Genomic DNA, 55,762 nt, shown 5'->3' with positions numbered 1-55,762 from the left:
CAACACTGCTCCACCGGCCGTTCAGCGGATAGTATGGTTTGGATGGATCAGTCCTCGGTGCTGAAGCCATGCCTTTGACATTAACCGTATATGTACCATTGAGGTTTGAAGTATTTATGCTGGCGTAAACAGGTTGGTTCTGTAAACTGAACCTTCCATTGCCCGGTGACATATTTGTCCAATCAATTACTATACCGGAATTATTGGTGACCTGATACTGAGCCGCTGCTATCTGCATATTTTCGTCAAAAACTGTAGCCTGAACCTGTGCCGGACTTCCCATGTTTACAGGCGTGGTTACTGATAACCCGGAAACTCCCGGCGGGTTACTCGGGAACGGGTCTGGAGTAACTGCATGATTATCTGCGTTGTTATGGCATTCCCCGCAAATATTCAGATCGTTCTCATGGGCTTCCCCGGGTGCATGGAATGGTAAATCCGGGAGATTGGCTGAATAATGGCAGGTCAAACAATTCTTTCCAGCAGCAGTTCCTTTGGGCCCATTTGGATGGTATCTTAAATTAACGATTAATGGCGGAGGGGTCACATTTAATGGTCTTGGCTGAGAGTCGCCTGCAATATGGCACCATTTGCAATCTGTTTTCCCGTGACTTAATCCATTTTTGATCAGATTAGGGTTGGTGGGATGAACTGGCCCGGTTCCTGAACTCGTATGGCAATCCTGGCAGAAATAGGTGTTGCTTTGATTTGCTGCTCCCAGTACCATGCTCATTGTTCCGTTGGCCGCACCATAGTGGCATGTTTTACAATCAGCATCCGTGACATTACCCGTGTCATCCGAGGTATTTACGTTTGCATGCAATCCGAATAGGCTTGTATTCGTATAATACCGTGTTGCGTTATTTGAATGACATCCTATGCATCCACCGGTCGTTGTGGGCGTGGGATCATGAAGTTTCTGCGGCTGTGTACCCGGGACATTGACTCCGTGGCAGCCAGAGCAGTCCGCAGTGACCATGCCTGTGGTATCATGTGGAGGATTTGGAGCTGATACAAATTGAGGAGCTTTCTGGACATGGCAGAGAACGCAATCGGCTTTTGCAGTTCCATCAAACGCATCTCCTAATTCTGTTGTGAGTTCATGGAAAGACGAAGTATCATTTGCCCGGGGATCCGCTGATACACTGGAATTTGTGTGGCATGTCCTGCATGTGGCATTTCCATTCCAGCCCGGGTCATCATGATTGAACCGGGGAATTGTCTTGTTCAAGGCCGGGAATGGAGAGCTTGCATTCGGTCCATGGCAATAATCACAATATTTCGATGTTGGAACTGCGGGTCTTTGTGCATAGTGAGAAGTTACGTTGGGGATTCCTGCTCCTGGATTTACTGTGACTTTGCTGTGACAATCCAGGCAGGAATAATTTGTTACAGCAGGCAGGTGCGTGCGAACCTTCGGCGCCTGCGGGGCATCGGGCTGACCGCTCCCTGTGTGGCAGTCAGCGCACTGCCGGATATTGCTCCTGTTCATATCCCTGTTAAAATGGCATGTCCAGCAATCGCTGTTGTTTAGTGAATTATTTCCCTCGGTTGTATTAATATTAACATGGACACCCTGGCCAAAAGCGGTTCTGTTGACATCGCCAGGTGCACTATCTACATGGCATCGCACACAGTCCTCATGATTTTCACCGACGTGGCATATTAGACAATTTCTTATTACTTCAGGATAATAAATTTGACTTTGATTATCATATTTCATGGGATGGCAGTTTGTACATTGAAATGTGCCTTTTGCCACCAAAAGATGGTGTCTGTTTGCCAAATCGCTACCATGGCAACCTCTACAATCTTGTTCTGTATTATAAGAAGGATACGCTAAAGTGTGTTGGATAAATGCGAGATTCATCAGCAAAATAGTAAAAATCACTATCAACCTTCTGTTATTTACCATTCCTATAACTCCTATCCTTCATTAACTGCAACTTTTTGATCGCGACGTATCCTATTTTACTGGAATGAAACCAATTTTGTGTATAATTAGTTAAGAAACTTTTCTATTTAAGCTTGCGTTTTTGATGCTTTTCCATAAATGGCAAGGGCAGACCATTAAAATTTGATTATATTTCAAAGATTGAATAACTGAAAGATATATGAAGATTTAAAGATTTGCCTTAATTGTATTGTAGAGATTCGATCTGTATGCCATGACAAAATAGAACATATGATGTGAGCGTGTGAGAGAGAATCATCGCCGTGGATGCCCGCCGATTCACGGCTGACCGCGGATGCCTAACTCATCCTGAATTGCATGATGGCTCAATTCAACTTCATATCCGGAGAGTAAAAACTACCTGTGACCATTTCTCCTGTAATCCATGGCAACTAGCAGCACCACCACGAACAGGCATCCGATGAAAAACAAAATGCCCGGATGGGCATATATCATATCTTCGATTCTCGTAAGAGTATCCGTCTCTGCTATTGGCGTTGCATTAAGGACGGGAGCGCCCGGCGCCACGGCCTTGCCCGAGATGGCTGCGCTCTGCGTCATTCCCCTTACAGTTTCGTTCATCACAGCCGTCGTGTTAACCTCTGATTCCTTTATCGATACAGTGGGAATAGGACCGACCCTTCTTGTGAAGAACTCGATAAGACCTGAAGCAAAAAAAGCCGCGAGCATCACGCCGAGATACTTCCTGAGTATATCTGCCACTGATTTTTTATCGGTTTTCTCAGGTACCACCACAATGAGTTTTCTCACCGGCCCGTAAATCTTTACTTCGCGGCCCTTCTCGCTGTATTTTATCTTTTCCACTTTGATAAGCCCCACGCTTTCCAGATTCTCAAGGTTGTACATAATGGTGGAGATGGGAGCATTCAAACGCCCTCCAATATCCGAGGCAGAAAGAGGCACGTCAGCCAGCATCTCAATTATCTGGCGGGCAGTGTCGTTGGATATTACCTGGGTTATCTTCTTGGATTCATCTCCCAGAGGTAGTATGAGGAGCTTCTCCTCGGGAGGGCTGGTAACGTTTTCTGGCATTTTATTATTAATTGTCAAGGATATTAAAAGAGATTTCTATGACTTCAAATCAATTTGAAGTCTAAAATGACTCTATGCATTTTTGATATGTTGATGCATAGAACGCGAAGGGCGAAAAAGCTGAAGGTTTATAGAAATCCTTACATCTTTTTGCGGCATTGTAGCCTCCATGTCTATCGATGAAAAGATGCACGCAATATTGGATGCGCTCTTGCAGAGAGGCGGCGTTCTCGTAGCTTTTTCTGGCGGCGTGGACAGCTCGGTTCTTTCGGCGCTTGCGTACAGGGCGCTGGGGGATAATGCTATTGCGGTCACAGCTGACTCTTTCACGCTCGCGCCGGGTGAGCTTGAGTGTGCAAAAAAGGTTGCAGAGGAGATCGGGATAAGGCATGTTGTGATATCTTATGATGAGCTCGACGAGCCGGGATTTTCAAGAAACCCTGTGGATAGATGCTATTACTGCAAAAAAGGGTTAATGCGGGAGTTAAAAAAGATTGCCGCAGAATATGGCATTGAGACAATTGTTGAGGGGACGAATATCTCAGAACTTAAAGGCCACAGGCCGGGTCACAGGGCGATAATGGAGGAGGGAATCTATAATCCATATGTTGAATTCAATGTTACAAAGGAGGAAATACGCGAAATGGCTCGCAGATTAAATCTATCGGTTGCAGAAAAACCCTCGATGGCGTGTCTTTCCTCTCGTTTCCCCTACGGACAGGCTATAACGCATGAAGCCCTCAGTCGAGTGGGTAAAGCGGAGGAATATCTCCGGAATACGGGGTTCAATGTCGTGAGGGTACGTGACCATGCGGGAATTGCACGAATCGAACTCATGCCAGATGAGATGGCGCGGTTTCTGGGAATGCGCGAGGCTGTCGTGAATGAGTTCAAAAAGCTCGGGTTTGCCTATATCACCCTTGATCTGATGGGTTTCAGGAGCGGGAGCATGGACGAGGTACTGTAGATCATTTTTTCGGTTTATAGAACAGCACGATCCTGTACTCCCCCGGCGCCCTGTCCATCTTCCTGGTTAGCAGGTAACCCGGAGTAACATCCGAAGGCTGGAACCAGTACCAAGACATCTTCGCACTGTCAAGCCTCTCATAATCAGTACGCAGGTGGCGCTTCACTACAGTCGCATCCGATTCGTTCCCGTCGGAATCATGCACAACGATAAGTGGAGCATTGAGTTCCGAGTTAATGCTCACCTTCCACCTGACATTGCCGTAGTGGCGCAAATACCACAGGAACTGTGTTTCCATCTCAGGGTCCGTTACCTGGATTTCGGTTGACTGGTTGCTGTATTGTCTTGATATTTCGGATATCTTGCTTATGAAAAGAGAATACTTCTGCGGGGGCTGCGCCGCCTGTATTAATGGCTCTGCCGGGTTGGTGTAATCATAATAGTTCAAGAACATGCTTGAATAGACTGAATAAGAGGAACTCGCTACGAGAAAAATAATCACAAAAGCACCCACGCGAGTGTCAAACCTCAGTCGGGGCAATAGTTCACCCAGGTATGCTCCTGCAATTATAACAAGCGGCAGCAGCGGGTTAAGGATGAGCCACGGTACTTTCTCCTGTAAATATGAATAGATTATCAGGTTGGTGATCGTCCAGTAACCAAGGAAGGTCATGAGAATATCATTTTTTTTATAATAATGGATAATACCGGCAAATCCGAAGACGAACACTGGAAGTTCATAAAGCGCCATTATGGGGAGATAAAAATACATCGGACCGCCGATGCGCTCTATCCTGTGCATCTCAACCCAGTGGGATACCGCTTTTATGAAAGCTACCTTCATGCCATAGAGATCAAAAACCTTGCCGGTATAAAACAGAGAATAAACGACAAGCACAACAATAATGAAAAATACTCCCTCGCCAGCAACAATCAAGACTTTTTTGTCAAGCTTTCTTATTTTCGAAAAAAGACCTGAATACCACCTTTCACGGATAAAGAACAGGAAAAGGAAAAGGAGGATCAATCCCATAGCTATATAAGCATTTTCTTTAAGCGCTGCCATAGATGCAAGCGACACACCTGCTAAGAACAAATAGAAAGGACGAAAAATGGAATAACCATATTCGATATGTTTTTCTCCATACTTTATTAATATTAATGTAGCCAGCAGTAAGAGCAGTAATATAATCAATGCCAAAAAAATTGCATTAATTGCATTCTCTTTAATTGCCGCAGATGATGCAGGCAAAATAGTATAAAATACCACGGCCGAAATGAGCAAAAGGGTCCCTAAAAGCAGATGAGAAACCTTGATAATTGATCGTCTGACATCTATATATTTCTCTGCATACTTTATCACGCATACCAGCATTAGCAAAGTAAAGAATGAGATGAAAATGTCCTCTCTATAGAACCGCGAGTAATACAGGAACGAAGGGGAAAAAGCAAAAAAGAAAGCCGAAATAACCAGCCCTGTTTTTCCTATGTATTTCCGAAGAGGGATAAGAAAAAATATTATCGAAGCGCCAAGAAGCGCGGGAAGCAGGCGCGCTGAATATATGGTATCACCCAAACGCCTGAACATCTCCGCCGTCGCATAGTAAATGAATGGCCCGTGGAACGCGGGGTCGTATGAATAAACATTGTCATTGAACAATTTGTACGTGAAATAACCTACAGCGGCTTCATCGTGATGGAAAACCCTTTCATCCAGATGGTAGAGGCGCAGGAAAAACGCCGAAGCAATTATCAGAATAAAAACAGAGTAAAGACCAAAATCCTTTTTTTCCATTACCTCAAAAATAGTTAAAACATATTCATAGCATTTATGGTTTGATGGGGGGATGATAGTTCAATGCCAAAGATCAGGGTAAAGTTGTTCGCAAATCTTCGCGAATATACAAAAACCAAAGAGCTTGATATGGAAGGCGATACTGTTAATGATGTTCTTGTGGATCTTTGCAGAATGTTCCCCGGATTGGAAGCCATGGTCTTTAAAGACGAAAATTTGCATGGCTATATCAATGTATTTCTGAACGGGAGGAATATTCTTGAAAAGGAAGGATTGAAAACGCCTCTTGTGCAAAATGACGAAATTGCCATTTTTCCTCCAGTTTCAGGAGGATGATGTTCAAGAAAAGGATGAATGCCGATGATGCTAAAAAGCTGTTCTTGAATGCGATAAATCCCATTACAGCTTCCGAGATTATCCCGGTCGAGGAGTGTGACGGGAGGGTCAACTCCCTGGATATTATTTCCAGTGTCGATGTGCCTCATTTCCGGCGCGCCGCCATGGATGGTTTCGCCGTGAAGGCTTCAGACACCCTTGGTGCTGGCGGCGGTTCCCCTGTTGTTTTGAAATTGGGGCAAAGCATTGAAAAAGGAACCTGCGTGCGAGTACATACGGGCTCGCCCGTGCCTGAGGGGGGAGACGCTGTGGTAATGCTGGAGGATACGGTTTCCCGAGGGGATGATATTGAGATATTTACCCAGGTTCATCCTTTCAAGAACGTAGGGGAAATCGGGGAAGATATCAGTAAGGGAGAGGTTATTCTAAATGAAGGGCAGAAGCTTCGTCCCTGCGATATCGCGGTTCTCGCTTCGATGGGAATTGAATCTATAAGTGTCCAGAGAAAACCATATGTGGCTATAATCCCGACAGGCGAAGAGCTTGTCCGGAGGGGAGAAAGAGAACTAAAACCAGGCGAGGTTTATGAGTCCAACGGATTGATGGCATCCCTCTATATTAGAAAATGGGGAGGGATCCCGAAGCTCCATGAAATCGTGACCGATGAACCTGAAAAGATAAGAGAAGCTATCATTTCAAATCTTGATTCGGATATGATCCTGGTCAGCGGCGGGACCTCGGTTGGCAGAAGGGATCATGTTCCTGCTGTCGTAGATTCCCTGGGAAAGTTGATCGCCCATGGCATTGGAATCAGCCCGGGAAAGCCCACTGCGCTGGGCATCGTCAAGGACAAGCCCGTTGTGTGCATGCCCGGATATCCCGTTGCAGGATTTGTAGCCCTCTACTTTTTTGCCCGCCCGGCGCTGCAAAAGCTCGGGCAAATCCCAAAAGAGCCGGAAAGGACTGCCCGTGCTGTGCTGGTTGAAAAAATACCGTCAAGGACGGGCTTCAAGACGTTTGCACGTGTCAAGTTAAATAACGGAAAAGCTATCCCTGTTGCAGTATCAGGCGCGGGGGTACTGAGCTCGGTGTCAAAAGCCGATGGTTTTGTGATCATACCTCCGAATATCGAAGGACTGGCCGCTGGAGAAGAAGTGGATGTTGTGTTGATCGAATGACCATGAAATTTTCTGGTTAGAATTTTAATAATAAGTGCCCATACGCCAGGGCATTACTATACTTTTCAAGCGATCTCTTCCATAACCTTTTCTTCGGTTTCAGCCTCCTGTTCTATTTTCTTTTTGTCTTTTTCTTCCCATATCTTTTTAAGTTCATCCCTGGCTTCCTGGAACAATTCTTTTATCTTTTCTCTGTCACACAGACCAATCTCCGTTCCGCATTCCGGCCATTTTTTCTCGCACCTGTCTGCGAGTGAATAGCAATTTTTTTCAAGATCGGGTAGATTCTTCTCAATGGCAGATTTGATATCAAGAGTATCTATTTCAAACCTGGCACTGTTAATGATGGCAGGTACAAGCTGTTTCTCAATAATCTTCAGCCGATCACATGGGTCTAATGTCACCATAATACCACTAAAGAAAATGATTCATTGAATACATATAATCTTCTGAGTCAAAATGAACGATTCCTGCGTTAATCAGACTATAGTTATAAACCTCTCCATGACAATCAGGAACAATATGATATTATTCGATGATATCGGGAGTTACCCCCTGCCAAAAGACATACCAAAAACCTGGGTAGCTGATGCAATAAAAAGAAAAGACCCGAAATTCCAGACCTGTGTCAGGGATGCGATGAGGCAGAAAATAGAAGCCGGAGTTGATACCCCCACATACCCCCAGTTCCAGGACATGAACCAGCAGTTCCTGGACATAATCAATGATGAGGCCTTTACAGAAGAACCGCTCATTGTAAGAAATGAAAAAGCCAGAATATTGGAACTCGATGCTATCGAAGAAGTTGGAGCCGAATATTACAGGAAAAATGCCAGGAAATTGAACATACGCGTATGCGTCACCGGTCCTTTGGAACTTTACCTGAAACAGTTCGGAGGGACAGCGTATACCGATGTTCTCAATGCTTTCGCGACGAGCATCGACAGATTCATCAGTAATTCGATAGACAACGCAAAACAGTTCAACATATCCACGATCTCAATAGATGAACCCAGTATAGGCATAAACCCGCAGGTCATGTTCAGTGAAAGCGACCTGGCGGTGGCCCTGGAAAAAGCTACAAAGACCGCATTTTCACACAAAATTGATACGGAGATACATCTTCATTCCCCGCTTCATTATAAGCTCGTATGCAGAGTACCCCACATCAGCGTGATCGGTGTGGAATCTGCGGCCAACCCATCGTATCTTGACCTCATTGATAAAAAAGATCTTGTGGATAACGATAAATTCCTGAGGATAGGCGTTTCAAGAACCGATATCTTCAATATGGCAGCAGGATTGAACGAAAAATACGGCATGAACGTATGGAAAGAGCCGGCGAAGCTCGAAGAGATCACCACGAAAATGGAAACCCCTGAGATCATTGAAAAAAGACTTGAAAAAGCGTATGCGATTTTTGGTGACAGGATACAATACGCAGGACCTGATTGTGGACTTGGTTCCTGGCCTTCGCAGAAAATGGCATTCGATCATTTGAAAAATACAGGTCTGGGGATAAAACAATTTATAAAGAGGGGAAAATTGGGGCAACCATTTAATACCTAATCGACATAATTGATTTCATGCGACAAAAACAGCGGGTTAATAATAATAAGAACAAAGAATACTCTCATGTTCTAAAAGGAGCCGGGGCAAAAACTGTGATAGTGAAACCAGCTGGCTATCCATTAAAAGGCATGTTCCATGAATATCCGGAGCCCTCAGAACTGGATGTCTTTGAGTTCTATGCACGGGAACAGTGGAACGGGTTCATAGTGAAAAAAGGCGATTATCTTTTCGACAGGCGGATGTTCCCGGATTTTGCTTTTAAAGTGATAGAAGTCGAACCTGATGAGTCGGAAATAGGCAAGGATACGAAATTCACGGTTGAGGATTACGATTCCGATTTCTTTACTACCGAGATAAGAACAATGGTCGGATTTAAGGACATAATCGGGCAGGAGAGAGCAAAACTTAAATGTAAACTCATTAAGCAATTTCTTTCCAATCCCCTGAAATTCGGGAAATGGACCCCCAAGAATATCCTTTTCCATGGGCCCGCAGGTACAGGGAAAACAATGATGGCAAAGGCCCTGGCAAATGCCTCCAAAGTACCGTTCTTGCCCGTCAAAGCAACAAAACTCATAGGAGAATTCGTGGGTGACGGAGCCCGCCAGATACACCAGCTATATGAAAAGGCAGAAGAGCTATCACCCTGCATCGTTTTCATTGATGAGTTCGATGCAATCGCACTTAACCGCAGCTTCCAGGAAATAAGGGGAGACGTAGCAGAGATCGTTAATGCGCTTCTGACAGAAATGGATGGATTGGAGGAACATAACGGGGTTTGCACCATTGCTGCAACAAATATGATCCAGTCACTGGATTCTGCGGTGCGCAGCCGTTTTGAGGAAGAGATCGAATTTACTCTCCCGGGTTTGAATGAGCGCCTCGAGATATTGAAGGTCAATTCACGCACATTCCCGAAGAAACTTGCAAAGGATGTCAACCTTGAAGCCATAGCCAGGCAGACACCAGGATTCTCCGGACGCGACCTTGTAGAAAAATTACTCAAGAATGCCCTCCATAAATCAATACTCTCCGGCGGCAAAGTAACCCGGTCTCATTTCGATGAGGCATTGGTGGAAGCGATAGGAAAGAAATCAGAGCCTCCAAAAGGAATGTTCGCATAATGGCAATTAAGAGTATCAGCACCCTCATGGCTGATCTGAAAGAATCATACGACAAAAGCAAAGACAGGTCAAGCTGGAAGGTACTTCAGGGCGCAAAGCGCGAATGTTATGATACTTTCATAGCTGGCGATAAAAAACTGTGGCAGATAAAATCTGAAGAAGTCGGGATGGGTGAGATGGTAGCCGTTGGTACGAGATTATCACGCCCGGATGATGACATCGAGAAAATAATGAGAACTGGTTCGCCAGTGCCATTCGGGATAATGACCCCGCAGAATAGAAAACTCTCTATCATGATGGCAGGAGTGCAGACCTTTTCCTCTGATTCCTCAAATATGTTATGCAAGGATTATCTATCGGGCAACCAGGCAGCGCTTGAGCACAAACTCAAGTGCCAGGTCCATAAGATGATGGATGACCCGGTATTCCGGAAAAAATACACAGAGCATAAAGACCGCCTCAGAAGACCATATCTGTGAGATTTTCTTCCTGACTGATTTTTCTTGCAGAAATCAATTTCCAAGGTAAATAATATATACAGTTAAGACCTAGTTGGCGGAAATAATTAAAGGAGGAAATTATGGATCCGTTATTGTATTCGGCCCCGCTCGCGGCCATTATTGGATTGATATTCGCGGTTTATCTAGTTTTATATATACTGAAACTCGATGCCGGGAGCGACAGGATGAAAGCCATCGCATCAGCTATCCAGGAAGGTGCTATGGCTTATTTGAACAGGCAGTATAGAACAGTTGCAGTTATTGCAGTATTTCTTGCTATTTTGATCGCGATCGTCATTAATAAAGAGACCGCTGTGGGATTTGTTCTTGGTGCAGTTATGTCTGCCGCTGCCGGATATCTGGGCATGAACATATCCGTTCGAAGCAACGTGCGCTGCGCCAATGCTGCAAAGGATGGCATGAAGAAAGCTCTTGATGTGGCTTTCAAAGGCGGCGCGGTCACAGGAATATCTGTTGCAAGTCTCGCGCTCTTGGGCGTGAGTGGATTGTATATCGCTTTCGGTGGAAATATCGATGCGGTTGATAAAATTGTTGGGTTCGGGTTTGGCGCTTCTCTCATTAGCCTTTTTGCCAGGATCGGAGGCGGGATATACACAAAAGCCGCAGACGTTGGCACTGACCTTGTAGGAAAAGTGGAAGCCGGGATACCTGAGGACGACCCGCGCAATCCGGGTGTCATTGCGGATAACGTGGGTGATAATGTGGGCGACTGCGCAGGAATGGCGGCCGACCTTTTCGAGACCTATGCAGTAACAGCTCTTGGCGCAATGCTAATCGGGGTAACAGTCATAAACACATATCCAAACGCTGTCATCTATCCTCTTATGCTTGGGGCAGCAGCCATAATCGCTTCAATAATCGGTATATTCTTTGTGAAACTCGGGAAATCGGGCAACATTATGGGAGCCATGTATAACGGGGCAATCGTGGCAGGAATAATTTCCTTGGTTCTATTTTATATAATTACCCAGCAGATAATGAACGGAGATATACGACTCTTCATAAGCGCGCTTGTCGGCCTTGGCGTCACGGCGGCAATGATAATAATAACAGAGTACTACACAGCTACGACCCATAAACCGGTGAAGGATATTGCCAATGCTTCAGTGACCGGGCCGGGAACGAATGTCATAACAGGACTTGCTGTCGGGCTTCAAAGCACAGCCTTACCGGTGATAGTAATTTCCTCCGGCATATTGATCTCATTTTTTGTTATGGGCGGAAATTCCAATCCGGTTATGGGCCTATACGGAATTGCGATAGCTGCAGCAGCGATGCTTTCGGTTACAGGTATTATAATTTCAATTGACTCTTACGGTCCGATCACGGACAACGCAGGTGGAATAGCAGAGATGGCCGAGCTTTCAAAAGAAGTGAGGGATATCACAGACCCTCTCGATGCAGTCGGTAACACAACAAAAGCCGTTACAAAAGGTTATGCCATTGGTTCGGCAGCTCTTGGCGCTCTTGCATTATATGCAGCATACAGCAGTGAAATCAATAAATTACTTGAGAAAAATCCTGAATTGATCCGTAACTTACCCGTGATTCTTGTTCAAGGCAAACCAGAATTGATGCTCAAACTCTCTGACCCGATGGTCCTTGTTGGTTTGCTCATTGGTGGAATGATCCCGTTCCTGTTCGCAAGCTTTCTCATGGGGGCTGTGGGCAGAGCCGCCACCACAATTGTGACCGAGATAAGGCGGCAGTTCAGGGAGATCGCAGGGATAATGGAAGGAACGGCAAAACCCGATTATGGGCGCTGTGTGGATATTGTTACCATAGCCGCGCAGAAAGAAATGATCATCCCGGGGCTTCTTGCTGTGCTGTCACCTCTCATTGTGGGCTTTATTTTCGGTCCGGTGGCGCTCGGAGGTCTCCTTATCGGCGTAATAATCTCAGGATTACTGCTTGCCCTTATGATGACCACAGGCGGTGCTGCATGGGATAATGCAAAGAAATATATCGAGTCCGGGAACCTGGGCGGGAAGAGATTGCCAGATGGTAGCAAGAATCCGACACATGCCGCGGCAGTCGTGGGAGACACGGTGGGCGACCCCACAAAGGATACCGCAGGTCCTGCGATCAATCCCTTGATAAAAGTGATGAATATCGTGGCAATTTTATTCGGGGCGCTTATCCTTAAATATAGCCTGATGGGATAATCTGAAAATATGAGTTCGTGCGATCCCTAGGGTCACACGAACCTCTTTATTTGACCCTTATTTATTTTCGATGGTTGCCACCCTGAGCGTGGTAAAGAAAGCATCCTCCTTCGCTGATCCAGGTTCATTTGTATTCGTGTTTTGGTTCAGGCAAACCTGGATTGAAACCTTAATTCTCCAGAACTTACCCCGTATTGTTGAATGCATGATCTCTTATGAAAGAGCCGTTATGTGAATAGTCAAAGAAAAACTCTGGATATACTCTTTTTTCAATGTTTCAAATGGCTGCGACCTTGTGCCTGGCGTTATTTTGCCTTACGAACTGAAAGTAATCCACTCTCGTTTTGTGGAGTGTCCGCTGTCCAACATGATAGGCATTCAAAGGACAAGAGGAATTGATTCCAGAGTTTCTATTTCCTCCTGAGATACATACCTGCAAGGATAGCGATCAAAGGGATCACAGCTACTATAACCACCAGATTTACCGGCTCAGCAGACGCTTTTTTGGTAACTCCCGGAGCATCTGTCATAGCCTGAGCTGTCTCTGATGGCGTGATTGTTGGAACTGCTACGCCTTTCAGTCCACTTATAGCAAAATGAGAGAACGTATCGGTCCTTGCTTCATAATATCTGTAAGATGGGTCTACGGAGATCTCTATGGTTTCAAGTTGTGCCCATTTGCGGCCGTCCCAATTGACCATCTTGACATCGCTGCCTTCAAGATTGTTGATGGCAAGCCAGGAATTATTGACCTTGAACCTTATTGCTGCTTCTTTGATCTCCCTGGTACCTGCCCATATGTTAAGGTATCTATAAACAATTCCGGGAGCTTCGGCAGAGACACGTTTTGATGTACTTTTCAAGGCTTCTACCCTCAGAGCTATGTCATTTTCGCTGTCCCTGCCCGTAACAGCTATCTCATATATACCAAGCTCAGGCGCCGTGAATGTGTATGTTACAGGTAAGTTAGCGATAAGGCCCTTTTCATAACTTTCAGCCTTAGCTATGTTTTCATAAGGCTCTAACGTTGTTACCACACCACCGGTTCCACAACAGCTTTCGGGAAAACCAGTGTGCTGCGAGGGGGTAGCCTTGGCACCGGCCAAAGAAAATGTGCTGAAATGGATTACCCCAGCAGAACCCTTCCCTATATTTGTGGCTTTAATTACACCAGATGAGTATACTAAAGCATCGGCATCACCTCCTAATGCTTCCTGATGGATGGAACTCATGACCTTAATCTGGCTTTCGGCTGCCCGTGATTTGATGCTGTTGACCGATTCTATCTTTGACAGCTTCGATGTTTGCGATTGCTGGGGTTCTTCTTTTAAAACAATAATAACGGGTACGCTCTCATCCGATCCCTCTAACGCATAAACAAGAGGGGCGATCTTCGAATCGCTGCTCTGCAAGGAGGCGAAGGTAATGAACATTAACACGATCATTGTAGCAAAAATGAAAATCATGATTTTCTGTTTTTTCATACGAATTTCCCCGATTTATACGATTATCCAACTGATGTCACGTGCACCTAATTCATTTTCATAAATTATGCGATCCTTACGAAAGTTATTCAATCCCTTTTCCCACCTGCAACCAGATATCTGAAGGGACCTCCTCTTGATGCATTTCAAGAGAAGCCACCATTTCCGCCGTTTATCCTTCAGGAGACTATATAATACTTCCGATTAATTCTTGCATGATATTATAAGATAATTATTATCAGCACCATCCGATCAAGGCGGGGAGGCCGCCGGCTCATATCAGGGCCAAGAGGGAAGCCCTGGGGCTCCCTATATAGATTGCCAGCGCTTATATTGCGCGGAGGCCCGAACGCGCCGGAAAGCTGGAGGCATAAAGGCGATGCGCCCAATGTTGGCGCACCGGTATTTACGCAGATTCATTGTTTTAAACTTTATCAAAAGTCAAACAATGATCTCTGAGGTTCACATCCTTCGTTATTCATGCAGTTCTTATCCGATATCTCGACTCGCCCGTACTGCCCTCCTCCCCCCGGATGGACTTTAACTTTTCCTTTCCTGAACGCCATTATCGCATTCATGACGCGCTCATCCACCCCTGATCCACCAATATCGGAATCTACCAGGACCGCAACCTCTGAACCGTACCGCTCTATTAGCGTATTCCATACCCCGTTAACACCTTTTGTATTGGTACCTATTCCCAATGCCATGGCGATGAGCTCTGACAGCGGTACCAGGTGAAGGTAAGGGGGCCTGTGGGGCGGATGCCTGGGTTTATCATATGCAGCCAGTTCATTTACCCTGTCCTTCACGCCTTTTTTGATCATTCCGCCGCATGAGCATGTCCAGCTTTTTATGATGCTCTCGCGAAAAGAGTAATGTTTAAAGCACCGGATGCAGGCACTTTCATTATATTTCCCTTCCTCGGGATACATACCCACATTGAGAACCGGCTTCCTCCCCTTCTCCCTAATTATCGCCATCTTAAGCTCATCAAAACTAATGTCACTCATCTCAAAGCGGTTGAATTCCCGCGCAAGCTTATTCACATAAGGGGAATGCGCATCCGAATTTGAAAGGAAGGTAAGGCAGCTAAGTTCTGAAATCCTGTCCGCGTAAGAGGTGTCTGCGCTCAGTCCCAGTTCGATGAAATATATATGATCGGCCATATCACCGTAGCAATCCTTCAGAGAATTGTGGTACGCATACATGGCAGTCCACGGCGTGAAAGCATGGGCAGGACCTATAAGCGATTCTGCCGACCTCGCAGCTTCGGCGATCTCTTCACCGTTAAGTCTTACATTGGGCCTTCCGTCCGAGTCGATATCCCTGGAATGGGGTTTCAGTATCTCGCGAAGTTCTTCGGCTTTTGATACAGAAGGAACGATCAGGAGATGATGTACCTGGTTTATGTCTTCAACTTCTACAGTCAGCACAAAATTTGCATCCATCCCCTGGGTCTTCAATTTGAAAATCCCGTTTTCTTCATCTAACTTTTTTATCTCATCGAGCCATTTTGAATGAAGGCAATCCCCTGTGGCCACAAGCTGGATCCCCTTCTTTCTTGATTCTGCGGCAAGCGTGGGCAGGTCCATTTTAGGGGATGTTGCCATGCTGTATTTTGAGTGAATGTGAAGATCTGCATTAACATGCATGAGGGCTTAAATTAACACGATGGAATATAGGGGTTGTGCACGGGTTTTAAGTTACGGAAAAAATATACAGGTATATGAAAAGAACCGCCGGACTATGGGGGAATCTTTTATGTCTCAAGAAAAAGAGCCAGAATCAGCGCCTGAATCCAACTATGCCATGACCCGCAGAAAATTACTGATATTCCTCGGCATCTTTTTAGGAATAATAATCGCTGGTTTTAGCATAATAAAAGAAGCCGGTATAAAAACCATTAACAAATTCCGCATCAGAAGCATAGAACAAACACCATCGTTCGATCCCGATAAATGGGAGCTCATTGTCGAAGGGCTTGTAAATACGCCACTTGCGATCAGCTATAATGAACTCCTTGGACTTGAAAATGAAGAACAGATGACTGATTTTCACTGTGTTGAAGGTTGGTCGGTCGATAAAGTAAAATGGAAAGGTGTCAGGCTGAAAGTCCTTTTTGATAGAGCTGGTCTCCGGCCGGAAGCGGCATTTGCCACATTCCATTCAGCAAGCGGTTTGTATAGCGACAGCCTCTCCATAAAAGAAGCCCTTGAACCATATGTCATGCTGGCCTATATGATGAACGATGAGGCCCTGTCAGATGAACAGGGAAAACCCATGCGCCTCGTGATGCCAAGGATGTTCGGTTACAAGAACGTGAAATGGGTCAATAAGATAACACTGACCGCAACACAGGAAACAGGTTACTGGGAAAATTATGGCTATAAAATAGACGGAGTGTCTTACCCGTGAGAATACCCAGGTTCGATGCGTCCACCAGGGCATTGCACTTTACTCATGCAATGATTTTTATCTGGCTGCTTATAACCGGGGTTCAGCTTTTCCTTACCTCAAGTTCCCTTCTCGCAGATCCCTTAATAAGAAAGATCCATTTATACGCGTCTTTGCCTTTTGTCTTACTGCCCGCATTGATCTATGTTTCCGCCGGTCCATTGCTTCGCCAGGATATGAAAGAACTGGCTTCTTTGACAAATGGGGATCTAAAATGGTTCATCGGGTTCCTGGAAATGAAAAAAACCTATGTGAAAGGCAAATTCAATGGAGGACAGAAAGCCAACTTTCTGTTTTCGCTAACGCTCATCACCGGGCTTGCGTTTTCAGGTTTTGTAGTGTGGATGAAATCTATGTTCAGTATTAACTTTGTAGAACTGAACTTTATGATCCATGACACTTTAGCGGTTGTAGCGATCATGGTATTTTCTGGCCATATACTCTATAGTTTTTATCAAAGCCAGTCGCTGCATGGCATTATTTTTGGATCCGTAGAAGAAGAATGGGCCAGGAAGCACTACCCTCAATGGTCACATAAAAAAGAAGAATTGAAATAATACTCAGTGTTATCCTTTCTTTTCTATAAATTCGGCAAAGGCCAGGTTTCCAGTGATCTTTTTTATCTTTATCATGACGATTTCCCCTTTGCTTGCACCCGGTACATAAATAGTATATTTGTCCTTCTTGGCGATCCCGTCCCCTTTGCTCCCCACCGCTGCGATCATGACTTCATAGGTTTGACCCTCTACAATAGCCTCTTCTTTTACTAAACTGGGTGCCTGGCGTTTCGTGACCGGCCTGTGAGCGCCGCAAGCATCGCAGCGCAATGTAAGAACCCTGTCACTTTTCATCAGATGCGTATCGGGACGCCCACATTCAGAACAAGTAACGTATTCGGTAATATAGGCATTAATAAGTTCCCCGATAACCATCGAGGTAAATCTCCCCTGGAATATTGCCCTCTGGCCTTCCATCTTGCCAGCCGTGCCCAATTCCCGTAATAGGAATTTGAATATATGTTCCGGTTCGCGGTTCAATTTATCTGCTATTGCCGCAAAATTCTCTAGAACTGAGGTTTTGCCCTCGGTAAGCATTTTGGGCTCGGGGACTACGAAACGTTCTCCCGTTCCCTTGATTGCAGGTACCTGACTTAAGGCCCTGTCCAGATTTGCCAGATAATCGTTCATGCGTTTACGTTAAGATCAATTCTTGCCCTTTTCCAACGATCAGACTGATCGGCGTCGGGAGTTTATGCCCTGCCGACACAAGTGATCTCTTGGCCTGTTTGAAACTGGCCGGGTTCACGAACAAGGTCATTAGCTTCTGTCCCGCCCTGACCCTGGCTGCAGTGCCAATCGCTTTTCCAAATGCATTACGCATTCCCTGAGAAACACGGTCAGCGCCCGCCCCTGTTGCCTGTTTATTCTCGCGCAGGACTTCATGAGGGAATACTCTTATTTTCAAATGATAATTTGTCGGTCCAATATCCTCAATCAAGATTCTGTTAGCCGCAATGCGTGCAGCTTCAAGAGCACTGTGCCGGATCTGGCACGCTTCTTTTGCTACAATTGATATCTCCACCGGGAACTCGTCCTTCAAATTCCCCATATCGTAGGTCACGATCTTGCTGCCCGGGACACCCCCCATATATTCTCTTCTTGTGTAAGACCTCTGGGTTATGTTCCTGTACATTCTTCCTGGTTTTCTTGCCATTGAATAATCCTCCAATAATTGGAATGCATGTTAGAAATGCTTTATGCGATTTCAGTTCCACATGACTTTTTAGTTTATAAACTTTATTGCAATTGAAAGCACCGGAAGCCCCCACAAAGATATTGCCAGCCTCCAACCCCAACACGCCGATATAAAAATATGGGTAGGCAACACCTGCCTACACCTTCCTTGCCATTTTGAGGATGTCTTGCCTGGAGACATCTTTTTTATGTATTTTCTTAACATGCTGCTGGGTGACCGAAACGAGCTCATCGTCACTCTCCGTGCGAAGCATGAAAGGGCAGTCTATCCCTGCTGATTTGCAATCAACTTCCTTGGCCATTTTGTCACCCCCTTTGACTTCAATTGGCAACAATAAAATCTTATGAAAGTGAATACACTTAAAGTTTTCTATGGCTAAGAAGTCTGTCTTCCAACAGCATATCCTCCATTTTCTGGAACCCACTCGAACCATCTTTTTTTCTTTTTGTCCAACTCTTGCTCACCAATCGAAGTTTCAGGGGCCATATAAGCATTCTTTTCTAAAGCGAGACTCCAGCAAACTTTTATATGATATAATATAGAATTCTTATTGGGGGTTCGATATGAAATCTGATTTAATCACAAAAGATTTGATAGAAATGAATATTATTCGTGGAGGTAGTTCATGAAGCTGAAAGGCATGGTTGCAGTGGTTACAGGCTCTGGGACAGGGATTGGCCAGGCGATTGCCGCATATTTTGCGGCAGAAGGTGCCTCCGTCACGGTCAATTGCCATGAGCGGAAGGCTCAGGAGACAGTGGACAGAATAAAGAAGGTGGGAGGGAAGTATACCGTAGTGCAGGCTGATGTCTCAAATGCCAATGAGGTTGATCGACTGATCGGTAAGACAGTTGAAAAATTCGGCAGACTCGACATACTTGTTAACAACGCGGGAATTTTCAGATTACATCTTGCCCATGAGACGAGCGAAGAAGAATGGGACTCGGTAATAGATGTTAATCTGAAGGGGGCTTTTCTTTGCTCAAAACGTGCAATACCCGAAATGCTAAGAAATGAAAATGATGGAATCAAGGGCAGGATCATCAATATAGCCTCTGTCGCCGGGATAGTAGGCTTTCCTGCAAGTCCTGCATACTGCGCATCAAAAGGAGGATTAATATTATTGACAAAAGAGATGGCACTGGATTATTCGCCCCATATCAATATCAATGCCATCTGTCCTGGAGTGATCGAGACCACTATGACCTCGGATCTTCTCAAAGACGAGGCGACCAGAAAGGATCTCATGTCTGCTACTCCGGCGGGAAGAGCTGGAAGACCAGAGGAAATTGCGGGTGCAGCGGTATTTCTTGCGTCCCATGATGCAGATTTCATCACCGGGGCCTCGCTTGTCGTTGATGGAGGATGGACGATAAAATAATCGCTTCCTTTCCACGCTTTAACCGGATCTTTTTTCTCTGGAAGCAACATGACCTCCATCGGCATCAGCCAATCTAATAATCGTATCCTTCAAATTTTTTAGCCCGAATTCCCTATTATCCGCGCGCAGGATTTCTCTATAAAATGGTTCACCCATTCTCGCACATCCACCTGTTGTACACGGTTAGTTCCTGAGCATCAACATCAATTTACTGCTTTTGTCCAATCTATAGTAATCAATGTAACCAATTTTGGAAACCTATTTGGCAAGACAGGCTGAATTAGATTCATGGAAGAAATCACTATCCATCTGCCTCAAGATTTAGAGGAAGGCATAGAGAATTTGGTATCACGGGGGATCTACAAGGAAAAGGAAGACGCCATTATCGCCTTGATAAGAGCCGGCATGATGGCATTGAAAAAGAAAGAATTAAAGACAGGTGTTCATCCATTTCCAGAATATCCCCCACCACTTACGCCTCCGGAGAAATGGCCAGACATCTATGAATTCAAGAAGTGAATTGATTCGCTGTCCCGCGGTTCGCCAGGGACAGATGCCTTGACAAAAATAGTTCATGAATGGATTCAAGCCCGGGCGGGAACCAAATCCATAGTTAATCCGCACATGGCTTTACCCATGTTTGGCATTTCTATATCATTCCGGGCTTACAGGCCATAGTAAGTCCAGACATGATCAACCCGGTTTGCTCTCCAATATTACATTTTCACATTAATGATATTAATAGATTTTGGTTATCAGAACCGATAACTCATTTGAATACTAAAATCCATATCAAAAAGCCAAATTTTATACGACCAAGACTAATATTAAAACTGGGGAGTAAAATGCCCTAAAGTTGCTTCTCCAGGAGTCAGACATTATTCTGGCGTTCGATGACCATCTCACATGACCTGTCTCCGCTGCACATGTTAGCGTTTAATTTGTGGGTGTATTTGGGATTCAGGTTCTCAACAGCTGATCTATTAAATGTCACACATGCTCTCAGGGCAACTGTTTCCGGATCTAAACCCATTTCCCTTGCCCTGTTGAGCATAGGACACTCAACTACCCTTCCCACGACCCTTTCTTTTGACTCCTCTAACATCTCGAATCTGAATTCAGGTCCGTACAGGGTCATTCCTGCAATCCTGAAAATATCGCTGACCTCTTTTGCATTCCTTGAGGGCAGACCCATTGCTGTTGCAAAGTTCTTCAATTCCTTGCCCAATTCGATCCATAGCGGTTGCTCGATCTCATCATACTTTTCACCAAGAACTTTCCGAAAGTGCATGTCATACATAAGCGGCATGGCACTTGCTGATTTTGCCGCGATCTCCCATCTTTTCTCTAAAGGAATATCTTCGATACTTGCCATCTTTCTAACCTCCACGCAATATATTTTTTGAAGCCTTAATAGTATATGATTTTCAGTATTACTAATATCTTAGGGTAACCACGGCTGTGGGATAGAATTAAGCAGGGTACAGATTTAACAAATTATGCCAGATGCCAGTGCAGGTTAAAGCAGTACCAATCCGATCATCCCTTTTTGTCCCACTTTCCACCCGAACCATCTCTTATCCGCCGAAAATCCAGATTCAGAATTATTTCTCAAATAATATTGTTCAAGGTATGGAATTGTATTATCCACAAACTCCTTCATCGTATCCTTCCATTTCCTCTCAATGTCGCATTTTTCCTTGGAATGACATAGACCCTGGCATTCCCGAATCTATCAACATAAGATGGTAGGCTGTAATTTTTATCAAGCCTCACTCTATCGATTCTTACGTCAATGTGTTTTAGCATTTCCATCGCTCTATCAAAAGCTTCATCCCCATATTTACGGAAAAAGCAAAATAAAAAAAAGATAACCTCTTCAATCCGGAAATCAAGAGTATTATGTTTGTCAACTCTTTCCTTTTCTGAATACCAGAAGAAGAAGTCCGGCAAGAAATACGAAGAGAATTGTCAATAAAGAGTAGTCACCAGATTTTGAGGGAAGCCCAGACTGGGGAATGTCGGTTATATTTATAGTACCTGCATTAGAAATCCCCATGAATTCATCAGTTCCCATGACCTTATTCTCCGATACTATAGCGCCATATAAAGAAAATCTGCCGTAGGCGCTCATAGGTAACTTTATTTCAGTTTCATATGACCCTTCATGGGTGCGGTTAACGGGATATTCAAGGCTACTGCTATCTTTTGCAAGCACTACCTTAACGGGCATGCTGGTATCCGGGATAACTTTGACTTTGATATGCAGCGAGCCTCCGGGAGCGACTGTAGTCCTGTCCGGTGAAATAGTAATTTTATTTTGAGAGAAAACCACGGGTTTGAAGGCCACCATGTCTCCCTGATAGAATACTGCATAGATGTAGGTGCCAGGGATGGTAACCACATATGCAGGCATGATCATTTCAGCCTTTCCCCCGGTATAATAAACCATGTTGTTCCAGAGGAAATCTTCTTTCATATCCAGAAGCGAGAGCTGGAAGCTATTTATATCCGTGACATTAACACTTATGTTAACAGGCTCACCGATAAGATACGCGCCCACATCTTGTAGTTCATAGTTCTTATCTTGATATGTCACTGTCCTGTCAGGAGTATCAACGGTATTGTCAAGAGAGATTACTGTGGTTGCAGATGCCGGGATGATGGAGAAAAAAAGAATTGCAAGGGTCATGGAAAATATTGCGATGCCCAGCGGCTTGTTATTAAAGAACCACATTTTTAGAGCCTCCCGGGAATCACATTCTTTTACATATGTGATAAAACTATCGTCTCGATACATGGGGATTATCATTATAATTAATATAATATTTATAATAGTTATACCGATGAGTATAAATAGTAAAGAGCTGTATTTGATTTTAGTGGATTAAGGTGGAGCTTTCATATTTTCGAAGTAAAAGGAGATTAATATGTATAAAAAGTATAACAATTTATCGCGGTCTGTTTTAACATTTTTGGTTTTATCTCCGATTTTAATAATGGTAATGTTGGTGCCTGCGCAGGCTCCTGATCAAGGTATAAAACTGAGCATAGAGCCGCATGTTACCGTCGTTAGTTCTTCTGATCATGAATATCAAGCCAACATGCAAGCAGAAAGCGCCCCTCCTGGCGGATTTTTTTTCCTTAATGCAACAATTCCAAAGGGTTATTCGTTCGGTCTTCCCTCGCCGGGCAAAACAGTCATCAAATACACCTGGTTCAATAAGATGAATAAATCTAAAGTAATAATCTATATAATTTCAAACAACACAGCAAATGAAACCGTTGATGTAAGATTTTCAACGGATTCCGGTCATACTTATAGAACCAAGAGAGGTCTACTTATGACGAACATGGTCATCGGTACTACTTCTCTCAAATTTACCAAGCCAACTTCTGGCACCCCTGGTTACCTCAACCTTTCTCTCGGTGGAATAGCAGGTCCCATATTGAGTCACGAAATGGTAAAAGTAGAGTTGTCTAAAGGCACGCTCACCAGCCCCAGAGTCGCTGGCAAATATACATGGCTCCTTGAAGCAAAGAATAGTCCTGCAGGCACCCCATTCACCGCGTCTGATGTTGTGGAAGTTAAAAAAAAGTAAATTAATATCTCAATAAGCTTTCCGGGTAGTAAAGTGGTCTTAATATCCAGACACCATATATGCGCCGGATATTGGGGGCCGCCTGCTGATCAAATCTTTGATCGCATTCCTCACTTGAGACCCCCGAATATGTTTTCCCGTTCAGAATATTTCAGATGGTTTCATTACTGTACCATCTTATTGTTTCCCTTAACCCATCTTTCAGCGAATACGCGGGTTCGTAGCCGAAAGACCTGGCTTTTGATATATCGGCCCAGCTGTGTTTTATTTCCCCTTCTCTTTGCCCTTCGTGGAAGGGCTTGATATCTTTCCCCCATAGATCATTTATTTTATCAGCCAGTTCGAGTATCGTTATCCCATTCCCTCCCCCTATATTGAACTCCCCGGTAACCCCGGTTTTTGATGCCAGGATATTCGCCCTTACCACATCCCTGACGAAAACGAAATCCCTTGTCTGGAGCCCATCCCCATATATCACCGGCGGTGTATCGCCCATTACTTTGCTTATGAACTTCGGTACGACTGCGGCGTACTCGGAATTCGGATCCTGGCGCGGCCCATAAACATTGAAATATCGAAGAGATGCCACTGGTATGTCATATATCTCGGTAAAAACCCTCCCATAATATTCGCCTGTGAGCTTGGCTACTGCGTAGGGGGATTTAGGGCATACCGCCGCCATTTCACTAACCGGCATAGCATTTGCATCTCCATAAACTGCACAGGAGGATGAGTAGACCACCTTCCTGACATCATGGTCCCTGGCAGCGATCAGCAGGTTCAGAGTCCCGTTAATATTGACTTCATTGCTTGATATGGGGTCTTTTATGCTCTCTGGAACGCTTGGTTTGGCTGCGAGATGAAAGACATAGTCAATGCCCTCCGATATTTTTTGCAGCAATTCGAGGTCGGTAATGCTTCCCCGGATGAACTTGAAATTGTCTTTCCCGGTAAGCTTTTTAATGTTTTCACCCTTTCCCGTGGAGAGGTCATCCAGGACAACAACCTCGTTTTCCAAGGCCAGTTCCTCTGCCAGATTGCTCCCTATGAAACCTGCACCCCCGGTAATCAACACTTTCTGGTTCTTCATTGGTTACCTTTTGCGTCAGAGAAATATTTAAATACTGTGGATTCAACCTGTAAAGAAACAGCTGTTTAATCCTTAAAAAAAGAGCCCGCTGGGAAGCTTCATCACATATTATCGAATCACTTTTTTGAGGTTGTTCGACTGACAGCGTTTCTGCCTTTGAGTGCGTTAATGATATTTCTCGATTTTCTTCTCAACTCCAGCGGCCCAAGTGACTCAGTCCGGGACTGACTTCAGATACTCGACAATGTCATTCTCTTCCTGTGAGGTCAGGTTCAGTTTAAAGAAGCTGTTGTAGTGATCTACCACATCCCTAAGAGTGGCAAAGCGACCATCATGGTAGAAGCCACCTTTCTGATGAGTCCAGAGTCCCGCTAGCGGAGATGTGCGATAACTTCGATCAGGCGCTCTATTAGCCTGGAAATCGTCGATACCGATTTCACTGGGCTTGTGCATATTCCAGCCTGGCTCCGTCCACAGAGGCTCGATGTGGCACTTGCCGCAACCGGCCTTCCCTCCAAAGAGTTCGTCCCCCCGCTTAGCTGCCTCCTCGTTGAAACTGCCTGAAGGTGGCTTGGGAGCGGGAATGGAAAGCTGGTAGAACTGAAGGGCAGGAAGCTTTGAAGTAATCATATCCTGGTCAGGATCGATAGTCACATGACCAAACCTATTAGCAGCAGCTATCGGGAACTGAGATGCATTATCCAATCGAGGGTCAAAGAAATTCCCCTTACCGTGCATCTCCAGATTGGCGACGAATGCATTCCAGTGTGGTACGGAACCCCATCCTGTCCAGGTATGAAGGTTCACGCCTGCAAGACCGAACGCTGGCGGGATCAGTGTGGCTCCTGACTTTCCATCCGGACGGAAAGCTTTGGCGGGACCATCCATGAAAAGCTCTGCATCGAATTTCCCTGGACCCCAACTGTTGAGTACTTTTCGCACTGTAGCTTCAGGAACGCCCAGAATTTTGGCTACAGATGTAAGATCGGGGGAAAGATTTACAACTGCTCCAACGTTAAGATCGCGGTTTGCCCAGCCATCCAGGCGGTGGCCAATGCCCGGAGAGAACGAATCATCTACTGTTGAGTGGCAAAGAGCACATGTAATTCCAATTGAACTGAGTTTTCCAGAATTATCAAATGAACCATTAACTCCAACAACAGCGTTCAGCTTAAGAAGCGCAAGCGTAGTGGCCGGGTCATCCAGATTGACTTTGCCAGCTTTCAGATTATCAACCAGTTCTTTCGGAAGCGCATCCATATCGACTTTTAAACCTACAGCTAAAGCTGTTTTCGGGCTCACGCCCGGTCCCACGCCACCATTAGCCGTGCCTGCGATGGCCTGATGCAGCTTAAGAGAATCGCCCCAGAAGGCTTCATCGCCGAAAGTGTCAAAACGAAAGATTTGCCTGCCCTGTTCCATCATCGTTTTGGCATTTTGATCTATCATGCGATCGTTTTCAGTGGACTGCTGGACAGCAATTGTTTCGTTTACTGTTGGTTTGGGCGCAGCGGATTGATTTGGGCCCACGCAACCAGCCGCGATCAACCCGGCAATGATTAGCAGCGACACTAAAACATAAGTAACCTTTTTATTTCTCATGAAATTTCCTCCACTCTCTTTAAATTAGACTTTATGCAAAAGTAATAACTTATGCATTACCCTTGATATTTGTTTCTCATTAATAATACATAAATCTTATCATTTTCGAAGGAAGTACCTATTTGTACCTTAATTACAATGCTTGAACAAGTAGAACTGGCAAATGGGCCCGCGGAGATTCGAACTCCGGATCCCCGCCATGTAAAGGCGATGTCATAACCGACTAGACCACGGGCCCTCCGGGCTTACATGTTCTTTGGAGTATATAGTTTTTATTAGTTGCGACTTGCAAAAATCACAAGGTTTAAAATAAACCAGATGTAAATCAGTGCATGGATTATCGAAAGGGTTCAATTGGCAGGGTATTTATGGTCAGGGTTGACCATGGCGAAGATTTGCTAAATGAGTTAACGGGTCTGGCGCTCAAGGAAGATATAACATTAGCTTTCTTCATGGTGATCGGGGCAATGGGAGAGGCAAAGCTGGTTACAGGACCACGTGAGAAATCTGTTCCGCCAGACATAGTCTGGTCTGAATTTAGTGACGTGAGAGAGATCATCGGAGCTGGCAATATATCCATGGAAAACGGCTCCCCTAAAATACACCTTCATGCAACGGCAGGCAGCAGCAAAGGACTGACAATGGGCTGTATCAGAAAAAAGGCAGAGGCGTTCATGGTGCTTGAGGTTTTTATTATGGAATTGGATATCCAGGCAGAAAGGATGTTCAATGAAAAGATAGGATTTTCCCAGATAACATTCAAAAAACCGTAAATTGATGCCTTTCCTTCAAGCATGATAAGGGCGTCTCATCTGCTTTCCACAGGCTGTACAGGTCGTTGCAATATGGGTTCCCTGGAGTCTTGTGCGTGCAGTTACCCCCTGGACCAGATAAGCATGGCAGTGTTTGCAAATTCGCGGTTTCAGCCCTTCCGGGATTCTGACGCGGTATCTCATCCCTATGCGCCTTGCCAGCCTCACATACCTGTCGCTGCGCTCGGGATGCGTTCTGAATTCCTGGCCAGCAAGCTCAAAAAGCCTGACGATTCGCTGGTGCGCCATGTCCTTTGCCCAATCTTTCTGTTTTTTGCGCATGAGGTTTAATGAGTGTGGAATTACAAATAGATGCGGGGTGAAATTAAGGTCTTCAGATGCCACAAATTTTCATCGGTCGAATTTATTGAGATTGAAGTAGAAGGGACTTTTGGATTTTGGGTAACATCGGTGAAATAATAGGTTCTGTTTTACAATTATAATACCGAAAGATATTTACATGCTCATGACAATTTGTATTTGAGCGGGATCTAGAATCCATTATGTGGTGGTAATTTCAAGAATAATCACCAACGGCAAGGTGAAAGAATCCCGATGAGAGTGGAGTGATAAGTATGGATAAACAAAAAAGGATCAGTATAACCATCCCTGTGCGATCTATTGGACTGAAGCGTTTTGTTGAAAAGGCAATTAAAAATGATGAATTTTTCTTGTTTGCCCTTGAGAACCCTCTTGGAGCCATGAAGGAATGTGGCGTTAAACTTGATGCATCATCATTCCATCCGAAAGATTTTGCCGCTTTCTTTGGGGCTTTATCAGGTGTTAAGGAAATGGTCAGGAAGAAAAATATAAAGAACTTAACATTCGAAGGCATATTCGGTCAGGCAGCTGTTATACGTGGGACACATCTGATGGCTGAGACGACAAAGGGATTTTATAAAGATTGGGAAATAGGCGCATATTCCCAAAAACAGGTTCTTTCAACGAGTGATAAATATTTCGAGGTCGATAGGAAATTATAGGAAATACATTTGCAGATCCCAGTAAAGAGACAAGTTCGGGTTCGGATAAGCAATGGGACAAACAGGATGCTATCAGAAACAGAGAAAGTACTAATGGCTGGAACAAGAATTTTGACAAAGCTGGCTTGGGAGATATTTTTGGAGGTCCTCTGATCTATCCCGAAGACCTGGCAGCCCTTGCTGCAAGAATAGAGACTTTTACGGAAATTGCCGAAGAAGTTGAATAATGATAACTAGCATTAAAAAGATGTTCAGTGAGAGATGATATGCTTTCCAGCCTTGTCTTTTCCACCACATACCAGTGCCCGATAAGCTGCAGGTACTGCGGGGCAGAGTGCGGTCCAGAGCATACAGAACGTCTTTCTCTAAAGGATATGATCGAAATAGTGGATGAGGTATATTCTTTTGGAAAACTGGAACTGGTAGTCTTTACGGGAGGCGAGCCTTTTCTTCTTGGGGATGATCTCCTCGATAGTGTAAAATATTGTGCCAAAAAGGGACTCTTAACAAGAATAGTTACAAATGCGTTTTGGGCAAGAACGCCTGAAGTGGCAAGAGACACCATGAAGTCATACAAAGAAGCAGGGTTAAAGGAAATAAACCTCAGCTGCGACGATTATCATCAGGAGTTCATACCCCTTGAAAGGATAAAATACGCAAATGATGCTTGCATAGAAGTTGGGCTTCCCTGTCTTATCGGGCATAAAATTATGAAAAACTGCACTATTTCGCTGGATCACCTCGAAAAATTTTTGGGATACAAGCTTTCTCGTTTCGATCCAAAGAAGAAAAATCCAGACAACAATCTGGTCGATACAGGATACACGGTACCTATAGCGGAGAACATGCACCTGATTCCCGACGAGGAAATACTCTATCCTCCATGCGAGAATCACTGGAAAGCTCCGTGTTCGTCCATCCTTAAACGAATTGTAATAACTCCGCGCAAAGAACTTTCTATTTGTTGTGGAATGGTCCCGAGAAAGGTTGAGGAGATTGTTTTTGGCACCCTTGATGAATATAAATTAGAAGAACTGATAATCATGGCGCATAAAGACCTCATCGTTAACTGGCTTGCGCTTGAGGGGCCTTATGGGCTCATGAAGTTTATTCTCAAGAAGAACCCCGATATCCCTTTTCGAAAACAGTATGTTAACAATTGCCATTTATGCAGCGAAATCCTTACGAGAGAAGATTGCAGGGCAGTGCTTTCAGAATTTGGTCATGAAAAAGCCATAGAAATCTCTTTGGAAAGATGCCTTTACGATCATATGCGAACCTCGGAAGAAATTAAGGCTCTTAAGGCGGAAACAGCGCTTACATAGTACCAGCCCTGCCAACTCTCCCGCTCTTTTTTAATATATTCATCGACATCATTTTGTTACTGACGTAGTTGTATCTTATGGTTGTACGATATCTTTACATAAGGCATAGACCCCAACGTTTTTAAAAGAGAGTGTGCGCAAGTGGTGGTTGAGGGAGAGGCGCAATGAATTTGAGGTGAGGAAGATACCGGTGGGGAGGAGGCGCATGGGCTGGCGCAGATGAAGCAGGATTTGGAAGTTTTGATAATAATTCAGACAGAGCGGCGCCGATATGTTACCGAAGCAACCTCCTGTGGACATACGAACCGCAGATAAACGCAGATGAACGCAGATATATAAAGTCTTTCTGGGCGGCGCATTACTCCCGGCGCTCAGGCTGGGTGAAGATGGCTCGGCGGATGCGGTGGAGAGGATGCGCCGGGCGAGTGGAATAGATGCAGGGTGAAATTAAGATCTTAGATGCCACAAATTTTCATCGGGTCGAATTTATTGAGATTGAAGTAGAAGGGATTTTTGGATTCTGGGTAACAACGGTGAAATAACAAGTTCTATTTTACAATTATAATACCGAAAGATATTTACATGCTCATGACAATTTGTATTTGAGCGGGATTGAAAATCCATTATGTGGTGGTAATGTCAAGAATAATCACCAGCGGCAGGGTGAAAGAATCCCGATGAGAGTGGAGTGATAAGTATGAATAAACAAAAAAGGATCTGCATAACCATCCCTGTGCGATCTATTGGATTGAAGCGTTTTGTTGAAAAGGCAATTAAAAGTGATGAATTTTTCTTGTTTGCCCTTGAGAACCCTCTTGGAGCCATGAAGGAATGCGGCGCTAAACTTGATGTTTCGTCATTTGGTCCGAAAGATTTTGCCGCTTTCTTTGGGGCTTTATCAGGTGTTAAGGAAATGGTCAAGAAGAAAAATATAAAGGATTTGACCTTCGAAGGCATATTTGGTGAGGCAGCTGTTATACGTGGAACACATCTGATGGCTGAGACGACAAAGGGATTTTATAAAGATTGGGAAATTGGTGCATATGTACAGAAGGGGACCCTTTCCACGTTTGATACAAATTTTGATGCATCAGGTGTTACTGATCAAGAATCTTATAAGGAAGCTCGAATTCGAATAGAATTTGGGGTTTCCGGAATAATTACATATAAAGAGGCGAGTTCAGAGACAAGAACGTCTCAGAGTAAGGAATGGAACAATAACGACGCAATCACAGAAAAAAGAAGTAATACTGGCATGAACAAGAATTTTGAGAAGGCTGGCTTGCGAGAAATCCTTGGAGGTCCTCTGATCCATCCCGAAGATCTGGCAGCCCTTGCTGCAAGAATAGAGACATTTACGGAAATTGCTGAAGAAGTTGAATACTGATTACTGGTATTAAAAAGATGCGCTATTTCACAAGCACATCCGCCGCCGTAAAAGACAGCAAGCACAGACTCACCGCCGCATTCACATTAAAGAACGCCACAGGGACATTGTTAAAATTATCAACCTTTACCAGCGTATGCTCATACCATATCAGCGCAGCGATGATCACAAGCCCTGCCTTAAAAACCACCCCGAGTTTCAGCACATACATAAGCCCGACAAGCAACGCCACCATCAGAACATGCGCCGCGAACGACAACCCAAGCGCCGCTTTCACCCCGAAAACAGAAGGTATGGAATAAAGCCTGTTCTTTTCATCAAAATCAATGTCCTGCAGCGAATAGATCATATCAAACCCGGCCACCCAGAAAGTGACCGCGAACAGCAGCAGCAGCATTCCAAGCTCCGCAGCGCCGAAAGGAATTGCAAACTCGCCCGTGACTGCAAGCCAGCCCCCTACGGGTGCATATGCAAGGTTGAGCCCCAATACAAAATGCGTCACTGGACTGAACCGCTTCAGATATGGATATATGATCGAAGTAACAGGGATAATGGGTGCCAATAGAAGGCATAGAGGGTTCAATCTGTAAGCAGAATAGAATAGCAGCCCATAAGAAACCAGAATGATTCCCCATACTTCGTATAATTTTATCTTTCCTGAAGGCAACTCCCGGCTGGCGGTCCTGGGATTTTTTGCATCGATATCCTTATCGATAAGATTGTTCAGTGCCATTGCCGCGCTGCGTGCTCCGAGAAACGCAAGCCCTACCCAGAAAAGGATTCGAAGCTCCGGAATTCCCCTGCTTGCAAGGAATGCGCCAAGGTAAGCAAAAGGAATCGCGAAGAGGGTATGCTTGATGACTACAAAATCCGCATATAACTTCAGTTTAGCGAGCATCACAAATCTTTTCTCTTATCACCGATATTATCCCCCTGATACAAATGATTAACCTTTATTTTATCGGTTCGGCAGGAAGCGGCAAGTCATCCCTCACAGGTGCCTATGCTGGCTGGATGGAGAGCAAGGGGTATGATGCGGTAACAATTAACCTTGACCCTGGTATTGAAAACGCGCCTTACGTTCCTGATGTGGATATCAGGGAGTGGGTAAAGTTGCGTGATATCATGAAAGAGCATGGCGTCGGACCTAACGGGGCACAGATCATAGCTGCTGATATGCTTGCAATGAATATCAATGAAATGAAAGAAATAATTGAAAGTTTTGAAGCAGAATACGCTATTTTTGATACCCCGGGCCAGATGGAATTATTTGTCCTGCGGCAATCTGGAAAATACTTGATTGAATCTTTTGGGGCCCAGCAGTCTATCATCGGTTTTCTCTATGATCCCGTCATTTCAAGAAATCCATCCGGTTTTATCTCATTGATGCTTCAAGGAGCCTCTGTCCAGGTCAGATTTAACATTCCTTTTGTAAGTATTCTCACCAAATCAGATCTTCTGAAAGAGGATGAGCGCCAGAGAATATTGAGCTGGAGCAGCGATTCAATGGAACTTGATGAAGCTATCCACAACGAACAACCCACGATGCGCAGCCAATTGAGCATTGAGTTCCTTTCCGCCCTCAGAACATTTGGCGCGGGCCAGACCGTAATCCCGGTCTCATCGACTTATGGTTCAGGTATGGAAGATATATATGCCGCCGCCCAGCAAATATATCATGGCGGCGAGGAACTGAGCAAAGATTGAATAAATCCTACCCACGATCAAAAACGGATAAGAACGACTATTAAGACGTTGTTGTTGAATTTTGTCGCTTTCTCGGAATACTGAGTTTGTCCATCTGGTCGCCGATCATGACGAACAATACTGTCAGGAGCAAGAAGGTTAATACGATTGAATCTGGAGAAGGGGGCGTAGTTCCATTCGCAGCCATCAGGTTCGCCCTCATCGCCATTATCCCACCTATGCACAGTGCAGAGAGGAAACCATTGATTGTCCAGTAAATGTTTTTCCGTCTTGAGATAATCCAGACAAAGAATAATATCAATATGGTGAACCCTATTTTTAAACTCATAACGCCCTCAGCACCAGAGGTAACGTACATGAAACGCACAAAAGGGTTTGTCTCAATCATTGGCCCTGCTTTATCCATCATGTAAACTGCTGTTATACCGTCCCCGATACCATATGCTATGAAAGCAAGTAAAAACAATATATTTTGAATATTTATATTTATTAATATATATTTAATTATCAAACTGGTCACAGGGATATCTTTCGTAAGGATTTGCTGAGGCACATCTCCCTTCAGCTTCACCGGTGGCTCCGTATCCGTCGTCCTCATATTCTAAACATTTTCAAGCCTTTATGTACTCCATACCCTCTTTCACTCTGTTCAGGTCTTCACCCTCCAGGGACGTCGATATGATCACCCGGCTGCCTGTTATTCGTGCTGTATTGTTCAATATCTGGACAAATCCGAGCACATTGTTAAGATCGTTCATGGCGAGCAGGGTATCAACGCCGTCCAGGAGAATTACCCCATTATCGATTTTTTTCATGAAATTGACCAGTATTATTCCCAGACGCCCCAGGTTATTTGGTCTTACACCCATTTCAATGACCTCATCCGATATCCAAACTATCGGGGTCGTTGTGAGACCGTATGTCTCCTTTATTTGTTGCGGTGGAACAGTGGAGGCGATAAGACCGAAAGCACTGCAACTGAGCGCATCCCTAAAGATGTCATAGCCCAGGGCATTCCCTTTCGTAAAGTATGTGAAACCTTTTTTCAGGTTATACTTTGGCTTTGATTCATAACATATTTTATGTTTTTTATTTCTTTTTATGCAGGTAATTATTTCCGGGCAATCGCCACAATCTGAATACCCTTTTTCCCTCAAACAGCCGTAGATCTCGCAGTTGGTGTATCTATCCTTATCGAATCTGCATCCCCTGCAATTATCGTTAAGATATTCGTCGCATAATGTGCACGATGCGCCGCAAAAAGATGTAGGTGAAAGCTCTGGCATTGGTCTTATGAAAAGACCGTACTGATAAACAGTATACGCAAAAAAGATACCCATCACCGCCGGTCCGATAGTTGATAGCTGCAGGTCATATATGCCGAAGAACATGGGAAGTACTATGTTTGCTATGATTGCAGTAAGGATGGCTGCTATAACACCTATCAAAATAAGTTTTGCCTGTTCATGCTCTTTGTATTTACTTGCGTTGTAATATTTCAATAGCAGAAAAATGCCGGCCACGGCAAATATTGTAGAAAAAAGGAAGAACTCCTCTTTTGCCCCCGGGATTGCGGAAAAAATGTTAACTGGAAGTCCTCGCACATCAGAAAACCATATCAGGTACAGCAGGTATACCGATGGTAAGATCGTGAGGTAAGTAAGAGGATTTTTAAAAATTCCTTCAGATTTTGTAAAGGAAAGAGCAAAGAAAACCAGCACGGCCAGTGCAATGATCGCGCTACTTAATTGGATTTTTATGTATAGAATCGCCTCATTCAAAGGTATGTTATTTGCCGCGATCCCGACATTGTAAGTCCCCACTGACCATATGATAAAAACAAGCATGAGAATAGCGAATATCTTATTTGTACGGTCGTGCGGATTTTTTGTGAGAACATAAGTCCCAAGCGCAGTATACAGAAATATGGTAAACAGTGAAATAATTATGTCGAGCATCTAATTACCTTTACGCTTCAAAGATATAAGAATATTGAACTATGTTGTTTTAGTGATAAATCTAATTCCAAGTTCTTCCCATATTGAATCGACACGTGCTTTTACGCCCTCATCCATTTTCAAAGCATCAGGCCATTCCCTGTTGAACCCTTCATCCGGCCCCTTTCGCGTGGCGTCGATACCCATTTTTGAGCCAAGATTGGGAAGAGGCGAGGCATGGTCAAGTGTATCGGTGGGTGCTTTGTCGATTATTACAACATCCTTTGCCGGATCCATGCGTGTGGTTGCTGCCCACAGTACCTCCTTCATGTCCTGCACGTTCACGTCATTATCCAGCACGATTATCGTCTTTGCGAACATCATCTGCCCCATACCCCAGAGGGCGAACATGACCTTTTTAGCATGGCCGGGGTAGCGCTTTTTTATTGAGACTATGCAGAGGTTGTGAAATACTGCCTCTACCGGAAGGTTAATGTCCACGATCTCGGGAAGCTGCGCTCTAATGAGTGGAAGGAATATTCTTTCCGTGGCTTTGCCGAAGTATGCGTCTTCCATCGGGGGTATCCCAACAACAGTGGCGTGGTATATCGGGTTCTTGCGGTGGGTGATGCAGGTTATATGGAACACCGGGAACTCGTCGGCAAGCGAATAATATCCGGTATGGTCCCCGAAAGGCCCTTCGATGTGCCGCTCTTTTGCATCTACGTATCCTTCGAGTACGATTTCGGCATGAGCGGGTACATAGAGGTCGACAGTTTCGCATTTAACAAGCTCCACATTCTTTTTCCTGAGGAATCCAGCTAACATCATCTCATCGATATTGTCCGGGAGCGGCGCAGTGGCTGAGTAGACGACGGCCGGGTCGGCACCTATGGCAACAGCGACATCCATTTTTCCCTCCTTCCCTGCATCCGTATGATCGCGTGCGCCGTGTTTGTGGATGTGCCAGTGCATGCCCGTCGTTTTGCCGTCGTAGACCTGCATCCTGTACATCCCCACGTTCTGCTTCCCGGTTTTTGGATTTTTTGTGAATACAAGAGGGAGAGTGATGAAGCGGCCACCGTCCTCTGGCCAGCATTTCAATATCGGAAAATCATCGAGAGAAAAGCCTTCCTTGAGTGTGACTTCCTTGCAGGGTCCGCTTTTCACATGTTTCGGAGGGAATGAGGTGATCTCTGCAACCTTCGGGATCATTTTAATCCCTTCCCACAGGCTGGAGGGTGCTTCAAATTGCAGGAGGTTATGGATTCTCTCCCCGATTTCGTCCAGGTTATTTACACCAAGAGCAAGACACATGTGTGCCATAGTCCCGAAGGCATTGGCCAACACCGGGACCTTATAGCCCATTACATTCTCAAATAACAGTGCCGGACCGTTGTTTTTTACTGTTCTGTCAAGAATTTCAGTTATTTCAAGCTCTGCGCTGACCTCGGTCGTGATCCGTTTCAACAGACCTTTTTTTTCAAGAACTTCTATAAATTCACGTAAATCTTTGTAAGCCACTATACAACCTCGGCAACACCACTGTCCCCAGGTTCAACAGATTTAATCTTTAACATCGAATTTGCTTTCTTAAGGCAAACCTTGTGGACATATCCAAGCTGTCTCTTTTTCCAGTTCTTCGATTCATCGCTCATCCCTTCCTGAGGTTCGTAGATTATGAGCATGTCCCTGGCGTCTTCGGGAAACATCAGTTTCACAAAATCGTCGCATATCAGGCATTTTTTCCACCGTGTGTATTTTCTCTCAGCCATATACTCTTAATGAGTTACAGAAACATATAAATATTCCGTAACGCTATTTATGGCATATTAATCCGTTACGGAAAATATATCAAAATATTGCGTTACGGGAAAGTCTGATATTATGAAATCTTCAATTTTACGTAATGCGTAAACCTTAAATACTTATTCGTATATATACGAATTATAGTGGGCAGACAAACTATTTTTATATACCACCACCATAAACCCCTCCTGCCCACTAAAATCTTATCTCAGGAAGGTTGGCATTCAAATTGTAAATTTTTCTGTGTTATATACCCGCAAATTATCCAGTTTATCTCGATGGATCGCAATGAAATTCATTTTTTAAAGCAAACGTAAACTATATATACTTTAGTTCGTATATATACGAATTATAGTGGGCAGAAAAACTATTTTTACATACCACCACCATAACCCCCAATTCTGCCCACTAAAATCTTATCTCAGCAAGGTTGGCATTCAAACTGTAAATTTTTCTGTGTTACATACCCGCAAATTATCCAGTCGATCTCGATGGATCGCAATGAGATTCATGGTTTTTACAGCAAACGTAAACTATTTATACTTTAATTCGTATACATACGAATTATAGTGGGCAGAAAAGATTCTTTTTTACCACCACCATAATCCCCAATTCTGCCCACTATCCTCCTTTTCAAACAATATAATTTATTCCGTTACGGTATTTTTAGATATTAATCCCGTTACGGAAAAATCTATACTATATTACGTTACGGCATTGTCATGATGAAAATTATTACGTATGAGGGCAATTATCTATCATGGAATCTGCAGAAACATTGAATGAGATACTGTCCGATTTCCGAAAAAGCCTTCAGGCAGACGGCGGAGATATCGAACTGGTTAATGTTGCAAATGGCATCGTAAAGGTGAGGATCACGAGGACTTCGGTGCCAGTTACATTCAGTAATTTCCTGCGGAAATATAAAACAAGGAAAGGTGTTGGATGCGGAAGATGCCAGATACCTGTAAGTACCATAGCCGCAGCACTGGAGTCAACACTGAAAGAGAAGATGCCCGGGATAATAATGGTCGAAGTGATAAAATAAATCGACTGCGGAGCAATTGATATCTACAATGTATCCAGCGGGCTTTTTATCTTCTTTATCTCTTCCGATGAAACCTGGGTATATATCTGAGTTGTCTGCAGATTGGAATGCCCCAGTAACTTCTGGATTTTCCTGATATCTACACCGTTCTCGAGCAGATGTGTGGCGAACGAATGGCGGAGGGTGTGTACATGCACCGGTTTCTCGATGCCGGCACGTTCCGTTGAGACTTTTATCGCATGCTGGATGCCTCGCGGGGACATTTTCTTTCCGTTAACTGAAAAAATATAACCCTTGCCATCGGCGCGAATTTTTTCCTTGTAATCCATAAGGTCCTTCCTGAACAATTCTGAAACAATAAATATCCTATCCTTTGCGCCTTTTCCCAGGCGCACCCACCCGATTCCGTCGTTCATGTCCATGTCTGAGTATTTCAGGTTAATACATTCCGAAAGCCGGAGCCCTGTGGAGTAAAGAAGCTCAATCAAGAGCTTATGCTTCAGGTTCTGCGTGTTATCCAGCAGATGTTTTATTTCTTTGCGGCTCAGGACCACCGGCAATTTTTTTGACGCCTTCGGTGTCCTTATCATGGAAATATTTTTTCCGAGCATATCAGTGTAAAAAAATTTTAGGGTGGATTTGACCAATGCTATTGAAGCATTTGAAAGTAGATCATCGGCTATTTTGTTTGCAAGGAATTCTTTGATGTCATCTTCGGTTACATCTTCGGGAGGTTTTTTTATATACTCAAGGAATTTAGTGTTATAGAAAAGGTACATCTTTGAGGTCTGCTTTGAGAATCCCCGCAGTTTCATCTCGGTCTCGAGTTTTTTTAATGCTGGAGGCAGGTCATCTGGCATAACAGTCTATATTTTGTTATTCTATGTATATAAAAACTGCGTATAAGGTATATTATACGACATTTTTTCTTCGGGTACCTTAACCACATTCCTGGAAATCGCATAATCCCGAAATAATGAAGTTCCCGGTACCTACACCAAGGCCAACACCCCAGTTTATGGTATGAGTGAAAATATAGATTATGATTATTGCAGACAGAAATCCAAATATTCCGTACGCCAGTTGCATTTTGGGATTGAATTTATATTTTAGGTTCATATTTCGAGGTAATCCTTTGAGTTTATAAACTTATGTTGTGCGCGGTTCTTTTATTCCCAGCATAAAAAAATGATTGTTCAAAGAAACTTCAATCCGTTTTATGGGTAGGAACTATTGGGCCAGGCATAGAAGTCCTGCTATAAATTAAAATAAGAGATTTAAATAAAAATAATCTGACAAACGCCGTTACGGGTATTTTAGTAATTAATTGCGTAACGGAATTTATAGCCAAAACTACCGTTACGGTAAACGAATGAAATATCAACATAACACGGATACCATTGATAATTCTGCATTATCTGCGTTCATCGTATAATCCATCTCTCCAGACTTGCCTGCATATTCCCGTGCATCAACCCGTCCAGCCTCTCTTTCGTATATCCGAATGGCAAAAGGATGCTCTCTGCGGCTCTGAGCAGGTGCTCGTAGTATTTCCCTCGGTCGTACTGCGTGTTCTCATTCACAAGCTCCGCGATCTTAACGCGCTTCATGTAGCTCTTCGAGGCATGGTCCGTGAGCACGTACCTGACGCTCTGACCGGGATGTATCGCAATACCTTCTTTCTGGAACTGCCTGAGAGCAGCCGTATTGTTGTTGGACTGCCTGTACTCCGGAAGTTCGCGGGATACGTGGGCTGTAAAGATCATATCTTCAATGCTGCATTCCCCAGCAAGCACCTTCTTAGAATACTCCCGCAGTATCCTGAGCGCATCGGGGATTGCGCGGTAGAACCCTTCTGCATCCTCAGCGCGCGCAAGGCATGCCAGAATGTCCTCTTGCAGCCTTATCATTAGTGCGGGTGTATCGCTGCGCCTCAACTCTATTCCCCGCACTTTCAACTTCCCGTTCCCCATAACGCCGTAGTAGCGGTTTAGCGCGCCCGTGCCGTTGGATTTATTCGGCAGGAAGACGATCCACTTGAATTCTCCTTTGTATTCAAGCGATATCCCTATGCGCTCGCTGGCGCGCCTGCACAGCTCTTCAACGCCATTACCTTTAACCCACAGGCTGTCCACTATCCCGTGAAGTATCTCAAAGCCCATCTCCTCTGCCAGGTCGATCGTCTGCAGCAGTATCTCGCGGCCGTACGCCGTGATAGATTCGTGGCATTCTATCCTGCCGAAGCGCGCCTTGTTGTAACCCATGTACCCGAAGCTCGTGACAAGGAGCCACTTGAGCAGGTTCTGCTTCATTTCGTATTCCTCTGCCCTCAAAGTATCCTCTCGCGCCAGCTTCCTATATGCCATGCGCCGTTCGATGAGGGGCTTGAGCACCCTGGGTATGAGCCCGATCCGCTTCTCGCAGATGTTATAGCCTGTAAAGGGCACCCGCGTTTTCGAGTCAAGGCAGCATCCGCACAGCACGGTCTCAGGTGAGATGTTCCTGGTGACCATGATATTGGGAAAAAGGGATGCAAAATCAATCTCAGCCGCATTCTCGTGCAGCCCGACCCGCGGCTCTATCACAAGCGCGCCACGGTCGGCTATCAGGAGTTCCAGAGCCGTCTTCCAGTCCTCCGCAAGGTTGCGCTTCCATGGAACTAGAACGCCATCCCTTTGAGCCTGGTTGACCTGCAGCGCCGTCACAGCGCTGCCCGGGCTTATGCGAGACAGGTCTTGCATCGGTATACCCGTGATGCGCGCAAGATCGATTAGCCCTGAAAGGCCGCCTTCCCTGTACATGAACGATGCGCTGTCAAGATGCAGCCTGCCTGAAAGGACGTATCCTTCGGGTTTGTAGATTATCCTGCCGTAGCTGAAGTACGACCTGCCCTTTTTGGGATCCCTGCCGCGCATGCGCCCAAGCTGCATCGGGATGCCAGCGAGTTCGGCCCTGTGGTAGAGATAGGGCAGGTCAAAGCTGTCGCCTCCGTTTGTGGCAATGATATCCGGGTCTTCTTTTGCCACTAGTCTGGAAAGTTCGTCCAGCATCATGTTTTCATCGCTTTCAAGTACGCTTTCTCCCAGGGCAATACTGCCAATAGGGTCGTCCATGGTGGTTATTCCGTGCTGCTTCTTTGGCTTTACCGACAGCTCCATGATCTTAAGATGCGGGATAGTGTAATCCATCGAATACCGGTCATCCATATCCAGATCTGCCATGGGGAACAGGTTTTTCGAAAGCAGGTACTGCCGTGCCGGGTCAAGGTCGATGTTATACAGCATGCATCCGCGCGCCTCGAGCATCCCGGCTATTTCGTATATTGCATCTGTGCTCTTCACCCTCACAGAAATGAGACGCTCCAATCCACCTGAGAGATGCGTTTTTTTATCCTGGAAACCTGTGTCAACAACACCAGGGATGGTAGCTATCAGGGATTTCAGCTCAGAGCCGCCAGTGACATATATTTCAGGATAGTATGTCTCTTTTACAGGCAGGCAGGCATCATTCTTTTTTATCCAGCATGTTACTGTGCTGTCCTCCCGGTTGTACTGCACATCCAGCAGATGCATATACTGCCTCCTGCAGCCTGTTTATCTCTTTTTGCTGCTCGATCAGTATCGACATGAACATCGAGTCCATCGGATCAAGCAGCGGGGCGACAGTTGACGAGGACGCATGTTTGCGGGACATGTTCATGATACGGTCAAATGCGTCCCTGTCACAACCGCGCAGCGCCCTTCGGAAGGCTGTAAGTTCAATGGCTATACTTTCAAGCAGCACCCGAAAGCTCGGCACAGTTCTGCCCATTCGTCTCACCTCCAATGAAATCAGTGACCTTCGTCTGCCCCGGCGGTACAGGCACGTGCATGAACACGTTACCGCCATCCTTCACCTTAACATGGGTTTTTGTCTTTTCGATCCTGATCACTCGATCCGCATTCCCGGCAAGCATCCTGTCTCCCCACCAGTTCCCTCCGAAGCTTGTCACCACGGTAACAAGGCCGGAAGACCGCGTGACATCCCGGAGATTTTTGAGCAGGGGATCGAACAGGCGTTTCCCGTCTTCTGTTGAGAAAAGATTGGACAGGTACAAAACTGCGACCAGTGAAGGAGGCCACCGGAGCGCAGCATCATGCAGCCCGCATATAATGGCATCCATCTGGTACTCTGTAAACGCCCGCGCTACATGGATTCGGGATAGCGCGCTTCTTGTATCCTGGCCAAGCAACTTTACCGACCTTGAAACTGCATACGGATCGAAGCTATTTGCTCCATCTACAAGTATGACGTCATGTCCACCGCACGCTTTAAGCGCGCACAGGCCGAAAAGCGTATCGGTTACGAGCGTGGATGTTCCCTCGATAACTGTTATACATGCAGGTTTGAAACCTGCCGGGTCGATACAGCTTCCGATTAAAGGATTTAATTGTCTGGAAGAGGTGTACATAGTTTTCACCGTTCTAAGAATTAGACGTCTGTTTTCAAGCTATAATACGAAGAGCAAAGAGCAGGGTGAAAGTATTACAAATTGCGTAACGGAAATTTCTGAAAATATACCGTAACGGAATTTAAAACATCTGTGAAAGCCTGGATGCCAGCGGCACAAGCAAAAACCATATCATCAGCCCTACTGCAAGGCTTTTTACCAGCCCTATCCGCTGGGTGAGAAGTATCACGGCAAAAATGTAGGCGAACCATGGTATGTTCCCAACCACGATTCCTTTTGCGAAATCAACGGCCGCTCTCTCCCCCAGGGCATTGCCCACAATGAGCAGGCTTACGATGGTAACGGCAGGTATGGTCGCTATTATCCCGCCTAATTTGGGGCCGAACAGCTCTGCTATCCAGGTAGTCCCTGCTATCACCGCGCCGCCTATCGCAAATCTGATGAGGAGATCGTAATACATGAAGGAATATTCGAATTAAAGGGTAATAAAGTCTGCGAGTTTTATAGAGATATGGTGGGCATGCAGCGGTCGCTTCTTGATTGTCTGATTACTTTCACTTCGCTCTTAACAAATGGTTATACTCTCTCTCCAAAAACCCACACGCTCGCATCAATAACACCAATATTATCTAAATTTCGTCATGGTATACAAATCAAATCTCTATAACATCATATGAGCAAATTTCTAAATCTTCATTTAATTCAGTCATCCAATCTTTGAAATATAATCAAATTTAATTAGGGCCTTCAGACAATAATGCCCCGGATTTTCCAATCCAGTGGTCAGTGACTTCATCAGGATGGCTCATGCTCGTTAAAATTGTAGATTGCTGAAGATCTTTTTTTTTAAAACTATGAATAGAACAAATTGATTACAAAAAATACCTAGGTTTTTATGAGAATATCCGCACCAATATGTTAAAGGCTATCATAATGAGCATACTAATCATTAAATATATATATTGGTAAGATGTCTTTGCTTTAGTGATAAGGATGGCAAAAGAGAGCAGATTTGAAATAATCTTAGAAATGCTAAAGGCATTACAGGAAGAGAAAAATTTAAATAAGACTCAAATAATTCAACGGTCATATCTTGAGCGGGGAAATATCCAAGGATATCTAGATTTTCTATTAAAAAAAGGTTTTATTATAAATTTTAATCAGGACCAGGTATGCTATGAGTTAACTGAAAAAGGTGAAAATTTATTTAAAAGATTAGAGGAAGTAGCCGGGATATTGGGTTAAAATTGAAGTTCCAAATATTCCAGTCCATCGACTGTTATTTTTAGAGTCTCTTCTTCTTTCTCAATAAGTCCCCATTCTAGCAGGAATCGAATCGCTTCATTCAACCTATCTACCGACAGATGGAGTTCATTATTTATCTCCTCAACCCCATGCCAGTTGGAGTCTTGAAGCAGTTCTAATATGCGATCGAGATTTTTCATTATGAGGAAGTGGTTTTCATCATATATAAAATATTTGAGTTGGATTATCATTCGAAATTGAAAATGTCATAGGATTGTAAAACCAGATTTCAGAACCATCAGCCAATTCAGGAAAACAACTTGAACTGGTTCATCCTGCCTTTCAGGAGTTAGCAAGATATGCAAGCCTCCTCGGTCGGGATTTCTGACTGCAGACGATCGTGTTTTGTGCATCCATTGGAATATCTTGAACCAGAATAACAATCGTGGTGCTAAAATCGGGACATGGATAGAGCTAGGAGAATAGCGATTAGAAAATAAAGCAAGAAATGAAACATTATCATACTTTCTAGGTTCATATGATTTTTTGGTTTTTCTTAGCATGTAGTAAAATAATTGAGAAATTGAAGAATGGCAATCTAATACTTTATTATTATGAAGATTAAACTAAATAGTGTATTTGTGGGGAGAAATTATCATGACAACGAGCCACGAGTGGCTGCCGGGCGGGTTTTTCTTTGTTCACCGCCGGGAGTCAGCGGGGGGCAAGGGACTTGATTCGTTAGAACAACCAAGGGGGAATAGATATGACCGAAAAAAAAGCAAAAAGCAACGCCATAAAGAGGACTAAGGAGCGGGAGATCGCCATAACGCGAATTTTTGACGCACCGCGTGAGCTTGTGTGGAAGGCGTGGACAGATCCCGAACGCGTGAAGCGCTGGTGGGGGCCAAAAAACTTTATGTCACCTTTCTGCAAAATCGATTTCCGCGTGGGTGGAGCCTATCTCTTTTGCATGCGATCGCCCGAGGGACAGGATTTTTGGAGCACTGGTTTCTATCGCGAAATAGTTGAGCCAGAGCGTATCGTCTGCACCGATAGCTTTGCAGATGAGAAAGGCAATGTGGTCCCGGCCACCTACTACGGTTTGAGCGCAGACTTCCCGTTAGAATTGCAGGTGACTTTGACATTCGAAGAACATGATGGCAAAACAAGGATGACTTTGAGACATGTCGGCATCCCTGAGGGCCAGATGAGCGATTTGACGGAAGTTGGCTGGAACGAATCCTTCGACAAGCTTGCTGAAAGCCTGAAATGATTAAAAGGAGAAAACATTATGAGAAAACTTATTGTAAGCACATTTGTAACGCTTGATGGCGTTATGCAAGCACCCGGGGGACCGGAGGAAGATCCGACCGGCGGTTTTACCTACGGCGGATGGACGGTCAATTACTGGGATGACATGATGGGGCAAGTAATGGGCGAATCTATGGCAAAGCCTTCTGAGTTATTATTGGGCAGGAAGACATATGAAATCTTTGCTGCGCACTGGCCATACGTTAAAGATGACCCGGTTGCCGACAAATTGAACAGCGTCAAGAAGTATGTTGTCTCCAGAACCCTTGGAGAAGTGACCTGGAATAATTCCACACTGGTAAGGGGAAACGTGGCGCAGGCAATCAGAAATCTCAAGGAGCAAAAAGGGCCCGAACTCCAGGTGCACGGTAGCGGCAATCTTATTCAAACATTGCTTAAACATGATCTTATCGATGAGTTTCGGTTATGGATTTTCCCGGTTACTATAGGGAAGGGCAAGCGGCTGTTTGGTGAGGGAACGCAACCGGTTAATCTCAAGCTGATTGATAGCAAAACTTCTACTACCGGTGTGATCATAGCTACCTATGAACCCGCCGGAGACCTAAAGACGGGATCGTTTGCGCTAAAGGAGTAAAATTATGGCTACCTTCAAGCAAAAAATAACTCCCTTCTTATGGTTTGATAAAAACGCTATCCCGAGGGGCCTTTGGTTGGACCGATGAAAGGCATGGAGGGAAAAGTCCTCACCGCTGTGTTTGAAGTGGAGGGGCAAAGGTTTATGGCCCTCGACGGTGGTCAGTTCTTTAAGCCATCTGGCGCCGTATCCTTCTATGTAGAATGCGAAAAGCAAGAAGAAGTTGACTATTATTGGAATAAGCTCAGTGAGGGCGGCGATCCGAAGGCCCAGCAGTGCGGCTGGCTTCAAGACAAATACGGTTTTTCCTGGCAAATTATTCCTACTACCCTGCCACGCTTGCTCAATGACCCCGATCGAGAGAAAGCCGATCGCGTAATGCAGGCGATGCTCAAGATGAAAAAGATTGATATAAAAACTTTAAAACAGGCATACGAGGGGCGATAAAGGACATGAAAAAATTAGTTGTAGGAGATTTTCTGACTTTGGATGGTATCATGCAGGCGCCGAGTTATCCTTGGGAGGATACGGAAAGAGGGTTCAAGTACGGCGGCTGGCAAATGCCATACTTCGACGCTGAAAAGGGAAAAATTATAGGTGAGCTGATAGCGGCTGCAGATGCTTTGCTCCTTGGTCGGGTGACCTATCAGATCTTTGCCGCGTACTGGCCCAATGCGCCTGAAGATGACCCAATAGGCCATAAACTGAATAGCATACCCAAATATGTGGTATCTACGACCCTGGATAAGGTAGAGTGGAACAATTCAATGCTGATCAAGAAGAATGTCGAGGAAGAGGTCGCCAAACTGAAGCAGCAACCTGGTTCTGGGTTTCTGTACGTCCCAGGCAGCGGGAAGCTGGTGCAGTCCCTGATGAAGGCTGGGATAGTTGACGAATATGTTCTTATGATCCATCCCCTCGTTTTGGGCAGTGGAAAGCGCCTGTTTGAAAACGGGGTTGGTCCCATAAAATTGAAACTGGTAGACAGCAAGACAACAAGTTCTGGTGTTGTGATTCTTACCTATCAACCACAGAGTACGTGAGGTAAGCAATATGAGAAAAATAAGCGTATTTAATCACGTGACAGTCGACGGCTTCTTTGCCGGACCACACGGTGAGATAGATTGGTTCAAGGCAATTAAAAAAGATGATGAATACGATTCGTATACCCATGAGCAGGCGGCCAAATCAGGCAATACGCTGATTTTTGGCCATACGACCTATGAGATGATGAAAAGCTACTGGCCCACCCCGGATGCGATCAAGAACGATCCGGGTATGGCTCGGGTTGTGAACAATAGCCCGAAGATAGTTTTTTCAAAAACGCTGCAGAATGTGGAAGAAGGGCACAATTGGAAAAACATCAAGCTCTTTCATGAAATAAAGCCGGAAGAAATTATCAAGCTGAAAGAGCAGGAGGGCGAAGATTTCACAATATTGGGTAGCGGTACTATCGTGCAACAGTTTGCAAACCACGGTCTCATCGATGAATACCAACTTGTGATCGTCCCCGTTATTTTAGGCGCTGGCAAATGCTTATTCAAAGACGTTAAAAAGATGAACCTGAAGCTTCTCGGAGCAAGAGCATTTAAAAATGGAATCGTCTTGCTTAAATACGGACATGCCTGAAAGCGATGAGAGGATTTAGCATGGATTGAGAATCTGGCATGGAAAGAGGCGTCAAATATTCATATGATCGTCTCAACGAACTTCTTGCGAAAGAATTAACAAAAGGATAAAATGAAAATATGAAAGAATTTATGCTGCTTATACGAAATGATGGTGAAGCAAAAGCATCATTGTCTGCTGAAGAACACCTGGCGTTCATTAAAAAATGTGAGATATATATTGACATTTTAAAAAGTCAAAATAAATTGATAGCCGCACAACCACTCATACTTGAAGGGGTTATTATTACCAGGACAAATAAGGAGTGGAAAGAAAATATTATTGTAATAGGCAAAGATGTCCAGGTAGGATATTACCATATTTTAGCAAATGACATTAATGAAGCTATTAGCATTGCAAAAAACAATCCCGAATTTGAGTACGTTGCTTCTGCAAGTGTTGAAGTAAGACCTATAAAGACAGAAGAAAAAGAAACTGCGTTTGTATATCCGACAAATGTTTAATTTGAATAAATTTGAATGAAATGACAAAAATAAAAATTGTGAACAAAACATTTTTCAAACTAGAAACAATTTAAAGCAAGAAAACTGAAAGGAGATACATATGCAAAAAATTACCCCATTCTTGTGGTTCGACGGCAAAGCCGAAGAGGCGATGAAATTTTATATTTCAATTTTTAAAAATTCAAAGATTATAAGCGTTACTCGATATGGAGAGGAAGGGCCAGGCCCGAAAGGTACGGTAATGACCGCGAGTTTCCTAATCGAAGGGCAAGAATTTGTAGCACTTAACGGCGGCCCGCAATTCACTTTCTCACAAGCCATATCTTTTGTCGTGAACTGCCAGACACAGGAAGAAGTAGACAAGTTTTGGGAGAAGCTCTCCGAAGGCGGAGAAAAACAACAATGCGGCTGGCTAAAAGATAAATTTGGTGTGTCATGGCAGATCGTTCCTGTTGTATTAGTCGAGATGTTGCAGGACAAAGACCCGGAGAAATCAAAAAGAGTCATGGCTGCAATGCTTAAAATGGATAAAATTGACATAAAAACTTTAAAGCAAGCGTATGAGCTGGCAAACAAGAGATAGAGAAATAGATATGAACAGAGACTTTAATGACGTTTAAATCCCAGCATATCAGTGTTTCGATCAATCGGTCGGCGGAACAGGTTTACGAATTCGTTTCAAATCCTGAGAATCTGCCCAAATGGGCCGCAGGACTCAGCGGTTCCATAAAGAATGTCAAGGGTGACTGGATCGCCGAATCCCCGATGGGAAGAGTCAAAGTTAAATTCGCTGACAAAAATAAATTCGGCATTCTGGATCACGACGTCACTTTGCCGTCTGGAGCGAAAATCTATAATCCCATGCGCGTATTTATCAACAATGATGGCAGTGAATTAATCTTCACGCTGTATCGGCGGCCGGGCACATCAGACCAATTGTTTGCCAAGGACGCAGAGGCAGTCACAAGGGACCTGGAAAAGTTAAAATCACTTCTTGAAAATTCAGCATATCAATAAGGAGGATTAGCATGAGAAAAATAATTGTATCCGAGATGGTAACACTTGATGGATTCTTTGCAGGACCTAATGGGGAAATAGATTGGCATATCGTGGATGAAGAATTCAACCAGTATGCCATCGATCTACTTAATACGGTCGATACTATTTTATTCGGACGAGTGACTTATCAGCTTTTTGAAAGTTATTGGCCTGCCGCGGTTGCATCAACTTCAAAGAGCGATCTTGAAATTGCTCACAAAATAAATAATATGACCAAAATTGTTTTCTCAAAGACTCTGGGAAAAGTTGAATGGAAAAATGCCAGGCTGGTTAAAGAGGTAATCCCGGAAGAAATCGCAAAAATGAAACAGCGGCACGGTAAGGACATGGTGATATTCGGTAGTGGCAGCATTGTATCAACTTTTACACAGCTTGGCTTAATTGATGAATACCGGATTATAGTGAATCCTGTTATCTTAGGCAATGGCAAACCATTATTAAAACACATCAAGGACAGGATTGATCTTAAACTTTTAAGAACAATGACGTTTAATTCGGGGAATATTTTACTTGTCTATCAGCCTGCAAAAAAATAACCGGGAAAGAACTGTAATGCGTTCCTGAAATATTCGCCCCTATGAATACCAGAATAAAAAAATGCGTTTGCGGATTCCAGTATTTCTTCCATTGTCTTATGCATACTGTCCCGCTACAAAACCGGAAGCCCATGCCCACTGTAAATTGTATCCCCCCAGTTGCCCTGTCACATCTATGACCTCACCTGTAAAATAAAGACCTCTTACTTTCCTGGATTCCATTGTTTTGGATGAGAGTTCATTCGTGTCAATTCCTCCAAGAGTGACCTCAGCCGTTTCAAAGCCTTCAGTAGATCCCGGTTTGATCTCCCAGTTATGAACCTGATGATCGATGTTCCTGAGTTCCTTTTCATTATATTGACTGATCGGTTTTGACTGGAGACTCAAGGCACACCATATCTTCGAAAATCGCAAAGGCAGATATTCCGAAAGCAGGTTATGCATCTCAATTTTACTTTTGTTTTGCTGTCTTGCCATGAAAATACCGTATAAATCAATATCAGGCAATAGATCGATAACGATGGTGTCTCCCTCCTTCCAGTATGATGAAATTTGAAGTATTGCAGGACCGCTAAGTCCCCTGTGAGTGAAAAGGATGCTTCCCCGAAACTCCATATTATTGCATTTGATAACGGCATCAATTGAAATACCGCTCAGTTCGGCAAACCTTGCCAGGTCTTCCGGGGAAAAAATGAAAGGAACAAGCGCGGGTTTTGGCTCTTTAATATTTAGGCCGAACTGCTTTGCTATCCTGTACCCGATGCCTGAAGCTCCTATCTGTGGGTAAGACAATCCACCGGTAGCAATCACAAGCGACTCCGACTCAAAAATCCCATGATCAGTCGATACTATAAAAGATAATTCTTTTTTCACATCCATGATCTGGCAATTTAAAATCATGTTTACACCCGCATCATTACTTTCATCCTGGAGCATTCTTATTATATCCTCCGAGCTTTTTGCGCAGAATAATTGACCCTGTTCTCTTTCCTGATATTTTACGCCGTGTTTTTCAAGCAGGGCGATAAAATCATCCGGAGTAAAACGGGAAAGCGCAGACTTGCAGAAATGAGGATTATTTGATAAATAATTCATGTGGGATGTATTTATATTAGTAAAATTACAGCTTCCACCCCCCGAAATGCGAATTTTTTTCCCGATTTTCGAAGCGCGGTCAAGAACGAGGACAGAGCGACCTCTTTTTCCGGATTCAATGGCGCACATCATGCCTGATGCACCTGCTCCTATTATGATAACATCTTTTTTGATCATATTTTTCTCAGGTTTCACTACGTTGCTTTCTCCTGTATTATTCTTATCCGGGTATGTATGGATAAAATAATTATTTTTTCCTGCGCGAGAATCGCAAATCAGTATATTAAAACCCGAAGTATCCATGCCGGAGCATAGGAATTTATTCCATTACTCACTTCATTATATGATAAACTTTGGAAGACAAAAAAAATTATTGCTTAACGTTATCGTTTATCTCTGGAATCCTGCTAAAATCGGTGATGATTTATTATTTCTCTGTGAGCACGTCCACGCGCTGATGAAGCTCTGCCACGCTTTCTGCAAGGATTTTGACCACCTGGGCACATCTATCCACAAAACTTGCCGTCGACGTAATGTCAAGATTATCTTTTGAATCCGAAATATCCTTCATAAGGCTTTCTGCCATTTCTATGATCTCTTCCGGTGTGTTATCTATCATTGAACTCTCCTCCCTTAGTAGATAGATGTCCTCGATAGGTCTTTAATATTTCTGATTTGATAGGCTTTTTCGTAATCCCATTTATTCCTGCTTTTCTTCCATTATTCTGCTATACACCTCGCTCCATGACAGTTGCGAACCCGCAGCCACGAACATGGCACATGCCACTGCCTCAGCTATCTGTTCGTTGGTAGCACCATGTTTCTTTGCGCGCTCGGCGTGTATCTCGGTACAGCGCTCGCATCTCATGAGTGCAGACGCAGCCACGGAGATGAGTTCTTTTGTGCGCTGGTCAAGGGCGCCTTCCTTATAGACGGCATTTCTCAATTCAGAGAACGCTTTCGCAACCTCAGGTGTGTTCTCGTTGAACCATGACATTTGAAATTCCTCCTTTTATCTCTTAACTGATAGTGGCAAACCGTTTTTGTCAAACCATTTCGCCCTCGCCATCCAGGCGACATGGACAAGCCCGAGCATCACAGGAACCTCGATAAGCGGCCCGACAACGGCCGCGAAAGCCTCGCCGGAGCCTATCCCGAATACCGCAATGGCAACTGCAATGGCAAGTTCGAAATTATTGCTTGCCGCGGTGAAAGCAAGAGTCGTGGAGTCTTCATAGGAGAAGCCCATTTTCTGCGACATGAAAAATGAAAGCCCGAACATTATCGAAAAATATGCAAGGAGCGGGATTGCTATCCTGAAGACATGCCATGGAAGGGCTACTATGTACTCTCCCTTCAGGGAGAACATTACTATGATGGTAAAGAGAAGCCCTATAAGTGCAGTCGGGCCAAGCTTTTCCATAAATACATTATCGTACCATTCCTTTCCTTTGATTTTCATCAGAACAGCCCTTGTTATTATACCCGCGATAAAAGGGATGCCAAGATAGATGAAAACCGCCCTGGAGACCTGCATGATCGATATATCGACTATTGCTCCCGCTCCTGCGCCGCCTATCCATGTGGAAAATACTGTGATAAATGCGTAGGCAAGCACGGAATATAATGCTACCTGGAAAAGAGAATTCATGGCAACAAGGACAGCGCACAGGTCGTTGTCCCCTCCTGCGAGCTGGTTCCAGACAAGAACCATGGCGATGCAGCGGGCGAGACCGATCAAAATGAGGCCAATTCGGTACTCCGGGAGGTCGGGGAGGAAGATCCATGCCAGGGAGAACATCAGCACGGGACCAATGATCCAGTTCTGGATGATAGATGCGCTCAGGGCTTTTCCCTGCCTCTTCATTTTGGAGAGTTCCTCGTATTTCACGCCAGCCAGAGGAGGATACATCATCCATATAAGACCTATCGCAATGGGCAGGGAGACCTGCTCGATACGATGTGCATCCAATATCCTGGCTATCTGCGGATATACTGCTCCAATAATTATGCCAGCTGCCATGGCGAGAAGGATCCAGAGGGTCAGGAACTTACTTATTATACTGAGACTTCCTTTACCTGTTCCCCCGGAACGACCGGTTATTTCTTTCAAGTATCGCCTCTCTCCTTATGTGTTTTCATACAACTGATATCTGCTAAATCTAAACAGACGTTTATAAAATAAACATTATACTTGAATATCAAGAAAATTTGATATGATAATCGCATACTCAGGTCTCCTATAGGCCTATGTGATATTTTATTTCAATATCCCTTTTACGATCACGTCCACAGCCTCTTCTGGAGTGAGCCCGTGTGCCATCAGGGTTTCAAGTTGCCTTTTATCCACGCTTCCGATAGCAGCTTCATGGGTTACTTTCGCAAGGGGATGCGTAACATTCACAATAGGAATGGCTTTAGCAACAGCACTGTCCTTTACGATCTCCATGCAGTCTACATGACCTCTTGCACCCGCAGCGTTGCCTTCGGTGATACCGGTTACCTCCGCTTCCGCCCTATCCTCAAGAGCGACCCTTGTTTTTATGAGACCTCTTGAATTTTCGCCATCGAGCACGACCTTTTCTTTTATATTGATCTTATCATCGCCATGACCGAATACCCTTGCTATCAATTCCGTTACAGCATTTTCACCTACCTCGATCGTATAATCTATCCCGAGTTTTCCAACCCTTCCAGTGATCAATGAAAAATCAGTAAAGTACCTGCCGTTTTTGCCAACCTTTACAACCGCCTTCGGGATTACTTCTATTCCCCCGTAAGGTCCATGATAATGAACCTCCGAATATCTCATCTCGGCATTTTCACCTATTTCAACAACTGCATCCATGATATGCCTCACGTTCTCCGCCTTCGGGAATATACAATGTGCAATAAAACGTGCTGAAGAGTCTTTTTCAAGCTGGACATTCATCTTTATTTCCTGTATTCCCTTTTTGTGCATTACGCCAAAGCAAAGGTGTACAGGATGTTTTATGATTCTTCCCTCAAGAACCCTGACGTTTGCAGCAATTCCAGTGGCAGTCTCTTCTGCCTTTACCTCTATTCCATCAACTGCCTTCATGCTTAATATCTTATGACCGCTTGCAACAAGGTGAGCTATATCACCCATACCAAGAATGCTTTTATCCCCGCCAGACTCTCCAAATACTTTCATCAATTCATCAAGTTCAGACATATACACATTCCTCGCTGCTGCATATCTCGCATTTCCTTGATTTATAATATTCAGCAACCTTCTCTGGATCACCAGAGCATACTATTTTACCATCGCAGATCTGGGATGCCCTGTCCGCGATCTTCCCAATTTCCTCCCTGTGAGTAATTAAAAGCACAGAAGCCCCATTTTTCTTTAATACATTGATAACATTTATGATATCCTGTATAGAGAGCATATCTATACCAGAGTCGGGTTCATCAAGGATAGCCAGTTTCGGCTCCAGTGCGACAATGGATGCAAGTTCGATCCTTTTTCTTTCACCGCCGCTTAGTGATTTATCCATCATCCTGGCAATGCAGAGTTCTGGAGAAAGTCCTACCATTTCAAGATAATGGGATGGGTTTATATCTTTTTTCTTCAGGGTCAGGTAATCCCTGACAGAAATACCCTCAAGCCTTACCGGCTCCTGCCAGGCCAGGGTGATTCCGAGCTTTGCCCTTTCGTGGATTTTAAGATCATTAATAACCATCCCTCCAAAAAGTATCTCTCCCGAAGTTGGAACATAACCTTCACATCCCATAATGAGATAGGCAAGAGTGCTCTTGCCTGTTCCATTTTTTCCGAGAATTGCGTGGACTTCTCCAGATTCAACTTCAAGAGAAAGCCCGGAAAATATTTCTCTTTCTTTTACTCGGTATGTTATATCTTTGATCTCAAGCAAAGGCATCTTATTTTGAGCCTCCCCATAAACATAGTTATCTGGTTTTCGTACTTATGAACCTGTTCATTTATTCCATTCTTCTCCAAGCAGTTGCTTTTGATCTACCATGGCAACTATGGAATTGACAAGTTTCTTCCCTTCCTCTATTTCATTCACCTCTCTGATAGTAACTTTTCCGCATGCAAAAAAATTGGTCTTCACGCCTTCCAAGACGTACAAGTACCACGCCAAGACTTTCAGAGTAGTGCGCGCATCCAGCATCCCTGAGAACTCTTTAAGACCAGGACAGCCATAATATTGTTGAAATAAAGCCTATTAGCTTAAAGATACCGACATTTAACCTCAAGCTGCATGGAGTTAGATACTGCTGAGTATCGGCGTCTCCCTTTGAGTTGCTGAATCGAGAGAGAGCAGATGGTGTGCTTTTTAGAATAATGGGTAATTCGAAATATAAATTTACACATAAAATCGGTTTTACCTGCGCTGCCAACACCAGAACACGAGCAGCATGACTATAGCAGAGAGAACAGAGGGGAAGGGAGTTGATTTGTTTGGAGTGGTATAATTTTGAAAAGTTTCAGGAGTCTGTGTTGATGTTGTGATTATTGGAACTTCAGGTGTTGCCAAAGTAGTCTGAATTGCAGGTGTTATAGATTGTGAAGCTTTTTCTCCAATGAAATATACTTTCAGATCTTTTGACCCCGCTGCCGCATAGGAGCCATCTGGAGATAACGAGACGCTAAGAACATCTTTATCCGTCCTGTAACTCCACAAAAGTGTCCCTCCATTATCGAAGATATAAATATCTCTTCCCGACGCTGCTATTATTCGCGAACTATCCGATGAAACCATTACATCAGTAGTTGAATAATTTGTATTGTAACTCCACAAAAGCGTTCCGCTTCTGTTAAAAAGGTGAATGTTATCTCCCGATAGAGCAGCTACGTACGAGCCATTTGAAGAGACTGAAATTGCATTAATTCCAAGCATATCTTTTTTCGACATTTTTCCGAGATTGATATCGTAGAAATATATATTGTTTCCAGACACAGCTGACAGAAATGAACCGTCTGAGGAAATTGAAACAATTCGAACTTCAGAATCGGTCTGGAAACTCCGAAAAGGATAAAAAAAATCTTCACTCCTGTTAAAGATGCCTATCTCATCCTCTTCTAACCCCGTGGAATACACTATTCTATCTGTCGAATACCCTGCTGCTATGTATGAACCGTTGGAAGAGATTGATAGGGTATTAATGCTACCAGGTATATTGAAACCAATTCTAAGCGGTCCAGCTTGTTTAGAGATAAAAATGTATCTTCCTCCTTCGGCAATTTGGGTAATGGATGCTGCGACGACATACGAACAATCCGGGGATATTGCTAAATTGTGTACATCGTGACCGGGGGAAAAAAAGTTTAACTGATTTCCATTCTTGTTGAAAAGATAAACTTCTCCTTCAGATCTCAGTGCAATATATTCGCCATTTGAACAGACTTTCATTTCTTTCAACCCATCCTTTGGATAGATGTTCCACAAAGGTTTTCCTTCTCTGTCGAACGAATAAATCTTACCTGGAGAACTTGCAGCTATAAATGAGCCATTTGAAGAGACTGAAACGGCAAAAACATAACCTTCAGTTTTGTAACTCCCCAGAAGTTCATAGCCCGATTCTTGTGCCTGAACATTATCTACGAGTGCGATTAAAAGTAACACATAAAAAATGATTTTCAACATATACTACCACCATGAAAATAGACATTTATATTATAAGAAGCTTGCTCCTTAGAGGTAAACTGCTCTATTTCTGCAGAACGAATTTAAACATAAACCTATCGTTTGTGATAAACAAAGGTTTTGATAGTTGACCGAAGATTATGTAAATCCTCAGTCTATCCTGAATAAATATTATGCAAATATTTATTAAATTTCGAACTATAAGTATGTTACTTGGATATCAAGAAAAATTGATATGATGTCAAACCATACAACATTCTATGAAATGCTGCCCGAAAGATAAGGATATCAAGAAAGAATGGATGGATAAGCTTGAAAACGAATCAAACAGTATATCAAAAGGCAGAGCGAGGGAGATCTGCCGTTTTTCTTATGTTTTCAGTCATCCTTTAAGGCTTAAGATCGCTATGTTATTAAACAAAGGAGATCTATGCGTGTGTGAGATTGTATCAATTCTAAGAGAGAAACAGAATCTGATATCTCATCACCTTTCTATTATGAAGAAGCATCGTGTTATTACCTCTTACAATCAATCCAAATACAAATATTATGTGATAGAGAAGGAAGCGGCAGACTTTTTAAGTGCTTTACTGAAGAATGAGATGGTGTAAATCCGCAGAGGAATTTAACAAATCAAAAAGTACTGAATTCCATTT

At 44.2% G+C, this 55,762-nt stretch carries 66 protein-coding genes and 1 tRNA gene; 29 read left to right on the top strand and 38 right to left on the bottom strand.

The genetic code is table 11. The features are described 5' to 3' along the window. Positions 1 to 1,633: hypothetical protein (locus O8C65_01655; protein MCZ7355614.1), on the bottom strand; the 1,633-nt coding region annotated here is incomplete at its 3' end. Between the two features lie 678 nt (positions 1,634 to 2,311). Continuing rightward, entirely contained in the window at positions 2,312 to 3,007 is a 696-nt protein-coding gene (locus tag O8C65_01650; protein MCZ7355613.1) for a helix-turn-helix domain-containing protein, read from the bottom strand. A 169-nt stretch (positions 3,008 to 3,176) separates the two neighbouring features. On the opposite strand from O8C65_01650, the gene larE reads away from it, so the two are divergent. Then, a complete protein-coding gene (gene larE, locus O8C65_01645) occupies positions 3,177 to 3,974 on the top strand; it encodes an ATP-dependent sacrificial sulfur transferase LarE (GenBank protein ID MCZ7355612.1) in 798 nt (265 codons plus the stop codon). 1 nt (position 3,975) lies between these two features. On the opposite strand, the gene O8C65_01640 is transcribed toward larE, so the two are convergent. Then, on the bottom strand, positions 3,976 to 5,769 hold the full coding sequence (locus O8C65_01640; GenBank protein MCZ7355611.1) for a TIGR03663 family protein: 1,794 nt from the start codon (positions 5,767 to 5,769) through the stop codon (positions 3,976 to 3,978). A 63-nt stretch (positions 5,770 to 5,832) separates the two neighbouring features. On the opposite strand from O8C65_01640, the gene O8C65_01635 reads away from it, so the two are divergent. Further along, complete coding sequence (locus O8C65_01635) at positions 5,833 to 6,105, top strand: MoaD/ThiS family protein (GenBank protein ID MCZ7355610.1); 273 nt, start codon at positions 5,833 to 5,835, stop codon at positions 6,103 to 6,105. Continuing rightward, positions 6,102 to 7,283 carry a molybdopterin molybdotransferase MoeA gene (locus O8C65_01630; protein MCZ7355609.1) on the top strand — a complete coding sequence of 394 codons (1,182 nt, stop codon included), beginning with the start codon at positions 6,102 to 6,104 and terminating at the stop codon, positions 7,281 to 7,283. Before O8C65_01635 ends, O8C65_01630 begins: the two co-directional genes overlap by 4 nt. Before the next feature lie 65 nt (positions 7,284 to 7,348). Here the strand turns inward: O8C65_01630 and O8C65_01625 are convergent, their stop codons facing one another. Further along, positions 7,349 to 7,690 carry a hypothetical protein gene (locus O8C65_01625; GenBank protein ID MCZ7355608.1) on the bottom strand — a complete coding sequence of 114 codons (342 nt, stop codon included), beginning with the start codon at positions 7,688 to 7,690 and terminating at the stop codon, positions 7,349 to 7,351. Positions 7,691 to 7,805: 115 nt separating this feature from the next. Here O8C65_01625 and O8C65_01620 point away from each other — a divergent pair, with 115 nt between their 5' ends. The 4 genes from O8C65_01620 to O8C65_01605 all read left to right on the top strand — a co-directional run bounded on the left by O8C65_01620 (position 7,806) and on the right by O8C65_01605 (position 12,665). Beyond that, positions 7,806 to 8,852, top strand: a complete 1,047-nt coding sequence (locus tag O8C65_01620) for a methionine synthase (GenBank protein ID MCZ7355607.1) — start codon at positions 7,806 to 7,808, stop codon at positions 8,850 to 8,852. A 17-nt stretch (positions 8,853 to 8,869) separates the two neighbouring features. Continuing rightward, positions 8,870 to 9,979 carry an AAA family ATPase gene (locus O8C65_01615; GenBank protein ID MCZ7355606.1) on the top strand — a complete coding sequence of 370 codons (1,110 nt, stop codon included), beginning with the start codon at positions 8,870 to 8,872 and terminating at the stop codon, positions 9,977 to 9,979. Continuing rightward, positions 9,979 to 10,458: a hypothetical protein gene (locus tag O8C65_01610; protein ID MCZ7355605.1), complete on the top strand. Its 480-nt coding sequence runs from the start codon at positions 9,979 to 9,981 to the stop codon at positions 10,456 to 10,458. Before O8C65_01615 ends, O8C65_01610 begins: the two co-directional genes overlap by 1 nt. Before the next feature lie 101 nt (positions 10,459 to 10,559). Further along, positions 10,560 to 12,665: a sodium-translocating pyrophosphatase gene (locus tag O8C65_01605; GenBank protein ID MCZ7355604.1), complete on the top strand. Its 2,106-nt coding sequence runs from the start codon at positions 10,560 to 10,562 to the stop codon at positions 12,663 to 12,665. A 57-nt stretch (positions 12,666 to 12,722) separates the two neighbouring features. Here the strand turns inward: O8C65_01605 and O8C65_01600 are convergent, their stop codons facing one another. From O8C65_01600 to O8C65_01590, 3 genes are all read right to left on the bottom strand, one after another. Then, positions 12,723 to 12,872: a hypothetical protein gene (locus tag O8C65_01600; protein MCZ7355603.1), complete on the bottom strand. Its 150-nt coding sequence runs from the start codon at positions 12,870 to 12,872 to the stop codon at positions 12,723 to 12,725. Between the two features lie 203 nt (positions 12,873 to 13,075). Further along, positions 13,076 to 14,149 carry a PGF-pre-PGF domain-containing protein gene (locus tag O8C65_01595; protein MCZ7355602.1) on the bottom strand — a complete coding sequence of 358 codons (1,074 nt, stop codon included), beginning with the start codon at positions 14,147 to 14,149 and terminating at the stop codon, positions 13,076 to 13,078. A gap of 434 nt (positions 14,150 to 14,583) precedes the next feature. Continuing rightward, positions 14,584 to 15,804 carry a TIGR00375 family protein gene (locus tag O8C65_01590; protein MCZ7355601.1) on the bottom strand — a complete coding sequence of 407 codons (1,221 nt, stop codon included), beginning with the start codon at positions 15,802 to 15,804 and terminating at the stop codon, positions 14,584 to 14,586. Between the two features lie 109 nt (positions 15,805 to 15,913). Between O8C65_01590 and O8C65_01585 the strand changes: the two genes are divergently transcribed. Next, entirely contained in the window at positions 15,914 to 16,567 is a 654-nt protein-coding gene (locus O8C65_01585; protein ID MCZ7355600.1) for a molybdopterin-dependent oxidoreductase, read from the top strand. Continuing rightward, positions 16,564 to 17,163 carry a cytochrome b/b6 domain-containing protein gene (locus O8C65_01580; GenBank protein ID MCZ7355599.1) on the top strand — a complete coding sequence of 200 codons (600 nt, stop codon included), beginning with the start codon at positions 16,564 to 16,566 and terminating at the stop codon, positions 17,161 to 17,163. The genes O8C65_01585 and O8C65_01580 overlap by 4 nt, the downstream gene beginning before the upstream one ends. 9 nt (positions 17,164 to 17,172) lie before the next feature. Here the strand turns inward: O8C65_01580 and O8C65_01575 are convergent, their stop codons facing one another. The 3 genes from O8C65_01575 to O8C65_01565 all read right to left on the bottom strand — a co-directional run bounded on the left by O8C65_01575 (position 17,173) and on the right by O8C65_01565 (position 18,692). Then, entirely contained in the window at positions 17,173 to 17,793 is a 621-nt protein-coding gene (locus O8C65_01575) for a translation initiation factor IF-2 subunit beta (GenBank protein MCZ7355598.1), read from the bottom strand. A 4-nt stretch (positions 17,794 to 17,797) separates the two neighbouring features. Continuing rightward, positions 17,798 to 18,319 carry a 50S ribosomal protein L16 gene (locus O8C65_01570; protein ID MCZ7355597.1) on the bottom strand — a complete coding sequence of 174 codons (522 nt, stop codon included), beginning with the start codon at positions 18,317 to 18,319 and terminating at the stop codon, positions 17,798 to 17,800. Positions 18,320 to 18,497: 178 nt separating this feature from the next. Continuing rightward, on the bottom strand, positions 18,498 to 18,692 hold the full coding sequence (locus tag O8C65_01565; protein MCZ7355596.1) for a DUF1059 domain-containing protein: 195 nt from the start codon (positions 18,690 to 18,692) through the stop codon (positions 18,498 to 18,500). Between the two features lie 294 nt (positions 18,693 to 18,986). On the opposite strand from O8C65_01565, the gene O8C65_01560 reads away from it, so the two are divergent. Further along, complete coding sequence (locus tag O8C65_01560) at positions 18,987 to 19,742, top strand: 3-oxoacyl-ACP reductase FabG (GenBank protein ID MCZ7355595.1); 756 nt, start codon at positions 18,987 to 18,989, stop codon at positions 19,740 to 19,742. 18 nt (positions 19,743 to 19,760) lie between these two features. Here the strand turns inward: O8C65_01560 and O8C65_01555 are convergent, their stop codons facing one another. Continuing rightward, the gene (locus O8C65_01555; protein ID MCZ7355594.1) at positions 19,761 to 19,898 is read right to left on the bottom strand and encodes a hypothetical protein; all 138 of its coding nucleotides are present in this window, start codon (positions 19,896 to 19,898) and stop codon (positions 19,761 to 19,763) included. Positions 19,899 to 20,030: 132 nt separating this feature from the next. On the opposite strand from O8C65_01555, the gene O8C65_01550 reads away from it, so the two are divergent. Then, complete coding sequence (locus tag O8C65_01550) at positions 20,031 to 20,261, top strand: hypothetical protein (GenBank protein MCZ7355593.1); 231 nt, start codon at positions 20,031 to 20,033, stop codon at positions 20,259 to 20,261. 352 nt (positions 20,262 to 20,613) lie between these two features. On the opposite strand, the gene O8C65_01545 is transcribed toward O8C65_01550, so the two are convergent. From O8C65_01545 to O8C65_01535, 3 genes are all read right to left on the bottom strand, one after another. Continuing rightward, entirely contained in the window at positions 20,614 to 21,117 is a 504-nt protein-coding gene (locus tag O8C65_01545) for an L-2-amino-thiazoline-4-carboxylic acid hydrolase (GenBank protein MCZ7355592.1), read from the bottom strand. Between the two features lie 284 nt (positions 21,118 to 21,401). Next, the gene (locus O8C65_01540) at positions 21,402 to 21,551 is read right to left on the bottom strand and encodes a hypothetical protein (protein ID MCZ7355591.1); all 150 of its coding nucleotides are present in this window, start codon (positions 21,549 to 21,551) and stop codon (positions 21,402 to 21,404) included. Positions 21,552 to 21,651: 100 nt separating this feature from the next. Then, positions 21,652 to 22,479, bottom strand: a complete 828-nt coding sequence (locus O8C65_01535; GenBank protein ID MCZ7355590.1) for a hypothetical protein — start codon at positions 22,477 to 22,479, stop codon at positions 21,652 to 21,654. A gap of 262 nt (positions 22,480 to 22,741) precedes the next feature. Here O8C65_01535 and O8C65_01530 point away from each other — a divergent pair, with 262 nt between their 5' ends. After that, positions 22,742 to 23,344: a hypothetical protein gene (locus O8C65_01530; GenBank protein ID MCZ7355589.1), complete on the top strand. Its 603-nt coding sequence runs from the start codon at positions 22,742 to 22,744 to the stop codon at positions 23,342 to 23,344. 151 nt (positions 23,345 to 23,495) lie between these two features. On the opposite strand, the gene O8C65_01525 is transcribed toward O8C65_01530, so the two are convergent. From O8C65_01525 to O8C65_01515, 3 genes are all read right to left on the bottom strand, one after another. After that, the gene (locus O8C65_01525) at positions 23,496 to 24,434 is read right to left on the bottom strand and encodes an SDR family oxidoreductase (protein MCZ7355588.1); all 939 of its coding nucleotides are present in this window, start codon (positions 24,432 to 24,434) and stop codon (positions 23,496 to 23,498) included. Positions 24,435 to 24,647: 213 nt separating this feature from the next. Beyond that, complete coding sequence (locus O8C65_01520) at positions 24,648 to 26,036, bottom strand: hypothetical protein (protein ID MCZ7355587.1); 1,389 nt, start codon at positions 26,034 to 26,036, stop codon at positions 24,648 to 24,650. Between the two features lie 164 nt (positions 26,037 to 26,200). Next, positions 26,201 to 26,274 (bottom strand) — tRNA-Val (locus O8C65_01515). A 94-nt stretch (positions 26,275 to 26,368) separates the two neighbouring features. Here O8C65_01515 and O8C65_01510 point away from each other — a divergent pair. Further along, a complete protein-coding gene (locus tag O8C65_01510) occupies positions 26,369 to 26,809 on the top strand; it encodes a DUF296 domain-containing protein (protein ID MCZ7355586.1) in 441 nt (146 codons plus the stop codon). Positions 26,810 to 26,824: 15 nt separating this feature from the next. On the opposite strand, the gene O8C65_01505 is transcribed toward O8C65_01510, so the two are convergent. Continuing rightward, positions 26,825 to 27,130 (bottom strand): ribonuclease P, encoded by a 306-nt coding sequence (locus O8C65_01505; protein ID MCZ7355585.1) that lies wholly within the window; start codon positions 27,128 to 27,130, stop codon positions 26,825 to 26,827. A gap of 293 nt (positions 27,131 to 27,423) precedes the next feature. On the opposite strand from O8C65_01505, the gene O8C65_01500 reads away from it, so the two are divergent. The 3 genes from O8C65_01500 to O8C65_01490 all read left to right on the top strand — a co-directional run bounded on the left by O8C65_01500 (position 27,424) and on the right by O8C65_01490 (position 30,543). Then, entirely contained in the window at positions 27,424 to 27,831 is a 408-nt protein-coding gene (locus tag O8C65_01500; protein ID MCZ7355584.1) for a hypothetical protein, read from the top strand. 254 nt (positions 27,832 to 28,085) lie between these two features. Next, entirely contained in the window at positions 28,086 to 29,156 is a 1,071-nt protein-coding gene (locus tag O8C65_01495; GenBank protein ID MCZ7355583.1) for a radical SAM protein, read from the top strand. 748 nt (positions 29,157 to 29,904) lie between these two features. Beyond that, entirely contained in the window at positions 29,905 to 30,543 is a 639-nt protein-coding gene (locus O8C65_01490) for a hypothetical protein (protein MCZ7355582.1), read from the top strand. Positions 30,544 to 30,565: 22 nt separating this feature from the next. Here O8C65_01490 and ubiA read toward each other — a convergent pair whose 3' ends face one another. After that, positions 30,566 to 31,441 (bottom strand): putative 4-hydroxybenzoate polyprenyltransferase, encoded by an 876-nt coding sequence (ubiA, locus tag O8C65_01485; protein ID MCZ7355581.1) that lies wholly within the window; start codon positions 31,439 to 31,441, stop codon positions 30,566 to 30,568. Between the two features lie 44 nt (positions 31,442 to 31,485). On the opposite strand from ubiA, the gene O8C65_01480 reads away from it, so the two are divergent. Beyond that, entirely contained in the window at positions 31,486 to 32,250 is a 765-nt protein-coding gene (locus tag O8C65_01480) for an ATP/GTP-binding protein (protein MCZ7355580.1), read from the top strand. Positions 32,251 to 32,290: 40 nt separating this feature from the next. Here O8C65_01480 and O8C65_01475 read toward each other — a convergent pair whose 3' ends face one another. The 4 genes from O8C65_01475 to O8C65_01460 are packed head-to-tail and all read right to left on the bottom strand — an operon-like array spanning position 32,291 to position 35,962. After that, entirely contained in the window at positions 32,291 to 32,848 is a 558-nt protein-coding gene (locus O8C65_01475) for a hypothetical protein (GenBank protein MCZ7355579.1), read from the bottom strand. A 13-nt stretch (positions 32,849 to 32,861) separates the two neighbouring features. Further along, positions 32,862 to 34,208 (bottom strand): DUF835 domain-containing protein, encoded by a 1,347-nt coding sequence (locus O8C65_01470; GenBank protein ID MCZ7355578.1) that lies wholly within the window; start codon positions 34,206 to 34,208, stop codon positions 32,862 to 32,864. A gap of 39 nt (positions 34,209 to 34,247) precedes the next feature. Then, positions 34,248 to 35,711 (bottom strand): menaquinone biosynthesis decarboxylase, encoded by a 1,464-nt coding sequence (locus O8C65_01465; protein MCZ7355577.1) that lies wholly within the window; start codon positions 35,709 to 35,711, stop codon positions 34,248 to 34,250. Continuing rightward, on the bottom strand, positions 35,711 to 35,962 hold the full coding sequence (locus O8C65_01460) for a hypothetical protein (protein ID MCZ7355576.1): 252 nt from the start codon (positions 35,960 to 35,962) through the stop codon (positions 35,711 to 35,713). The genes O8C65_01465 and O8C65_01460 overlap by 1 nt, the downstream gene beginning before the upstream one ends. A gap of 794 nt (positions 35,963 to 36,756) precedes the next feature. On the opposite strand from O8C65_01460, the gene O8C65_01455 reads away from it, so the two are divergent. Continuing rightward, a complete protein-coding gene (locus tag O8C65_01455) occupies positions 36,757 to 37,044 on the top strand; it encodes a NifU family protein (protein MCZ7355575.1) in 288 nt (95 codons plus the stop codon). Between the two features lie 23 nt (positions 37,045 to 37,067). On the opposite strand, the gene O8C65_01450 is transcribed toward O8C65_01455, so the two are convergent. From O8C65_01450 to O8C65_01425, 6 genes are all read right to left on the bottom strand, one after another. After that, a complete protein-coding gene (locus tag O8C65_01450; GenBank protein ID MCZ7355574.1) occupies positions 37,068 to 37,904 on the bottom strand; it encodes a tyrosine-type recombinase/integrase in 837 nt (278 codons plus the stop codon). Between the two features lie 79 nt (positions 37,905 to 37,983). Beyond that, complete coding sequence (locus O8C65_01445) at positions 37,984 to 38,163, bottom strand: hypothetical protein (protein ID MCZ7355573.1); 180 nt, start codon at positions 38,161 to 38,163, stop codon at positions 37,984 to 37,986. A 305-nt stretch (positions 38,164 to 38,468) separates the two neighbouring features. Continuing rightward, positions 38,469 to 40,616: a hypothetical protein gene (locus O8C65_01440; GenBank protein MCZ7355572.1), complete on the bottom strand. Its 2,148-nt coding sequence runs from the start codon at positions 40,614 to 40,616 to the stop codon at positions 38,469 to 38,471. Then, a complete protein-coding gene (locus O8C65_01435) occupies positions 40,549 to 40,854 on the bottom strand; it encodes a hypothetical protein (GenBank protein ID MCZ7355571.1) in 306 nt (101 codons plus the stop codon). Before O8C65_01435 ends, O8C65_01440 begins: the two co-directional genes overlap by 68 nt. Next, positions 40,817 to 41,494, bottom strand: coding sequence for a hypothetical protein (locus O8C65_01430; GenBank protein MCZ7355570.1), 678 nt, complete (start codon positions 41,492 to 41,494; stop codon positions 40,817 to 40,819). Before O8C65_01430 ends, O8C65_01435 begins: the two co-directional genes overlap by 38 nt. A gap of 121 nt (positions 41,495 to 41,615) precedes the next feature. Next, on the bottom strand, positions 41,616 to 41,954 hold the full coding sequence (locus O8C65_01425) for a DUF3147 family protein (GenBank protein ID MCZ7355569.1): 339 nt from the start codon (positions 41,952 to 41,954) through the stop codon (positions 41,616 to 41,618). A 533-nt stretch (positions 41,955 to 42,487) separates the two neighbouring features. On the opposite strand from O8C65_01425, the gene O8C65_01420 reads away from it, so the two are divergent. Further along, positions 42,488 to 42,739, top strand: coding sequence for a hypothetical protein (locus O8C65_01420; GenBank protein MCZ7355568.1), 252 nt, complete (start codon positions 42,488 to 42,490; stop codon positions 42,737 to 42,739). Here the strand turns inward: O8C65_01420 and O8C65_01415 are convergent. Then, a complete protein-coding gene (locus O8C65_01415; protein MCZ7355567.1) occupies positions 42,736 to 42,939 on the bottom strand; it encodes a hypothetical protein in 204 nt (67 codons plus the stop codon). The two genes, O8C65_01420 and O8C65_01415, sit on opposite strands and share 4 nt — an antisense overlap. Positions 42,940 to 43,505: 566 nt before the next feature. Here O8C65_01415 and O8C65_01410 point away from each other — a divergent pair. From O8C65_01410 to O8C65_01370, 9 genes are all read left to right on the top strand, one after another. Further along, complete coding sequence (locus tag O8C65_01410; GenBank protein MCZ7355566.1) at positions 43,506 to 44,015, top strand: SRPBCC domain-containing protein; 510 nt, start codon at positions 43,506 to 43,508, stop codon at positions 44,013 to 44,015. An 18-nt stretch (positions 44,016 to 44,033) separates the two neighbouring features. After that, positions 44,034 to 44,648 carry a dihydrofolate reductase family protein gene (locus O8C65_01405; protein MCZ7355565.1) on the top strand — a complete coding sequence of 205 codons (615 nt, stop codon included), beginning with the start codon at positions 44,034 to 44,036 and terminating at the stop codon, positions 44,646 to 44,648. An 84-nt stretch (positions 44,649 to 44,732) separates the two neighbouring features. Next, the gene (locus O8C65_01400) at positions 44,733 to 45,095 is read left to right on the top strand and encodes a VOC family protein (protein MCZ7355564.1); all 363 of its coding nucleotides are present in this window, start codon (positions 44,733 to 44,735) and stop codon (positions 45,093 to 45,095) included. A gap of 5 nt (positions 45,096 to 45,100) precedes the next feature. Next, entirely contained in the window at positions 45,101 to 45,691 is a 591-nt protein-coding gene (locus O8C65_01395) for a dihydrofolate reductase family protein (protein ID MCZ7355563.1), read from the top strand. A 10-nt stretch (positions 45,692 to 45,701) separates the two neighbouring features. Then, positions 45,702 to 46,277, top strand: coding sequence for a dihydrofolate reductase family protein (locus O8C65_01390; protein ID MCZ7355562.1), 576 nt, complete (start codon positions 45,702 to 45,704; stop codon positions 46,275 to 46,277). Between the two features lie 119 nt (positions 46,278 to 46,396). Then, positions 46,397 to 46,780 carry a hypothetical protein gene (locus tag O8C65_01385; GenBank protein ID MCZ7355561.1) on the top strand — a complete coding sequence of 128 codons (384 nt, stop codon included), beginning with the start codon at positions 46,397 to 46,399 and terminating at the stop codon, positions 46,778 to 46,780. Positions 46,781 to 46,880: 100 nt separating this feature from the next. Further along, entirely contained in the window at positions 46,881 to 47,363 is a 483-nt protein-coding gene (locus O8C65_01380; protein ID MCZ7355560.1) for a VOC family protein, read from the top strand. A gap of 26 nt (positions 47,364 to 47,389) precedes the next feature. Further along, on the top strand, positions 47,390 to 47,797 hold the full coding sequence (locus tag O8C65_01375) for an SRPBCC family protein (GenBank protein MCZ7355559.1): 408 nt from the start codon (positions 47,390 to 47,392) through the stop codon (positions 47,795 to 47,797). Between the two features lie 11 nt (positions 47,798 to 47,808). Further along, entirely contained in the window at positions 47,809 to 48,375 is a 567-nt protein-coding gene (locus tag O8C65_01370) for a dihydrofolate reductase family protein (GenBank protein ID MCZ7355558.1), read from the top strand. A gap of 96 nt (positions 48,376 to 48,471) precedes the next feature. Here the strand turns inward: O8C65_01370 and O8C65_01365 are convergent, their stop codons facing one another. From O8C65_01365 to O8C65_01330, 8 genes are all read right to left on the bottom strand, one after another. Then, the gene (locus O8C65_01365) at positions 48,472 to 49,647 is read right to left on the bottom strand and encodes an NAD(P)/FAD-dependent oxidoreductase (GenBank protein ID MCZ7355557.1); all 1,176 of its coding nucleotides are present in this window, start codon (positions 49,645 to 49,647) and stop codon (positions 48,472 to 48,474) included. A gap of 250 nt (positions 49,648 to 49,897) precedes the next feature. Continuing rightward, a complete protein-coding gene (locus tag O8C65_01360; GenBank protein MCZ7355556.1) occupies positions 49,898 to 50,089 on the bottom strand; it encodes a hypothetical protein in 192 nt (63 codons plus the stop codon). Positions 50,090 to 50,170: 81 nt separating this feature from the next. Further along, complete coding sequence (locus O8C65_01355; protein ID MCZ7355555.1) at positions 50,171 to 50,467, bottom strand: carboxymuconolactone decarboxylase family protein; 297 nt, start codon at positions 50,465 to 50,467, stop codon at positions 50,171 to 50,173. Positions 50,468 to 50,482: 15 nt separating this feature from the next. Continuing rightward, on the bottom strand, positions 50,483 to 51,583 hold the full coding sequence (gene arsB, locus O8C65_01350; GenBank protein MCZ7355554.1) for an ACR3 family arsenite efflux transporter: 1,101 nt from the start codon (positions 51,581 to 51,583) through the stop codon (positions 50,483 to 50,485). A gap of 147 nt (positions 51,584 to 51,730) precedes the next feature. Beyond that, entirely contained in the window at positions 51,731 to 52,666 is a 936-nt protein-coding gene (locus O8C65_01345; GenBank protein MCZ7355553.1) for a SufD family Fe-S cluster assembly protein, read from the bottom strand. Continuing rightward, positions 52,659 to 53,375, bottom strand: coding sequence for an ABC transporter ATP-binding protein (locus O8C65_01340; GenBank protein ID MCZ7355552.1), 717 nt, complete (start codon positions 53,373 to 53,375; stop codon positions 52,659 to 52,661). The genes O8C65_01345 and O8C65_01340 overlap by 8 nt, the downstream gene beginning before the upstream one ends. Positions 53,376 to 53,432: 57 nt before the next feature. Beyond that, positions 53,433 to 53,630, bottom strand: a complete 198-nt coding sequence (locus O8C65_01335; protein MCZ7355551.1) for a hypothetical protein — start codon at positions 53,628 to 53,630, stop codon at positions 53,433 to 53,435. Positions 53,631 to 53,843: 213 nt separating this feature from the next. After that, on the bottom strand, positions 53,844 to 55,106 hold the full coding sequence (locus O8C65_01330) for a hypothetical protein (protein MCZ7355550.1): 1,263 nt from the start codon (positions 55,104 to 55,106) through the stop codon (positions 53,844 to 53,846). Between the two features lie 260 nt (positions 55,107 to 55,366). Between O8C65_01330 and O8C65_01325 the strand changes: the two genes are divergently transcribed. Further along, positions 55,367 to 55,717 carry a metalloregulator ArsR/SmtB family transcription factor gene (locus O8C65_01325; GenBank protein MCZ7355549.1) on the top strand — a complete coding sequence of 117 codons (351 nt, stop codon included), beginning with the start codon at positions 55,367 to 55,369 and terminating at the stop codon, positions 55,715 to 55,717. Positions 55,718 to 55,762 lie beyond the last annotated feature (45 nt).

Source organism: Candidatus Methanoperedens sp., from assembly GCA_027460535.1.
Classification (GTDB): Archaea; Halobacteriota; Methanosarcinia; order Methanosarcinales; family Methanoperedenaceae; genus Methanoperedens.
The sequence above is the reverse complement of the archived record's forward strand: the minus strand, read 5'-3'. Positions and strand labels throughout refer to the sequence as shown.

Bases quoted from the DNA above. Each gene is read 5' to 3' on its own strand.
- O8C65_01650 (MCZ7355613.1), bottom strand. From the start codon at position 3,007: ATGCCAGAAAACGTTACCAGCCCTCCCGAGGAGAAGCTCCTCATACTA.
- larE (MCZ7355612.1), top strand. From the start codon at position 3,177: ATGTCTATCGATGAAAAGATGCACGCAATATTGGATGCGCTCTTGCAG.
- O8C65_01640 (MCZ7355611.1), bottom strand. From the start codon at position 5,769: ATGGAAAAAAAGGATTTTGGTCTTTACTCTGTTTTTATTCTGATAATT.
- O8C65_01635 (MCZ7355610.1), top strand. From the start codon at position 5,833: ATGCCAAAGATCAGGGTAAAGTTGTTCGCAAATCTTCGCGAATATACA.
- O8C65_01630 (MCZ7355609.1), top strand. From the start codon at position 6,102: ATGATGTTCAAGAAAAGGATGAATGCCGATGATGCTAAAAAGCTGTTC.
- O8C65_01625 (MCZ7355608.1), bottom strand. From the start codon at position 7,690: ATGGTGACATTAGACCCATGTGATCGGCTGAAGATTATTGAGAAACAG.
- O8C65_01620 (MCZ7355607.1), top strand. From the start codon at position 7,806: ATGATATTATTCGATGATATCGGGAGTTACCCCCTGCCAAAAGACATA.
- O8C65_01615 (MCZ7355606.1), top strand. From the start codon at position 8,870: ATGCGACAAAAACAGCGGGTTAATAATAATAAGAACAAAGAATACTCT.
- O8C65_01610 (MCZ7355605.1), top strand. From the start codon at position 9,979: ATGGCAATTAAGAGTATCAGCACCCTCATGGCTGATCTGAAAGAATCA.
- O8C65_01605 (MCZ7355604.1), top strand. From the start codon at position 10,560: ATGGATCCGTTATTGTATTCGGCCCCGCTCGCGGCCATTATTGGATTG.
- O8C65_01600 (MCZ7355603.1), bottom strand. From the start codon at position 12,872: ATGCATTCAACAATACGGGGTAAGTTCTGGAGAATTAAGGTTTCAATC.
- O8C65_01595 (MCZ7355602.1), bottom strand. From the start codon at position 14,149: ATGAAAAAACAGAAAATCATGATTTTCATTTTTGCTACAATGATCGTG.
- O8C65_01590 (MCZ7355601.1), bottom strand. From the start codon at position 15,804: ATGCATGTTAATGCAGATCTTCACATTCACTCAAAATACAGCATGGCA.
- O8C65_01585 (MCZ7355600.1), top strand. From the start codon at position 15,914: ATGTCTCAAGAAAAAGAGCCAGAATCAGCGCCTGAATCCAACTATGCC.
- O8C65_01575 (MCZ7355598.1), bottom strand. From the start codon at position 17,793: ATGAACGATTATCTGGCAAATCTGGACAGGGCCTTAAGTCAGGTACCT.
- O8C65_01570 (MCZ7355597.1), bottom strand. From the start codon at position 18,319: ATGGCAAGAAAACCAGGAAGAATGTACAGGAACATAACCCAGAGGTCT.
- O8C65_01560 (MCZ7355595.1), top strand. From the start codon at position 18,987: ATGAAGCTGAAAGGCATGGTTGCAGTGGTTACAGGCTCTGGGACAGGG.
- O8C65_01555 (MCZ7355594.1), bottom strand. From the start codon at position 19,898: ATGGGTGAACCATTTTATAGAGAAATCCTGCGCGCGGATAATAGGGAA.
- O8C65_01550 (MCZ7355593.1), top strand. From the start codon at position 20,031: ATGGAAGAAATCACTATCCATCTGCCTCAAGATTTAGAGGAAGGCATA.
- O8C65_01545 (MCZ7355592.1), bottom strand. From the start codon at position 21,117: ATGGCAAGTATCGAAGATATTCCTTTAGAGAAAAGATGGGAGATCGCG.
- O8C65_01540 (MCZ7355591.1), bottom strand. From the start codon at position 21,551: ATGCTAAAACACATTGACGTAAGAATCGATAGAGTGAGGCTTGATAAA.
- O8C65_01535 (MCZ7355590.1), bottom strand. From the start codon at position 22,479: ATGTGGTTCTTTAATAACAAGCCGCTGGGCATCGCAATATTTTCCATG.
- O8C65_01530 (MCZ7355589.1), top strand. From the start codon at position 22,742: ATGGTAATGTTGGTGCCTGCGCAGGCTCCTGATCAAGGTATAAAACTG.
- O8C65_01525 (MCZ7355588.1), bottom strand. From the start codon at position 24,434: ATGAAGAACCAGAAAGTGTTGATTACCGGGGGTGCAGGTTTCATAGGG.
- O8C65_01520 (MCZ7355587.1), bottom strand. From the start codon at position 26,036: ATGAGAAATAAAAAGGTTACTTATGTTTTAGTGTCGCTGCTAATCATT.
- O8C65_01510 (MCZ7355586.1), top strand. From the start codon at position 26,369: ATGGATTATCGAAAGGGTTCAATTGGCAGGGTATTTATGGTCAGGGTT.
- O8C65_01505 (MCZ7355585.1), bottom strand. From the start codon at position 27,130: ATGCGCAAAAAACAGAAAGATTGGGCAAAGGACATGGCGCACCAGCGA.
- O8C65_01500 (MCZ7355584.1), top strand. From the start codon at position 27,424: ATGGATAAACAAAAAAGGATCAGTATAACCATCCCTGTGCGATCTATT.
- ubiA (MCZ7355581.1), bottom strand. From the start codon at position 31,441: ATGCTCGCTAAACTGAAGTTATATGCGGATTTTGTAGTCATCAAGCAT.
- O8C65_01480 (MCZ7355580.1), top strand. From the start codon at position 31,486: ATGATTAACCTTTATTTTATCGGTTCGGCAGGAAGCGGCAAGTCATCC.
- O8C65_01475 (MCZ7355579.1), bottom strand. From the start codon at position 32,848: ATGAGGACGACGGATACGGAGCCACCGGTGAAGCTGAAGGGAGATGTG.
- O8C65_01470 (MCZ7355578.1), bottom strand. From the start codon at position 34,208: ATGCTCGACATAATTATTTCACTGTTTACCATATTTCTGTATACTGCG.
- O8C65_01460 (MCZ7355576.1), bottom strand. From the start codon at position 35,962: ATGGCTGAGAGAAAATACACACGGTGGAAAAAATGCCTGATATGCGAC.
- O8C65_01455 (MCZ7355575.1), top strand. From the start codon at position 36,757: ATGGAATCTGCAGAAACATTGAATGAGATACTGTCCGATTTCCGAAAA.
- O8C65_01450 (MCZ7355574.1), bottom strand. From the start codon at position 37,904: ATGCCAGATGACCTGCCTCCAGCATTAAAAAAACTCGAGACCGAGATG.
- O8C65_01445 (MCZ7355573.1), bottom strand. From the start codon at position 38,163: ATGAACCTAAAATATAAATTCAATCCCAAAATGCAACTGGCGTACGGA.
- O8C65_01440 (MCZ7355572.1), bottom strand. From the start codon at position 40,616: ATGCATCTGCTGGATGTGCAGTACAACCGGGAGGACAGCACAGTAACA.
- O8C65_01435 (MCZ7355571.1), bottom strand. From the start codon at position 40,854: ATGGGCAGAACTGTGCCGAGCTTTCGGGTGCTGCTTGAAAGTATAGCC.
- O8C65_01430 (MCZ7355570.1), bottom strand. From the start codon at position 41,494: ATGTACACCTCTTCCAGACAATTAAATCCTTTAATCGGAAGCTGTATC.
- O8C65_01425 (MCZ7355569.1), bottom strand. From the start codon at position 41,954: ATGTATTACGATCTCCTCATCAGATTTGCGATAGGCGGCGCGGTGATA.
- O8C65_01420 (MCZ7355568.1), top strand. From the start codon at position 42,488: ATGGCAAAAGAGAGCAGATTTGAAATAATCTTAGAAATGCTAAAGGCA.
- O8C65_01415 (MCZ7355567.1), bottom strand. From the start codon at position 42,939: ATGAAAAATCTCGATCGCATATTAGAACTGCTTCAAGACTCCAACTGG.
- O8C65_01410 (MCZ7355566.1), top strand. From the start codon at position 43,506: ATGACCGAAAAAAAAGCAAAAAGCAACGCCATAAAGAGGACTAAGGAG.
- O8C65_01405 (MCZ7355565.1), top strand. From the start codon at position 44,034: ATGAGAAAACTTATTGTAAGCACATTTGTAACGCTTGATGGCGTTATG.
- O8C65_01400 (MCZ7355564.1), top strand. From the start codon at position 44,733: ATGAAAGGCATGGAGGGAAAAGTCCTCACCGCTGTGTTTGAAGTGGAG.
- O8C65_01395 (MCZ7355563.1), top strand. From the start codon at position 45,101: ATGAAAAAATTAGTTGTAGGAGATTTTCTGACTTTGGATGGTATCATG.
- O8C65_01390 (MCZ7355562.1), top strand. From the start codon at position 45,702: ATGAGAAAAATAAGCGTATTTAATCACGTGACAGTCGACGGCTTCTTT.
- O8C65_01385 (MCZ7355561.1), top strand. From the start codon at position 46,397: ATGAAAGAATTTATGCTGCTTATACGAAATGATGGTGAAGCAAAAGCA.
- O8C65_01380 (MCZ7355560.1), top strand. From the start codon at position 46,881: ATGCAAAAAATTACCCCATTCTTGTGGTTCGACGGCAAAGCCGAAGAG.
- O8C65_01375 (MCZ7355559.1), top strand. From the start codon at position 47,390: ATGACGTTTAAATCCCAGCATATCAGTGTTTCGATCAATCGGTCGGCG.
- O8C65_01370 (MCZ7355558.1), top strand. From the start codon at position 47,809: ATGAGAAAAATAATTGTATCCGAGATGGTAACACTTGATGGATTCTTT.
- O8C65_01365 (MCZ7355557.1), bottom strand. From the start codon at position 49,647: ATGATCAAAAAAGATGTTATCATAATAGGAGCAGGTGCATCAGGCATG.
- O8C65_01360 (MCZ7355556.1), bottom strand. From the start codon at position 50,089: ATGATAGATAACACACCGGAAGAGATCATAGAAATGGCAGAAAGCCTT.
- O8C65_01355 (MCZ7355555.1), bottom strand. From the start codon at position 50,467: ATGTCATGGTTCAACGAGAACACACCTGAGGTTGCGAAAGCGTTCTCT.
- O8C65_01345 (MCZ7355553.1), bottom strand. From the start codon at position 52,666: ATGTCTGAACTTGATGAATTGATGAAAGTATTTGGAGAGTCTGGCGGG.
- O8C65_01340 (MCZ7355552.1), bottom strand. From the start codon at position 53,375: ATGCCTTTGCTTGAGATCAAAGATATAACATACCGAGTAAAAGAAAGA.
- O8C65_01335 (MCZ7355551.1), bottom strand. From the start codon at position 53,630: ATGCTGGATGCGCGCACTACTCTGAAAGTCTTGGCGTGGTACTTGTAC.
- O8C65_01330 (MCZ7355550.1), bottom strand. From the start codon at position 55,106: ATGTTGAAAATCATTTTTTATGTGTTACTTTTAATCGCACTCGTAGAT.
- O8C65_01325 (MCZ7355549.1), top strand. From the start codon at position 55,367: ATGAAATGCTGCCCGAAAGATAAGGATATCAAGAAAGAATGGATGGAT.